This window comes from Pseudomonas segetis, from assembly GCF_900188155.1.
Classification (GTDB): domain Bacteria; phylum Pseudomonadota; class Gammaproteobacteria; order Pseudomonadales; family Pseudomonadaceae; genus Aquipseudomonas; species Aquipseudomonas segetis.
In genome coordinates this window covers 768828-826116 of the sequence record NZ_FZOG01000002.1, presented here as the reverse complement: position 1 = coordinate 826116, position 57289 = coordinate 768828, and the positions used below count along the sequence as shown (strand labels likewise).

The 57289-nt window shown below is 57.8% G+C and carries 50 protein-coding genes (2 of these 50 only partly in view); 30 read left to right on the top strand and 20 right to left on the bottom strand.

What is annotated here, in order from left to right; translation table 11 throughout:
• The 3 genes from CHB79_RS09700 to CHB79_RS09690 all read right to left on the bottom strand — a co-directional run.
• A protein-coding gene (locus tag CHB79_RS09700) for a methyltransferase domain-containing protein (protein ID WP_089359707.1) crosses the window boundary here: on the bottom strand, positions 1–398 show its 5' portion. The gene continues 352 nt to the left of window position 1, outside the view; only the first 398 of its 750 coding nucleotides appear in the window; the start codon lies at positions 396–398; the stop codon falls past the left edge of the window.
• Positions 395–700: a nucleotide pyrophosphohydrolase gene (locus CHB79_RS09695; RefSeq protein WP_010489576.1), complete on the bottom strand. Its 306-nt coding sequence runs from the start codon at positions 698–700 to the stop codon at positions 395–397. Before CHB79_RS09695 ends, CHB79_RS09700 begins: the two co-directional genes overlap by 4 nt.
• Before the next feature lie 116 nt (positions 701–816).
• Positions 817–1674 carry a MaoC family dehydratase gene (locus tag CHB79_RS09690; RefSeq protein ID WP_089359706.1) on the bottom strand — a complete coding sequence of 286 codons (858 nt, stop codon included), beginning with the start codon at positions 1672–1674 and terminating at the stop codon, positions 817–819.
• 220 nt (positions 1675–1894) lie between these two features.
• Between CHB79_RS09690 and CHB79_RS09685 the strand changes: the two genes are divergently transcribed.
• On the top strand, positions 1895–2887 hold the full coding sequence (locus CHB79_RS09685; protein ID WP_089359961.1) for an AraC family transcriptional regulator: 993 nt from the start codon (positions 1895–1897) through the stop codon (positions 2885–2887).
• A gap of 51 nt (positions 2888–2938) precedes the next feature.
• On the opposite strand, the gene CHB79_RS09680 is transcribed toward CHB79_RS09685, so the two are convergent.
• Positions 2939–4291, bottom strand: coding sequence for a 3-oxoacyl-ACP reductase (locus tag CHB79_RS09680; protein ID WP_089359705.1), 1353 nt, complete (start codon positions 4289–4291; stop codon positions 2939–2941).
• 231 nt (positions 4292–4522) lie between these two features.
• On the opposite strand from CHB79_RS09680, the gene CHB79_RS09675 reads away from it, so the two are divergent.
• The 3 genes from CHB79_RS09675 to CHB79_RS09665 all read left to right on the top strand — a co-directional run bounded on the left by CHB79_RS09675 (position 4523) and on the right by CHB79_RS09665 (position 10698).
• Positions 4523–5806, top strand: a complete 1284-nt coding sequence (locus CHB79_RS09675; RefSeq protein ID WP_089359704.1) for an acetyl-CoA C-acetyltransferase — start codon at positions 4523–4525, stop codon at positions 5804–5806.
• Between the two features lie 159 nt (positions 5807–5965).
• A complete protein-coding gene (locus CHB79_RS09670) occupies positions 5966–9484 on the top strand; it encodes a response regulator (protein WP_089359703.1) in 3519 nt (1172 codons plus the stop codon).
• Between the two features lie 26 nt (positions 9485–9510).
• A complete protein-coding gene (locus CHB79_RS09665; protein ID WP_089359702.1) occupies positions 9511–10698 on the top strand; it encodes an HD domain-containing phosphohydrolase in 1188 nt (395 codons plus the stop codon).
• A gap of 5 nt (positions 10699–10703) precedes the next feature.
• Here CHB79_RS09665 and CHB79_RS09660 read toward each other — a convergent pair whose 3' ends face one another.
• The gene (locus tag CHB79_RS09660; protein WP_010489583.1) at positions 10704–10988 is read right to left on the bottom strand and encodes a DUF2218 domain-containing protein; all 285 of its coding nucleotides are present in this window, start codon (positions 10986–10988) and stop codon (positions 10704–10706) included.
• Between the two features lie 31 nt (positions 10989–11019).
• Complete coding sequence (locus CHB79_RS09655) at positions 11020–11661, bottom strand: NAD(P)-dependent oxidoreductase (RefSeq protein WP_089359960.1); 642 nt, start codon at positions 11659–11661, stop codon at positions 11020–11022.
• Between the two features lie 100 nt (positions 11662–11761).
• Between CHB79_RS09655 and CHB79_RS09650 the strand changes: the two genes are divergently transcribed.
• Together CHB79_RS09650 and CHB79_RS09645 are read left to right on the top strand one after the other, a co-directional pair.
• Entirely contained in the window at positions 11762–12652 is an 891-nt protein-coding gene (locus CHB79_RS09650; protein WP_089359701.1) for a LysR family transcriptional regulator, read from the top strand.
• Positions 12653–12759: 107 nt separating this feature from the next.
• Entirely contained in the window at positions 12760–13647 is an 888-nt protein-coding gene (locus tag CHB79_RS09645) for a PA4780 family RIO1-like protein kinase (protein ID WP_010489586.1), read from the top strand.
• Between the two features lie 51 nt (positions 13648–13698).
• Here CHB79_RS09645 and ypfJ read toward each other — a convergent pair whose 3' ends face one another.
• Positions 13699–14580 carry a KPN_02809 family neutral zinc metallopeptidase gene (gene ypfJ / locus CHB79_RS09640; protein ID WP_089359700.1) on the bottom strand — a complete coding sequence of 294 codons (882 nt, stop codon included), beginning with the start codon at positions 14578–14580 and terminating at the stop codon, positions 13699–13701.
• Positions 14581–14737: 157 nt separating this feature from the next.
• Here ypfJ and CHB79_RS09635 point away from each other — a divergent pair, with 157 nt between their 5' ends.
• Positions 14738–15124 carry a DUF4345 domain-containing protein gene (locus CHB79_RS09635; RefSeq protein WP_029529657.1) on the top strand — a complete coding sequence of 129 codons (387 nt, stop codon included), beginning with the start codon at positions 14738–14740 and terminating at the stop codon, positions 15122–15124.
• Between the two features lie 68 nt (positions 15125–15192).
• Here CHB79_RS09635 and trmA read toward each other — a convergent pair whose 3' ends face one another.
• The 3 genes from trmA to CHB79_RS09620 all read right to left on the bottom strand — a co-directional run bounded on the left by trmA (position 15193) and on the right by CHB79_RS09620 (position 19100).
• The gene (trmA, locus tag CHB79_RS09630; protein WP_089359699.1) at positions 15193–16281 is read right to left on the bottom strand and encodes a tRNA (uridine(54)-C5)-methyltransferase TrmA; all 1089 of its coding nucleotides are present in this window, start codon (positions 16279–16281) and stop codon (positions 15193–15195) included.
• Between the two features lie 81 nt (positions 16282–16362).
• A complete protein-coding gene (locus CHB79_RS09625) occupies positions 16363–17658 on the bottom strand; it encodes an NCS2 family permease (RefSeq protein WP_089359698.1) in 1296 nt (431 codons plus the stop codon).
• Between the two features lie 179 nt (positions 17659–17837).
• A complete protein-coding gene (locus CHB79_RS09620) occupies positions 17838–19100 on the bottom strand; it encodes an MFS transporter (RefSeq protein WP_089359697.1) in 1263 nt (420 codons plus the stop codon).
• Between the two features lie 167 nt (positions 19101–19267).
• On the opposite strand from CHB79_RS09620, the gene CHB79_RS09615 reads away from it, so the two are divergent.
• From CHB79_RS09615 to CHB79_RS09595, 5 genes are all read left to right on the top strand, one after another.
• The gene (locus CHB79_RS09615; RefSeq protein WP_010489592.1) at positions 19268–20239 is read left to right on the top strand and encodes an XdhC family protein; all 972 of its coding nucleotides are present in this window, start codon (positions 19268–19270) and stop codon (positions 20237–20239) included.
• Entirely contained in the window at positions 20236–20820 is a 585-nt protein-coding gene (locus tag CHB79_RS09610; protein ID WP_245851407.1) for a nucleotidyltransferase family protein, read from the top strand. Before CHB79_RS09615 ends, CHB79_RS09610 begins: the two co-directional genes overlap by 4 nt.
• Positions 20821–21082: 262 nt before the next feature.
• Entirely contained in the window at positions 21083–22510 is a 1428-nt protein-coding gene (locus CHB79_RS09605) for a cytochrome ubiquinol oxidase subunit I (RefSeq protein WP_010489594.1), read from the top strand.
• A 2-nt stretch (positions 22511–22512) separates the two neighbouring features.
• Complete coding sequence (cydB, locus tag CHB79_RS09600) at positions 22513–23523, top strand: cytochrome d ubiquinol oxidase subunit II (RefSeq protein WP_010489595.1); 1011 nt, start codon at positions 22513–22515, stop codon at positions 23521–23523.
• Positions 23524–23533: 10 nt separating this feature from the next.
• A complete protein-coding gene (locus tag CHB79_RS09595; RefSeq protein WP_036988355.1) occupies positions 23534–23674 on the top strand; it encodes a DUF2474 domain-containing protein in 141 nt (46 codons plus the stop codon).
• 37 nt (positions 23675–23711) lie between these two features.
• On the opposite strand, the gene CHB79_RS09590 is transcribed toward CHB79_RS09595, so the two are convergent.
• From CHB79_RS09590 to CHB79_RS09575, 4 genes are all read right to left on the bottom strand, one after another.
• Entirely contained in the window at positions 23712–24437 is a 726-nt protein-coding gene (locus tag CHB79_RS09590; RefSeq protein WP_176443176.1) for an amino acid ABC transporter ATP-binding protein, read from the bottom strand.
• 19 nt (positions 24438–24456) lie between these two features.
• Positions 24457–25404 (bottom strand): amino acid ABC transporter permease, encoded by a 948-nt coding sequence (locus tag CHB79_RS09585; RefSeq protein WP_029529658.1) that lies wholly within the window; start codon positions 25402–25404, stop codon positions 24457–24459.
• 84 nt (positions 25405–25488) lie between these two features.
• Complete coding sequence (locus CHB79_RS09580; protein WP_010489602.1) at positions 25489–26286, bottom strand: transporter substrate-binding domain-containing protein; 798 nt, start codon at positions 26284–26286, stop codon at positions 25489–25491.
• A gap of 153 nt (positions 26287–26439) precedes the next feature.
• Complete coding sequence (locus tag CHB79_RS09575; RefSeq protein WP_089359695.1) at positions 26440–27576, bottom strand: methyltransferase; 1137 nt, start codon at positions 27574–27576, stop codon at positions 26440–26442.
• Between the two features lie 143 nt (positions 27577–27719).
• Between CHB79_RS09575 and CHB79_RS09570 the strand changes: the two genes are divergently transcribed.
• Entirely contained in the window at positions 27720–28496 is a 777-nt protein-coding gene (locus CHB79_RS09570) for a ferredoxin--NADP reductase (RefSeq protein WP_089359694.1), read from the top strand.
• Between the two features lie 392 nt (positions 28497–28888).
• Here the strand turns inward: CHB79_RS09570 and mscL are convergent, their stop codons facing one another.
• Positions 28889–29296: a large-conductance mechanosensitive channel protein MscL gene (gene mscL, locus CHB79_RS09565; RefSeq protein ID WP_010489605.1), complete on the bottom strand. Its 408-nt coding sequence runs from the start codon at positions 29294–29296 to the stop codon at positions 28889–28891.
• A 238-nt stretch (positions 29297–29534) separates the two neighbouring features.
• On the opposite strand from mscL, the gene CHB79_RS09555 reads away from it, so the two are divergent.
• Together CHB79_RS09555 and radA are read left to right on the top strand one after the other, a co-directional pair.
• Positions 29535–29780, top strand: coding sequence for an HP1242/YdcH family protein (locus CHB79_RS09555; RefSeq protein ID WP_010489607.1), 246 nt, complete (start codon positions 29535–29537; stop codon positions 29778–29780).
• Positions 29781–29870: 90 nt separating this feature from the next.
• Entirely contained in the window at positions 29871–31235 is a 1365-nt protein-coding gene (gene radA, locus CHB79_RS09550; protein ID WP_089359693.1) for a DNA repair protein RadA, read from the top strand.
• Positions 31236–31255: 20 nt separating this feature from the next.
• Here the strand turns inward: radA and CHB79_RS09545 are convergent, their stop codons facing one another.
• The gene (locus tag CHB79_RS09545) at positions 31256–31627 is read right to left on the bottom strand and encodes a PilZ domain-containing protein (RefSeq protein WP_010489609.1); all 372 of its coding nucleotides are present in this window, start codon (positions 31625–31627) and stop codon (positions 31256–31258) included.
• A 242-nt stretch (positions 31628–31869) separates the two neighbouring features.
• Between CHB79_RS09545 and CHB79_RS09540 the strand changes: the two genes are divergently transcribed.
• On the top strand, positions 31870–32376 hold the full coding sequence (locus tag CHB79_RS09540; RefSeq protein ID WP_010489611.1) for a DUF3015 domain-containing protein: 507 nt from the start codon (positions 31870–31872) through the stop codon (positions 32374–32376).
• Positions 32377–32496: 120 nt separating this feature from the next.
• Here CHB79_RS09540 and glyA read toward each other — a convergent pair whose 3' ends face one another.
• Entirely contained in the window at positions 32497–33750 is a 1254-nt protein-coding gene (glyA, locus tag CHB79_RS09535; protein WP_089359692.1) for a serine hydroxymethyltransferase, read from the bottom strand.
• 150 nt (positions 33751–33900) lie between these two features.
• Complete coding sequence (locus CHB79_RS09530) at positions 33901–38070, bottom strand: EAL domain-containing protein (RefSeq protein ID WP_089359691.1); 4170 nt, start codon at positions 38068–38070, stop codon at positions 33901–33903.
• Between the two features lie 501 nt (positions 38071–38571).
• On the opposite strand from CHB79_RS09530, the gene ettA reads away from it, so the two are divergent.
• From ettA to CHB79_RS09510, 4 genes are all read left to right on the top strand, one after another.
• On the top strand, positions 38572–40239 hold the full coding sequence (ettA, locus tag CHB79_RS09525) for an energy-dependent translational throttle protein EttA (protein ID WP_089359690.1): 1668 nt from the start codon (positions 38572–38574) through the stop codon (positions 40237–40239).
• 207 nt (positions 40240–40446) lie between these two features.
• Positions 40447–41853: an NAD(P)/FAD-dependent oxidoreductase gene (locus CHB79_RS09520; protein ID WP_176443163.1), complete on the top strand. Its 1407-nt coding sequence runs from the start codon at positions 40447–40449 to the stop codon at positions 41851–41853.
• 48 nt (positions 41854–41901) lie between these two features.
• The gene (locus CHB79_RS09515) at positions 41902–42243 is read left to right on the top strand and encodes a cupin domain-containing protein (protein WP_010489619.1); all 342 of its coding nucleotides are present in this window, start codon (positions 41902–41904) and stop codon (positions 42241–42243) included.
• A gap of 35 nt (positions 42244–42278) precedes the next feature.
• Positions 42279–43355 carry a polyamine ABC transporter substrate-binding protein gene (locus CHB79_RS09510; protein ID WP_089359689.1) on the top strand — a complete coding sequence of 359 codons (1077 nt, stop codon included), beginning with the start codon at positions 42279–42281 and terminating at the stop codon, positions 43353–43355.
• 80 nt (positions 43356–43435) lie between these two features.
• Here CHB79_RS09510 and CHB79_RS09505 read toward each other — a convergent pair whose 3' ends face one another.
• Positions 43436–44278 carry a MurR/RpiR family transcriptional regulator gene (locus CHB79_RS09505; RefSeq protein WP_089359688.1) on the bottom strand — a complete coding sequence of 281 codons (843 nt, stop codon included), beginning with the start codon at positions 44276–44278 and terminating at the stop codon, positions 43436–43438.
• 241 nt (positions 44279–44519) lie between these two features.
• Between CHB79_RS09505 and CHB79_RS09500 the strand changes: the two genes are divergently transcribed.
• The 5 genes from CHB79_RS09500 to CHB79_RS09480 all read left to right on the top strand — a co-directional run bounded on the left by CHB79_RS09500 (position 44520) and on the right by CHB79_RS09480 (position 49561).
• Entirely contained in the window at positions 44520–45557 is a 1038-nt protein-coding gene (locus tag CHB79_RS09500; RefSeq protein ID WP_010489624.1) for a polyamine ABC transporter substrate-binding protein, read from the top strand.
• A 66-nt stretch (positions 45558–45623) separates the two neighbouring features.
• A complete protein-coding gene (locus CHB79_RS09495; RefSeq protein WP_089359687.1) occupies positions 45624–46742 on the top strand; it encodes an ABC transporter ATP-binding protein in 1119 nt (372 codons plus the stop codon).
• Complete coding sequence (locus tag CHB79_RS09490) at positions 46739–47629, top strand: ABC transporter permease (protein WP_010489628.1); 891 nt, start codon at positions 46739–46741, stop codon at positions 47627–47629. Before CHB79_RS09495 ends, CHB79_RS09490 begins: the two co-directional genes overlap by 4 nt.
• On the top strand, positions 47626–48486 hold the full coding sequence (locus CHB79_RS09485; RefSeq protein WP_089359686.1) for an ABC transporter permease: 861 nt from the start codon (positions 47626–47628) through the stop codon (positions 48484–48486). The genes CHB79_RS09490 and CHB79_RS09485 overlap by 4 nt, the downstream gene beginning before the upstream one ends.
• Positions 48479–49561, top strand: a complete 1083-nt coding sequence (locus tag CHB79_RS09480) for a DmpA family aminopeptidase (protein ID WP_089359685.1) — start codon at positions 48479–48481, stop codon at positions 49559–49561. Before CHB79_RS09485 ends, CHB79_RS09480 begins: the two co-directional genes overlap by 8 nt.
• A gap of 74 nt (positions 49562–49635) precedes the next feature.
• On the opposite strand, the gene CHB79_RS09475 is transcribed toward CHB79_RS09480, so the two are convergent.
• Complete coding sequence (locus CHB79_RS09475; protein ID WP_089359684.1) at positions 49636–50241, bottom strand: HutD/Ves family protein; 606 nt, start codon at positions 50239–50241, stop codon at positions 49636–49638.
• 250 nt (positions 50242–50491) lie between these two features.
• Between CHB79_RS09475 and hutI the strand changes: the two genes are divergently transcribed.
• The 5 genes from hutI to CHB79_RS09450 all read left to right on the top strand — a co-directional run.
• Complete coding sequence (gene hutI, locus CHB79_RS09470) at positions 50492–51709, top strand: imidazolonepropionase (RefSeq protein WP_089359683.1); 1218 nt, start codon at positions 50492–50494, stop codon at positions 51707–51709.
• Positions 51699–52640 carry a formimidoylglutamase gene (gene hutG / locus CHB79_RS09465; protein ID WP_089359682.1) on the top strand — a complete coding sequence of 314 codons (942 nt, stop codon included), beginning with the start codon at positions 51699–51701 and terminating at the stop codon, positions 52638–52640. The genes hutI and hutG overlap by 11 nt, the downstream gene beginning before the upstream one ends.
• A 116-nt stretch (positions 52641–52756) precedes the next feature.
• Entirely contained in the window at positions 52757–54082 is a 1326-nt protein-coding gene (locus CHB79_RS09460; RefSeq protein ID WP_089359681.1) for a YjiH family protein, read from the top strand.
• A gap of 29 nt (positions 54083–54111) precedes the next feature.
• Positions 54112–55779 carry a urocanate hydratase gene (gene hutU / locus CHB79_RS09455; protein WP_089359680.1) on the top strand — a complete coding sequence of 556 codons (1668 nt, stop codon included), beginning with the start codon at positions 54112–54114 and terminating at the stop codon, positions 55777–55779.
• A gap of 68 nt (positions 55780–55847) precedes the next feature.
• Positions 55848–57289: the 5' portion of a BCCT family transporter gene (locus CHB79_RS09450; protein ID WP_089359679.1), read on the top strand. The gene runs 163 nt beyond the window's last position; only the first 1442 of its 1605 coding nucleotides appear in the window; it begins with the start codon at positions 55848–55850; its stop codon lies off the right edge, out of view.

Below are 57289 nucleotides of genomic sequence, written 5' to 3'. Positions count from 1 at the left end.
AGCTGATGCAGCACCGGTAGAATGGCTTGTGGTTCGGCCAGCCATTCCAGCACTGCGTGGCAAATAACCAGGTCATAAGGTTGATGACCCTGGCCAAGCAGGTCTTGCCAGGGCGCCTGGATGAAAGTGGCCTCGATACCGGCCTCGGCGAATCGCTCGCGGGCGCCGTTCAGCATCGGTTCGGCAGGCTCGGCCAAGGTCAGCTGATGGCCGCGCTGCGCCAGCCACAAGGACATATGGCCCAACCCCGCGCCAATATCCAGCACCCGCAATGGGCGTTCGGGCAGGGATTCGGCAAGGTCGGCCTGCAAGACAGCAAGGCGAATTGCACCTTTGGCGCCGCCGTAGATTTTCTCGGCAAAGCGGGTGGCGAGCTCATCAAAATGCCGGTCCTTCATGCCGAGAACCGCCTCTCGCTGTCGGCCAGCTTGGCGCGTACGACCTGGTCCATGTCCAACCCCAACTCGCTGCACAGCAGCACAAGATACAGAATGATATCGCCCACTTCCTGCCCGGCGTGTTCGAGTACATCACTGGGCAGCTCGCGGGATTGCTGTTCGCTCAGCCACTGGAAAATTTCAACCAGCTCGGCCATTTCGACACTGGCGGCCATCGCCAGGTTTTTAGGGCTGTGAAATTGGCGCCAGTCGTTGTGATCACGAATAGCGTGCAGGCGGCGGGTGAGTTCGGTGATGTTCATGCTGCGCTCCTTTCAAGGCGCGTAGCTTGTGATGGATCTTGAGACTGTGCAAGCGCGCTTTGGCGCGCCGCTCAGGAAACACCGGCATGGGCCGTGATTGCACAGCGCGGCATGGGTTAGCCGTCTAGGGGCTGCCATTGCCCTTGCAAGTGCGGCCCCCCATCGCTCCCGCTGAGTACGAACTGCCCGCTTGGAGCATTGGCGCTGGCTTTGAGGATAACGTCGCCAGGCAGCAGCAGCGGTTTTTTGAAGCGCACATAAAGCTGGTAACCGCTGTCTGGAAGCTGGTTGGCCAACTCGGCCAGCACGCGGCCCTTGTTCCACAGGCCATGGGCGATTGCCCGCGGGAAACCAAACAGCTTGGCGCTCAGTGCCGACATGTGGATAGGGTTGTAGTCGCCAGAAACCTTTGCATAGCGTCGGCCAATATCACTTGGCGCATGCCAGTGCGCGATCTCGTTCAGTTGCATGTCCTCCAACTCCGGTGCGGCTTCTGGGCTGGCATCGAGCTTGACGCCGCGACACAGGATCCGGCTGTCGCCTTGCCAAAGCAGGCCGAGTTGGTCTTCCAGGCGGGTGATGATGCTGAATACGGCGCCTTTGTCGTGGGGCTTGAGGTTTTCGGCATGCACGCTGATGGTGAACGGGCCAAGCCCCGCGAGCGGGCGTAATACCTGGATACTATTTTCCAGGTGAACCAGGCCGAGCAAGGGGAAGGGGAAACGCTTGTCGGTGAGCAGTCTCAATTGCAGGGGGAATGCGAGCACATGCGGGTAGGCTGGAGGCAACAGGCTGGACTCGACAACACCGCAGACTTTTCGATAGTCCGCCAGGTTGCGCGGATCGATGGTGATTTGTGCGCGCAGGCCGAGATCCGGCAGCGTCTTGCCCGTGACGCTGCGGTGCAATACCGCCTGCAGGTACAGCCCCGGATGTGCCGACACGGTATCAAGGTCACGCCATTGGATCGTCATTAGTATGCGCCTCATTTAAACGTTGTCAGCAGCTTAGTGGCTGCCAAGCCTCAAGCATTGGCCACTTCGCTCAAGCGCCTGTCATGCCAGTCAACAGGTGGTTGGACAATAGTTTGGCCTCAACCGTTCGGTAATGATGCAAGATGCCTGCTTGAACCGGCCTGGCAAAGCTGCATCGAGATGCAGCGCTGGTATCACACAGTCATAAGAAGTCATGAGCATGCGCGATCTTACGGATGATATTGCGTTGATGCGGCCGGTAATCGCCGCATTACAAGCCAGCGGGACTGATCCTGCCAACGTCCTGGCACGCATTGGTCTGCAAGCAGGGGAGCTGCCCCCCAAGCGTTTTCCTCACGCGCTTCAAGCCTTGTTTTGGCAGGCGGTGATTGATGAGACGGGCGAAGAACACGCGGGTTTGTTTCTTGTCCAGCACCTGCCTGTCTACCAGGGCCTGTTGCTGGAGTACTTGTTTTTCTCGAGTGAAACCTTCGGCGCAGGGCTGCGCCATGCCTTGCGTTACATACGCCTGCTTTCCGATACCTTGAATGCCCGCCTCGATGTCGAAGGCGACCGCGCGGTCCTGACCTTGGCGGCAGCCAGCGACCTGTCGCGTCACTTTGCGGAGGTGCTGGCCGGGGCTGTCATTCGATTGTTCAACGCCCTGACAGAAGATGAGTTTGTCCTTTACGAAGTGCATTTCACCCATCAACGGGGTGCATCGGCAGAGCAATATCGAGCGGTGTATGGTTGCCCCGCATACCTGGGAAGCGAGCGTTATGCCTTGGTGTTTGACAGCTCAATCCTGAACAGGTCATCGGCGCTGGCGCAGCCTGAACTGCTGCAGATGCATGATCTATTGGCGCAACGGAAGTTGATTGAAATTGAGCGCATTGACCTGGTCAATAACGTGCGCGAGCTGATTGCCGAACTGGTGATTGACAACCGTGCAACCCTGGAGCAAGTGTCGCTGCGCCTGGGCATGACAAGCCGGCGTTTGCGCGAGCGCTTGACCACCTCCGGTGTGCGCTTCAATGACTTGGTCAGTGATTACCGCTGCCGCCTGGCCAAGGACCTGTTGCTCAATACTGATGAGCGTATCGAAGTCATAGTCGAACTCACCGGCTTCTCCGAACCCAGCACCTTCTATCGAGCATTCAAGCGCTGGGTTGGCCTGACCCCGGTCGAGTTTCGGAACCGGGGGCGCAGCTAGGCCTCGCTTCACCTCTGGCAAGGTGAAGCGTTCGCGCCAGTCATTGGCGGCTCAGGCGCCCAGCAGGCTTTGTCCACAAACCCGCAAGACCTGGCCGGTCACTGCGCCTGAGGTGGGTTGGGCAAACCAGGCCACCGCTTCGGCTACATCCTGTGGCAAACCTCCCTGGCCCATCGAGTTCATGCGCCTGCCCGCTTCGCGCAAGGTGAGCGGGATGGCGGCGGTCATTTGCGTTTCAATAAAACCAGGCGCCACTGCATTTATGCTGATGTTCTGCTTGCCCAAGACCGGGGCCATTGACTGGGTCACGCCAATGACCCCAGCCTTGCTGGTTGCGTAGTTGGTTTGCCCCATGTTGCCGGCGATGCCGCTGATCGAGGAAATAAGCACCAGGCGCGCCTCTTCATGCAGCTTGTTCGCATCAAGTAGCGCCTGGGTGAGAGCCAGGGGGGCGTTGACGTTAACGTTGATGACCGAGTTCCAGAAGCCGTCGCTCATTTTCGCCAGCGTTTTATCGCGGGTAATTCCAGCGTTATGTACCAGGATGTCGAGACCTTCGGGCAATGCTTCAAGCAGCATCTGTGCAGCGTTTTCGGCGCAGATATCCAGTGCGATGCTGCGCCCGCCCAGGCGCGCCGCCAAGGCCTCAAGGTCATCCTGCATGGCGGGAACATCCAGTAGGACGACATCGGCCCCGTCTCGGGCCAGGGTCTCGACGATTGCCGCCCCAATGCCACGCGAGGCGCCAGTGACCAGCGCGGTCTTGCCCGTCAGTGGACGTGTCCAGTCCTTGACCTCGGCGCTGCAGGCGCCCAGGTGCAGCACCTGGCCTGATACGTAGGCGCTTTTGGGCGACAGGAAGAAGCGCAGCGCACCCTCCAGCTGGGTTTCTCCACCTTTGCCGACATAGAGCAGTTGCACTGTGCCGCCGCGACGTATCTCTTTGCCCAGTGAGCGGGTAAAGCCTTCAAGCGAGCGCTGCACGCTGGCCGCGACAGGGTCCTTGATACTTTGCGGTGGGCGGCCGATCACCACCACATGGGGGCAACTGCCCAGCCCCTTGAAGGCAGGTTGGAAGAACTCACGCAGTGCGCCGAGCTGCTCGAAACGGGTCAGCTCGCTGGCATCAAACACCAGCGCCTTGAGTTTTGGCGAGTGCTCTGCCGTCCAGCGTGGCAGGTCGAAGCTGCCTTCTTCGTTGGCAAATATTTGATCGCTGAGCTTGTTGGCAAAGCCACTGATAACCTTGCTCATCGGGCCGCTGCTAAGCAGTATGGCGCCATCGACCGGACGATTGCGCCCGGCTGTCCAGCGTTCCAGCCTTAGCGGTGCGGGCAGGCCCAAGGCGCTGACAACGCGGCGGCCAGTGGCTGAGTTGGCGAAAGAGAGATAACGGTCAGACATGAAAGGCTCCTGCACGCTGAACAAAGAAGTGAGCTAAGGGTCTTCTGAAAACGGCTGGCAAAGGCAATGCGATACAGTTCTTTAGCCATCAGAAGTTATTCACTCTACTGTGACAACAGTATGCAGCAATTGACTTGAATCTTTATTGGGCTGGCGCGCTGGTCAATGCGAAACTGCGGTTACCGGCTAGCCTATGCGACACTCAAACTTTATTTTCGCAAGGAGTCACTCATGACCCAACTGCGTCGCGTTGCCATTATCGGCGGCAATCGTATCCCGTTCGCACGCTCCAATACGGCATATGCCACGGCCAGCAATCAGGAGATGCTCACCAGCGCGCTGGGTGGTCTGGTCGAGCGCTTCAACCTGCATGGCGAGCGTCTTGGCGAAGTGGTGGCTGGCGCGGTACTCAAGCATTCACGGGATTTCAACCTGACGCGTGAGTGCGTGCTGGGCTCTTTGCTGTCCCCGCAAACCCCGGCCTATGATATTCAGCAAGCCTGTGGCACTGGGCTTGAAGCAGCGCTACTGGTCGCCAACAAAATTGCCTTGGGCCAGATCGAGTGCGGCATCGCCGGAGGTGTCGATACGACCTCGGATGCGCCCATCGGGGTCAACGAGGGCTTGCGCAAGATTCTGCTCGAGGCCAATCGCAGCAAATCCACCGCCGACAAGATCAAGACCCTGCTGAAAATCCGCCCCCGCCATTTGGCGCCCTCGCTGCCGCGCAATGGCGAGCCACGCACCGGCTTGTCGATGGGCGAGCACTGTGAGTTGATGGCGCAAACATGGATGATTCCGCGCGATGAGCAGGATCAGCTGGCCGTCGCAAGCCATCAGAAAATGGCGGCGGCATACGCTGAGGGTTGGCATGATGATTTGCTGACGCCATTTCGCAGCCTGACCCGCGATAACAACCTTCGTCCCGATATCGACATCGAAAAGCTCGCAACCCTTAAGCCCGTATTCGAGCGCAGCTCACGCGGTACCCTGACTGCGGCAAACTCAACCCCCCTGACCGACGGCGCTTCCCTGGTGCTGCTCGCCAGTGAAGAGTGGGCGAAGGCTCGTGGGCTACCGATCCTGGCCTATTGGCGTGATGGTGAAGCCGCTGCGGTGGATTTTGTCGATGGCGCCGAGGGCCTGCTTATGGCACCGGTCTACGCCGTGCCTCGGCTGTTGGCGCGTAACAACCTGAGCTTGCAAGACTTCGACTTCTACGAGATTCATGAAGCCTTTGCCGCGCAGGTCTTGTGCACCCTCAAGGCATGGGAAGATCCCGAGTACTGCAAGACGCGCCTGGGCCTGGATAAACCCCTGGGTTCGATCGATCGCAGCAAGATGAACGTCAAAGGCAGTTCGCTGGCCGCTGGCCATCCATTCGCGGCAACTGGCGGGCGTATTGTGGCCAATCTTGCCAAGTTGCTGGCGGCTGCCGAGCAAACCCAGGCCCGTGGCTTGATCTCCATTTGCGCCGCTGGCGGACAAGGTGTGACGGCCATTCTGGAAAAATAAGACGGGTGCGCTGCGCACCTATCTCCAGGCAAAAAGCGGCGCCTTTCATGGCGCCGTTTTTTATGGCTGCATTTATTGGCGAGCGGCAGGTGTTTTCGCTCGCAGAGTCTAAGCTGCAACTAGTCAACTCAAGGACGGCTTGGGCAAAGGATTCGAACAATGGTGCGTATTGGTGGGTTGCTGCTGTGCTGGTTGCTGTGCGTTTCGGTACAGGCCGCGCAAGTACCGCTCAGTGAGGAAGACCGGGCTTGGGTCAAGGCTCACCCGGTTATTCGTGTAGGTGTCGAGCGTGATGGCTGGGCCCCCTTCGATGTGATCGACAAGCAAGGTGGCTATACCGGGCTCAGTGGCGAGTACTTGCAACTGATCAGCCGCCGGTTGGGAATGCGTGTCGAGGTGGTGCCGTTTGATAACTGGGATGCCGCCCTGGTCGCCTTGCGCACCGATAAGGTCGATGTGTTGCCTTCTGTGGTGCGTTCGCCCGAGCGCGACACCTTCATGCTGTTCACCCAACCCTACATTGTCAGCAGCAGCCTGGTGTTTACCCGCTCGGAAGAGCATCTGCAAACCCTGGCCGATTTGCAAAGGCACGAAGTTGCAGTTGAGCGCGGCTATTTGATTGAGTCGCGGCTCAAGGAAACTGTCCCGGGTATCCGACTGATGCGGGTCGACAATACCGCTGAGGCATTGCAGGCATTGTCATCCGGACGTGTCGACGCCTATGTCGGCGATATGATCGTTGCAACCTACCTGATTCGTGAACTCAACCTGACCAATATCGAGGTCCGCGCCGAGTCAGGATTAAGCAGCAGTGAGTTGAGATTCGCCGTGCGCAAGAGCGCGCCACAGCTGCAGCGGGTTCTGGATAAGGCGCTGCAGACAGTCACCGATCAAGACACTGCAACTATCAAAGGCCACTGGTTGCCAGCACTGACCGAGTTCAACTGGCAGCGTTTGTTGGTGGTTGGCTGGCCCTATTTGCTCGGCCTCATGCTGTTGATGGGCTTTGTATTGGTGTGGAACCGACGGCTCAGCGTGCAAATTTCCGAGCGCGAGCGTGCAGAGGCAGAGGCTCAGTTACAGCGGCGCACGCTGATTGCCTTGATCAATGCAATTCCGGACCCTATCTGGTTCAAGGATGAAAAAGGCCATTACGGCGGGATTAACCAGGCCTGCGCCGAATTGTTTGGCATTACACCCGAAGAGGCCATCGGCAAGAGCGATCTCGAGTTGCTCGGTGCCGAGTGGGCAAGTGCCCGCGCCGGCCACGACAAGGTTGCCCTGACCCGCCAGGGTGCATTTGAAACCGAAGGCTGGGCGCGCTATCCGGATGGGCGTCGTGCGGTGTTCGATACCTTGCGCACGACCTTTCAGGACGATCAGGGCGCATTGCTCGGCTTGGTTGGCGTGAGCCGTGACATCACCTCGCGCAAACAGGCAGAGGAAGCGCTCTTGGCCGCCAAGGAGATGGCTGAGGATACTGCGCGGCTGAAGTCAGACTTCCTGGCCAACATGAGCCACGAAATTCGTACCCCGATGAATGCCATTATCGGCATGTCGCACCTTGCGTTGCGAGCCGACCCGTCTCCACGGCAGCGCGATTACCTGAACAAGATCCAGCAGTCCGGCCAGCACTTGTTGGGCATTATCAACGACATCCTGGATTTCTCGAAGATTGAAGCCGGCAAGCTGAATGTCGAGCATATCGATTTCGACCTGCGCCAGGTGCTGGAAAATGTCGCCAACCTGATCGCCGACAAAGCCAATGAAAAGAACCTTGAGCTGGTCTTTAACCTCGATCCGGCAGTGCCGCAGTTCCTGATTGGTGACCCGCTGCGCTTGGGCCAGGTATTGATCAATCTGTGCAACAACGCGGTCAAGTTCACCGAGTCTGGCGAAGTCGAGCTGCAAATAAGCCTCGACCAGCGCCGCGCCAAGGAGCTGCAAGTCTGCTTTGCGGTGCGCGACACCGGCATTGGCATGAGCAAGGAACAAATCGGCAGGTTGTTTCAGTCGTTCCAGCAGGCAGACACTTCGACCACTCGAAAATACGGCGGCACCGGGCTTGGCTTGGCCATCTGCAAAAAACTGGTCGAGGCCATGGGCGGGGAGGTCGGCGTCGAGAGCCAGCAGGGCAAGGGGAGTTTGTTCTGGTGCTCGATACCCTTTGGCATCGGGCTTGCGCAAGATGCGCCACTTGAGCCGCCTGCCCAACTACAAGGCCGCCGAGTCCTGGTGGTGGATGACAACAGCACCGCTCGCCAGGTACTTGATGGCATGCTCGGCAATATGGGCATGGTGGTTGATGTCGTCGAGTCAGGTGCCCAGGCGCTTAGCCGGATCCCCGAGGCGATTCGCCAGGGTGAGCCTTATGAGTTGGTGCTGATCGACTGGCAAATGCCGATGATGGATGGCATCGAAACCACACGCCGCCTGCGCGCGCTGGACCTGCCAAATCCTCCGCAGATCCTGATGGTTACCGCTTATGGCCGTGAAGAGCTGTTGGTCAGCGCCAATTCAGTGGGCATTGATGATGTGCTGTTCAAGCCTGTAAATCCCGTTCTGTTGCGTGATGCGGTGCTGCGCAGCTTCGATGTGGATCTGGCCGATCTTGATGTGCGCCCGCAGCGTGGCGAGGAACTGCCCGATTTCAGCGGCCATCGGGTGTTGCTGGTTGAAGACAACGAACTCAACCGCGAGGTAGTGATTGGCCTGGCCGAAGGCAGCGGCCTGCAGGTCGACGAGGCCGAACATGGCGAGATTGCCTTGACCAAGCTGCGGGCCAATCCGGATGGCTATTACTCACTGGTCTTGATGGACATGCAGATGCCCGTGCTTGACGGGATTTCTGCAACCTTTGCACTCCGTAAGGAGCCGCGTTTTGCCAGGCTTCCAGTGATAGCAATGACCGCCAATGCGCTGCCTGAGGATCGCGAACGCTGCATTCGTGCTGGCATGAATGACTATATTGGTAAGCCCATCGAACCTCGCGAGCTTTGGGCGACTCTAACGCGCTGGATACTGACCCAGCCCTCGGCTCCCAAGGCGCCCGTAACCGCCGATATGAACAAGGTGCCGAATGCGGCTCAGGCAGTGGTTGCAGGCTGGCGGCTACCCGGAATCGATGGCGATACCGGTTTGCGCCGGGTGCTTGGCAAGGTCGGTTTGTACCAACGCCTGTTGACCAAGTTCGCCAGCAGTCAAAGTGATGCTGCAGAGCAAATCCGGGCAGCCGTCCAGGCTGGTGAACTGCAGGTTGCCGAACGATTGGCGCACACGCTGAAAGGCCTGGCCGGTAATTTGGGCGCCAATGATTTGCAAGTGCAAACGATGGCGTTGGAGTCTGCAATCAAAGATGCCCAACACCAGGATTTGGAGGAGGTGCTGCAGCGGGTGCAAAACAGCCTGCACGAGCTGATGAGCGCGATCCGCAAGCAGTTTCCAGAGTTTGATGCGGCCAGTGAGTCAGCGCAAGACGAGGCGGCGATGCGGGATCTGTGCGCCAGGCTTGAACTCTTACTGATCGATGATGATCCGCGCGCCGGGAAGTTTTTTGATGCACATGCACTGCAACTGCGCATCTTCTTCAAGGCTGATTACGATGTGCTTGCCAGTGCCATGCGGGCTTATGACTTCTCTGGTGCGCTACACATAATCCGCGAGCGATGCAGCGACTAGATACGAAGTATTCGGGAGATAGGATGATGGACGACAGTTTCAATTATTCAGATCAGCCGCTGGTGCTTGTTGTTGATGATATTCCTGAAAACCTTGAGCTGATGAGTGAGTTGTTGCTCGACAGTTACCGGGTGAAGGTGGCCAGCAGCGGTATCAATGCCTTGCGAATAGCGGCGAGCGAAACACCACCGGATTTGATTTTGCTCGATGTGATGATGCCCGGCATGGATGGCTATGAAGTTTGCCGTGCGCTAAAGCAAAACCCCCAGACCCAGGCTATTCCAGTCATCTTCCTGACCGCCAAGAGCGAGATTGCCGATGAGCAGCTTGGCTTCGACCTTGGGGCGGTTGACTACATCACCAAGCCGATCAGCCCGCCAATTGTGATGGCACGGGTCAAGTCACACCTGCAACTCAAGGCCGGCGCGGATTTCCTGCGTGATAAAAGCGAGTACCTGGAACTGGAGGTTCGCCGGCGCACCCGTGACATTGAAAAGCACCAGGAAGTCGCAATCGAGGCCATGGCCGGGTTGGCTGCCATGCGTGACAATCCCTGTAGCCAGCATTTGGCACGAATTAAAGCCTATATCGTCACACTGGCCACGGCATTGGCACGCCAGCAGCCAGGCTTGAGTGCGGAACTCGACGAAGAGCGAATCGCCCAGCTTGGACGCTCCGCCTTGCTGCATGGGATTGGCAAGCTGGTGCTGCCTGATCGTATCCTGCTGAGCCCGACCGACCTCAAAGGCCGTGACCTGGAACTGATGCGAAGTCACGCCAAGGCTGGCTATGTGGCTCTGGAGGCCGCAGAGCAAAAGCTAGACGGCGCGAATAGTTTTTTGAGCGAGGCCAAGGACATTGTCTACAGCCAACATGAAAACTGGGACGGTACAGGCTACCCGCAAGGTTTGCGGGGCGAGCAAATTCCGCTCTCGGCGCGACTGATGGCCGTGGCTGGGTGTTATGAGCAACTGACCAGCCATCATGCCTATCGCCAGCCGCTCACCCACGCCGCTGCCATGGCGCGGATTAATGCTGCCAGCGGCACCTTGTTCGATCCTTCGGTGGTGCTGGCCTTCATTGAGGCCGCGGATGCTTTCGCTGCGATCGCCCTGTCCCTGGAAGAAGACGCCGATGCCCTCAACTTCGAGCTTGAGCGCCTTAATGACTCTATGGGCGAAACGATAGAGTTGAGCTTGCCGACCGAGGAATAAACCGGTTACTCACTCCAGTCGAGGGTCAATGCTTCTTTCCAGGCAAAGCGCTCAAAGTGGCTGGCGACCACGCCCTTGAGGCGCTCCAGTTGTTCTGCGGTTTCGGCCTGTACGCTCAGCTGCAGGCCGGTTTCGCTGGCCTGGAGCAATGCCAGGCCGAACTCAAACTCGATACGGCCTTGTTGTTCGTCAAAGCTCACCGGGATCTTGTGGGCGAAATGTTTGCACAGCCGACTGATATAACGCGCCGGGCTATCGGTGCTGACGAATGCTGATGAAGTTAAGGTCATGGGTAATACCTTTTGCAGGTTTGTGAAAGGCCTAATAGGCGACGGTAAAGCGCTGGTGGATGTGCGCGGGTGCTTCCAGCTCATCGATAATTGCCACGGCCAGGTCGGCGACACTGATGCGAGCGGGGGCCTGGCCATCCATCAATAGCTGGTCGGTGCCAAGGCGAAACCTGCCCTTGCGCTCGCCTGGTTCGAGAATGGCAGGCGGCGAGATAAAGCTCCAGTCGAGATCAATTTTGTCTTGCAGCAGTTGCAGCACCTGGCGCGCACCTTCAGCCCCTTCCTTGTAGGCCGCAGGAAACCCCGGGGTGTCGATCAATTGCACGCCAGGGGCGACATACAGGCTGCCTGCGCCGCCAACAACCAGCAAATGCGTGACCCCGGCTTGCTTGGTCCCGGCATAGATCGCCTGGCTGCCTTGAACAAACAGCTGGCGGATATTCGCTTCGCCCCAGCCGGGATTGAAGGCATGCACCACAGCATCATGCCCGGCAACGGCTTGGGCAATATTGTCCGCATCGTAGGCATCACCTTTGCACGCCTTGAGCAAGGGGGCACCCGGCAGCTTCTCGGGGGAGCGGACAATGCCGGTTACTTGATGCTCGCGCTTCAATGCTTCGGCCAGAACGGCTGCGCCGACAAATCCCGTAGCGCCAATCAGGGCGATTTTCATCTGCTGGATATCCAAGTGATTCAGTGAATACATGGTTTCATAGAGGTAAAGCCCGGATAAATAGGCTATAAACGCTTTTACTGATAAGCAGGGCTTAATAATGGAGCAGTTAAAACGCATGGCAATCTTTGCCACTGTGGTTGAGCGTGGCTCAATGGTTGCCGCCGCCGAGGTGCTTGGAATGACTGCACCGGCGGTCAGCCAGCAGATTCGCAAGCTGGAACAAAGCACCCAGGTCAGCCTGCTGCACCGCACCACGCGCAAGCTCACCCTGACCGAGGCCGGAGCCGCCTTTTACCAAAGCAGCGCGCAGGTCATGGCGCTGGCCCAAGAGGCTGAACAGCGCTTGGCCGAGATGCGGGATGCGGCTGTCGGCGAGTTGCGCATCGCCGTGCCTGTAGGCTTTTCAGGGCGTCATCTGAGTGATGCGCTGGCACCTTTACTGCAAGCGCACAAGGGCTTGACTGTGCAGTTGTTCTTTCAGGATGAGCGTATCGACCTGGTTGACAAGCGTATCGACCTGGCCATTCGCGTAGGCCCCCAGCAAGACTCCAGCCTGGTTGCGCGGCACATTGGCGATGCTGTCTTCGTATTTTGCGCAGCGCCGAGTTATTTATTGAACCGCCCACCGATAAACAGCCCGCAAGACCTGGTCAGTGCCGATTGGGTGATGCTCAGCACCATGCAGATGCATGAAACCCTGAGCCTACAAGGGCCAGACTCCCAGGTTGAGAAAATTCGCATAGAGGGGCGGGTGGGTTGCAACAACCTGCTTGCGGTGCGTAACTTTACACTGGCGGGGATGGGCATATCGCTGCAGCCCGAGCATGAGATCCGTGATGAGCTGGCGACAGGTCAGTTGCGAGCAGTGTTACCCGGTTGGCAAATGCCGCCAGTGGGGATTTATATAGTGACGCCCAGGCGCGATGTACAGCCGGCCAAGGTGCGTTATGCGATAGAGGCGCTGCGTCGCCACTTGCTGGCCAATTGACAGGTTCCAGTAAGGTAATGGTCGTATAGACTGGGCGCTGTCGAAAGATTGCCGTATAACGAGCACAACAGGTGAAGTGAGCCACAAAGGACCCGTGATTAAAGCTGATGAAGACTCCAAAACGTCTTGAACCCTTGGTCGAAGATGGTCTGATCGACGAGGTGATACGCCCGCTGATGAGTGGTAAAGAGGCTGCGGTTTATGTAGTTCGCTGTGGTCAGGAATTGCGGTGTGCAAAGGTCTATAAGGAGGCTAACAAGCGGGGGTTCCGCCAGGCTGCGGAATATCAGGAAGGCCGCAAGGTGCGTAACAGTCGCGACGCACGGGCCATGGCCAAGGGCTCCAAGTACGGTCGCAAAGGCCAGGAAGATGCCTGGCAGAACGCTGAGGTAGGCGCTTTGTTCCGGCTGGCCAATGCCGGCGTGCGAGTGCCCAAGCCCTATGACTTCCTTGAGGGCGTGCTGTTGATGGAACTGGTCGATGACGGCGAGGGTGATGTTGCTCCTCGCCTCAATGATGTTGACCTGCATCCGGATGATGCCCGCGAGTTCCACGCATTCATGATCGAGGAAATCGTCAAGATGCTGTGCGCCGGCCTGGTGCACGGCGATTTGTCCGAGTTCAACGTATTGCTTGGCCCTGAAGGGCCGGTGATTATCGACTTGCCGCAAGCGGTCGATGCGGCGGGTAATAATCATGCCTTCAAGATGCTTGAGCGCGACGTTGGCAACATGGCTGCCTATTTCGGGCAGTTTGCCCCTGAACTCAAGTACACCAAGTACGCCAAGGAAATGTGGGCCTTGTACGAGGAGGGCAAGTTAACCCCCGAGTCGACCTTGACCGGTGAGTTTGATGATCCTGAAGATGCCGCAGATGTTGATGCGGTGATGCGTGAAATCAAGGCCGCATTGGCGGAGGAAGCGCGGCGCCAGGCGCTACTCGACGCGGATGATGCCCCGGCAGGGGAAGAGCCCCCGCCGCCGTGGATGCAATAGGCAAAAAGCCCCGGTAAAGGGGCTTTTTTGTGTCTCGCGTGCAGGTTATGGCTACAGGTTCGCCGCGCCAAAGGTGTCGCAACTGCCCAGCTTGCCGCTGTCAAACCCGGCCTTGAACCAGCGAGCGCGTTGCGCCGAGGTGCCGTGGGTGAAGGAGTCAGGCATCACCTGGCCGCGGGTCTGCTTTTGCAGGCGATCATCACCAATGGCATTGGCCGCATTCAAGGCTTCTTCAAGGTCGCCAGGTTCCAGCCAGTTCAGGCGGCGTTGTGCGCTGTTGGCCCAAACCCCTGCCAGGCAGTCGGCTTGCAGTTCCTGGCGGACCAGCAGGCCGTTGCTGCCTTCCATGCGTTGGCCAGCCCTGCGTGCGGCATCCACTTTTGCCGATACACCGAGCAGGGTTTGTACATGGTGGCCGATCTCATGGGCAATGACGTAAGCCTGGGCAAAGTCGCCAGCTGCGCCGAAGCGCTGTTCAAGTTCCTGGAAAAACGACAAGTCGAGGTAGACCTGGCGATCGCCCGGGCAATAGAACGGGCCTACCGCAGCATCGGCAAAGCCGCAGGCTGAATTGACCCCGCCACTGAACAACACCAGCTTTGGATCCTGGTATTGGCGATTGGCATTGCTGAAAATTTCGCGCCAGGTGTCTTCGGTGTCGCCCAGGATCGAGCGTACGAATTCAGACTGCTGGTCATTGGCAGCCGGGTTGTTGGGCTGTTGCTGAGGAGCTGGCGCGCTGCTTTGCGTGGCCTGGCCTGCAATGTTGCCAAGGATCTGCAGCGGGTCCTGGCCCATTAGCAGCCCGACCACCACGATCACGGCGACCCCGCCGAGGCTCAGGCCACGGCCACCCCCGAACCGTCTGCCTGCGCCACTACTGCCGCGGGCATCCACCACGTTGTCACTGCGTCGTCCTTTGCTCCAGCGCATTACTCGATTCCCTGTGATATTGCTGTTAATCAGTGTTGCTCAGTATAAGCCAGACGCCAGTCCAGTCGTCAGTCAGGGTCAATTATGCATATTGCTGGGCTTGGCCCCGGATGGCGCCTAAGCTGGCAGCTATAAATGGCTTGAAAGGGAGTTGGCGATGTTAGTGGCAAGAGTTGTTTTGACGATCCAGGTCATTATTTTGTTTGGCTTGGGCCTGGCATATTTTGTGAACCCGCAGCCCATGGCCAATGTTTCCGGCATGCTGCTGATGGAGGCTGCGGCTGTGACCGACGTGCGTGCCTATTACGGCGGCCTGCAAATTGGCCTGGCAGCTTTTCTGGGGTTGGCGCTGACACGCCTCGACCTGACCCGCAGTGCCCTGACCTTGATGGTGCTGCTTTACAGTGCGCTGGCCGTGGCCAGGCTGGGCGGCTTGTGGCTCGATGGTGGCGCGGGGCAAACCTTCAACCTCTACGCCTTGCTGGCAGAAGTGGTGGCCGGTGGGCTGAGTTTCTACGCCTTGCGCTGCCTCAATCGAGGCTAGGCGCTACTCAGCCTCAAGTCGTGCCTGAGGGCTGAGTATTGGCTTGAGCCGCGAGTTAGGCAATGGGCTTACTTGCGTACCAGCAGGACACCCGACTCCATGTGGTGGGTGTAGGGGAACTGGTCGAAGACAGCGCAGCGTTCAATGCGGTGCGTATCGCTGAGCTGCTCGATGTTGTCGGCCAGCGTCTGCGGGTTGCATGAGATATACAGGATGCGCTCGAAGCGTCGGGTCAGCTCGCAGGTGTCAGGGTCCATGCCGGCGCGTGGCGGGTCGACAAACACTGTGCCAAAGTCATAGCTTTTGAGGTCGATGCCAGCCAAACGGCGGAACGGACGCACCTCATTGAGCGCTTCGGTCAACTCCTCTGCGGACAAACGCACCAGGGTGACGTTATCGACTTGGTTGTCGGCAAGATTGGCCAGGGCGGCATTGACTGACGATTTGCTGATCTCGGTGGCCAGCACCTTACGTACGCGGGTCGCCAGCGGCAGGGTGAAGTTGCCGTTGCCACAGTAGAGTTCAAGCAAGTCGTCTTGCCGTTCGCCCAGGGCGTCGAAGGCCCAGTTGAGCATCTTCTGGTTGACCCGGCCGTTGGGCTGGGTGAAGGCACCTTCAGGCTGGCGATAACTGAAGCTGCGCCCGTTTACCTCCAACTCTTCAATCACATGGTCGCGGCCTATCACCAGGCGTTGGCCACGGGAGCGTCCGATCAGGCTGACACCCAGCTCGTTGGCCAGCTGTTGTGCTGCATTTTGCCAGTGTTCATCAAGCGGGCGGTGATAGCACAAGGTGATCAGCGCATCGCCGGCCAGGGTCGTCAGGAACTCAGCCTGGAACAGCTTGAAATTCAGTGCCTCGTTGGCTTGCCAGGCGGCTTTGACACGCGGCATCAAGTCATTGATGCGTTGGCTGGCAATCGGAAAATCCTCGATCAGGATCGGGGTACGTTTGTCGCCTGCGGCAAACATTGCATAAAAGCGTTCATTGCCTTCACGCCACAAGCGAAACTCGGCGCGTAAACGGTAATGTTCGCGCGGCGAGTCGAACACATCAGGTGCAGGCGCGTTGAACGGCGCAAGTAGGCTGATCAGGCGTTGCTTTTTTTCTTCCAGCTGAGCGTCATAGCTGGCTGGATCGAATTGTGGCGCACTCATGAATAACTCTTCAGCGTGGTCGGAAAGCGGCAGGTTAACCTGCCGCGATCATCAGGTGTGGGTGTTACCGAGTACAGCGTATCAGGCGTTAAACCAGGCGAACTTGATCACAAACAAAATCGCCAGGATCACCAGCGCCGGGTTCAGCTCTTTCCAGCGTCCCGCCAGCAACTTGATCGCTGCCCAGGCGATAAAGCCGAAGGCAATCCCGTTGGCTATCGAGAAGGTCAGCGGCATCGCCAGTGCGGTGATTACCACGGGGGCGGCAAGGGTGATATCGCTCCAGTCAATCTCGGCCAGGCCAGCGGTCATCAGTACCGCGACAAACAACAGCGCAGGCGCCGTGGCGAATGCCGGAACACTGCCTGCCAGTGGCGAGAAGAACAAGGCCAGTAGGAACAGGATGGCGACTACTACGGCGGTCAGGCCGGTGCGGCCGCCAGCGGTGACACCTGCGGCTGACTCGATATAGCTGGTGGTGGTCGAAGTGCCCAGTAATGAGCCGACCATGGCCGCGCTGCTGTCGGCTATCAGTGCCCGGCCCATTTTCGGCATGTAACCGTCGGCGCGCATCAGGCCCGCTTTTTTAGCAACGGCAATCAAGGTGCCGGAGTTATCGAACAGGTCAACAAAGAGGAAGGCGAACACCACGCTGACCAAGCCAATATCCAGCGCGCCCATGATGTCGAGCTGCATGAAGGTCGGGGCCAATGATGGCGGCATGGATACAAAGCCGCCGAACTGCGAGACACCCAGGGCAATACCAATGCCGGTGGTCAGCAAAATACCGATCAGCACCGCACCTGTAACCCGGCGCGCTTCAAGCGCGACGATAACGAAAAAACCGAGGATTGCCAGCAGTGGCTCGGGCTTGGACAGATCACCCATGCCCACCAGGGTTGCCGGGTTGGAAACGACGATGCCTGATTCCTTGAGGGCAATAAGCGCCAGGAAAAGACCAATGCCCGCGGCAATGGCCGAGCGCAGCTCCAGCGGGATGCTGTTGATGATCCACTCACGAATCTTGAAAATCGATAACAGGAAGAACATGCACGCCGAGAGGAACACCGCGCCCAGGGCGACTTGCCAGGTGTGGCCCATATGCAGGACCACTGTGTAGGTAAAGAAGGCATTGAGGCCCATGCCCGGAGCCAGGGCGATTGGGTAGTTGGCAATAAACCCCATGATCGCCGAGCCGATTGCTGCGGCCAGGCAGGTCGCGACAAAGATCGCGCCCTTGTCCATGCCTGTTTCCCCGAGAATGCTCGGGTTGACGAACAGGATGTACGCCATCGTCAGGAAGGTGGTCAGGCCGGCCAGCATCTCTGTGCGAATGTTGGTGTTGTGTGCTTTGAGTTGGAACAGTCTTTCCAGCATCTGGAGTTCCCCGTGACGCTAAATGCGCCGAAAGTGGCCTGATCGATAGCTAACTACATCCATCCATGGCTGAACTGTATAGCTGGCGATTGTGAAAAAGGCGCGCATCATAGCAGTAAGCCCGCTGGCGGTGAATCAAGGCAGCGTAGTACAGGCGCCGCTATAGGCGCCATGTCGCTTTAAGCACCGACTCCCGACTTCTGGGTTGCGGCCAGTTCTTGCTCGGTCTGTTCCAGGGTGTCGCGATGAGCCAGTGTCGGGAACAGTTTGATCCAGGTGCCGGTGACCAGGAGCGTGCCGACGCCACCGAGCACCACTGCGGGCACAGTGCCGAACCAGTGTGCGGTAAGGCCGGATTCGAACTCGCCGAGTTGGTTGGATGCGCCAATAAACAAGCCGTTGACCGCGCTGACCCGGCCCCGCATGGCGTCAGGGGTTTGTAATTGCACAAAGGCACCACGGATAACCATGCTGATCATGTCTGCAGCGCCCAGCACCACCAGTACCAGCAGGCTGAACCAGAAAGACGTCGAGATTCCGAACGCGATGGTGGCTACGCCAAAAATCGCCACGGCGGTGAACATGGTCCGCCCGACATGGCGATTGATCGGAAAGCGCGCCAACCAGAAGGACATCAGCAAGGCGCCTACCGCGGGCGCTGAACGCAGCAGGCCAAGCCCCCATGGGCCGGTCATCAGGATGTCTTTGGCAAACACCGGTAGCAGGGCTGTGGCTCCGCCGAGCAGCACCGCGAACAGATCGAGCGAGATTGCCCCAAACACATCGGGGCGACTGCGAATAAAGCGAATGCCAGCCAGCAGGTTGTTCAGCGATGCTTTTTCCTTGCTTTGCTGCGCCGGATGCTTCGGCAGGCTGAGCATCAAGCCGCAGGCCAGCACGTACAGGATTGCGGTCGGTACATAGACCCAGATGCTGCCAAAGGCAAACAGGAAACCACCCAGGGCAGGGGCGACAATGGTTGCGGTTTGCATGGCCGATGCTGATGCAGCAACCGCCGCCGGAAACAACGACGGAGGCACCAGGCGCGGCAGCAGTGCTTGCGTAGCGGGCATTTCAAAGGCCCTTGCCGCACCCAGGCTAAAGGCCAGCAGGAAGATCATCTCGCGGCTGATATCACCGCTGTAGCTGCTGATCACCAGCGCCAGGGCAATCAGCGCCTGAACTGTCTGGCATACGGCAGCAATGCGTGCACGGTTGTAGCGATCGGCCACGTGGCCGGTATGTAGCATAAAGAGTACGCGCGGCAGGAATTCGGCCAGGCCGACCAGGCCCAGGTCGAGCACGCTGCCAGTGAGTTTGTAGATATGCCAGCCGATGGCCACGGTCAGCATCTGGAAACCACTGGCGGTTGCAACGCGCGCCAGCCAGAAGGCTATGAAGGGGCGGTGATGGCGCAGCAGGGTTGGCGTGGTGTTTGACATAACAGCGTCAGCTCGGGCGTGGTCGGGCGCAAAGTCTAACTGAAACAAATTGTTTCGGCTGCTTCTGCGCAAATCACCATTAACCACAATGGCTTTATGGGGCCCAGGCCTGCCTGTGTCCTAAAGTCCTGATAAAGTGGTGCGCTATCTAAGGGACGGAGCCGTTAATGCAGCATCTAGATTTACTGGTCGTTCGCCAGGCACTGCAGTGGTCGCAGGCTGGCCAGCGGGTTTGGCTGTGCACAGTGCTATTTACCTATGGCTCGGCACCCAGGGCGCCTGGTTCTCTATTGGTCGTCAACGAACAGGGCAATTGGTTGGGGTCATTGTCTGGCGGTTGTGTAGAGGATGATTTTCTTCAGCGTGTGGCTGAAGGCGCATTTGTCGAGCCCGCAACGCTGGTGCGCTATGGCGATGGCAGCGATAGCCACTCCAATGTCAGCTTGCCCTGCGGCGGCGTGCTGGAAGTGCTGGTCGAGAACCTGGCCTGCAGTTGCGAAGTGCTGGCGCATTTGCGTGAGCTGGAGGCTGCATTGCTCGGACAGCGGCGTTTGTTGCGTTCAGTCACTGTGCCGCAGGGTTCATGGCAACTGAGTGCGGACCCCGATCACGGGCCTCGGGTACGCCGCGAGCTGGACACCTTGCATATCCGTGTTGGCGCCGCACAACGTCTACTGCTGGCCGGCTACTCCAGCGTCGCCCATGTCTGCGCCGAGTTTGGCAAGACCCTTGGTTTTGAAGTGGTGCTCTGTGATCCACGCGATGAGGTGCTGGACGGCGTCGAACTGCCGGGCGTCGAGATCCGCCGTGAGCTGCCTTCAATGGTAATCGCGGCAGGTGGCTGTCATGCCGATACCGCCGTTGTGGCCCTGACCCATGACCCGCGAATTGATGACCTGGCGATGATCGAAGCCGTGCGTACCGAGGCGTTCTATATCGGCGTGATGGGGTCGCAGCAAACCACGAGCAAGCGTTTCGAGCGTTTGTTGCGCTCGGGTGGGCTGTGCGAGGCTGATCTGGCGCGAATACAGGCGCCGATTGGTCTTAACCTGGGCAGTAAAACCCCGGCCGAGATTGCCCTGGCTGTGCTTGCGGATATCGTCCGTCTGCGCAATGGCGTGGCCAAGGCGCAACTTTGAGCTGTCCGTCAAAGGCAGTTGTCGCCGTGGTGCTGGCTGCCGGGCGAGGGCGGCGTTTTGGCAGCGACAAGCGCATCGCGCGGCTCGGTGATGGCCAGGGTCTGCTGGCGACGACTGTTGCTCGCGCCCAGCCCCACTTTGCGCAGCTCTATGTGGCCCTGCGTGAGGATGACGAGCCACAGGCGCTGGGGCTGCCAGGGCACACCCGGGTTATATGCTGCGCCGATGCCGATCAAGGCATGGGCACCAGTTTAGCCGGAGCCATTACCCAGGTCGCAGCGCTGAACAGCCAGGCGTCTGCAATTGCCGTCTTGTTGGGAGATATGCCCTGGCTCGAGGACCAGACATTGCTGCGCCTGGTTCAGGCCGCAGGCAGCTCGCGTATTGTGTTTCCTGTGTACAAGGGCGAGCGCGGTCATCCAGTCATATTCGGCCGCAAGTACTGGCCGCAGCTGCAGGGGCTCAAGGGCGAGCAGGGCGCCAGGGCGATATTGCACGAGCATGCCCATGCCTGCGTCGGGCTGGATGTTGCAGACCCGGCAGTCTTGCTCGATGTTGATTGTCCGCAGGCACTGCGCTGAAAACCGCAACTGATCGCGACAATGAACCACAGCGGTTAATTCCAGGTATGCAGCTATCCTTAGTTGGGTATTGATATGGATCAACATCAGGCTTATTGCTGGCGGATGGTTTTCACTGCAACTAGAGGCAAGGGAATGTGTCTGGCATCACTGTATGTGCTAACGATAAGAACGCTGGCGTCATTTGATGATCAGAGTCCAGTACGTTATTAGCGAACCTCGAATGAAGCGAGGTTTTGTATCACCTGATTGAGGACGCGCCATGTTTGGCTTAGAGGCATTGGAGTTAGCCCGGATCCAGTTTGCTTTCACCATCTCGTTTCACATTATTTTTCCTGCAATCACCATCGGTTTGGCGAGCTACCTGGCCGTTCTTGAAGGCTTGTGGCTGAAAACCGGCAAAAGCGTATACATGGATTTGTATCACTTCTGGTCGAAGATATTTGCCGTCAACTTTGGCATGGGCGTGGTTTCCGGCCTGGTGATGGCTTATCAGTTCGGGACTAACTGGAGTGCCTTCTCTGACTTTGCCGGTGCCGTTACCGGCCCCTTGCTGACGTACGAAGTGCTCACTGCATTCTTTCTCGAAGCAGGTTTTCTCGGTGTCATGCTGTTTGGCTTGAACCGCGTCGGGCCTGGCTTGCACTTCTTCTCTACCTTGATGGTCGCCATAGGTACGCTGATCTCGACATTCTGGATCCTTGCCTCCAACAGCTGGATGCAGACGCCCCAGGGTTTTGAAATCGTCGATGGTCGGGTGATCCCCGTAGACTGGTTCGCGGTGGTGTTCAATCCGTCCTTCCCTTATCGCCTGATGCACATGGCAACGGCTGCATTCCTGGCCACAGCCTTCTTTGTCGGTGCATCCGCGGCCTGGCACCTGCTGCGTGGTCGTGACAACCCGGCAGTGCGCAAGATGCTTTCCATGGCCATGTGGATGGCGCTGATCGTTGCACCCATTCAGGCGGTGATTGGCGATGCCCACGGCCTCAATACGCTGGAGCATCAACCTGCCAAAATTGCTGCGATTGAGGGGCACTGGGAAAACCCTCCGGGCGAAGCAACGCCGTTGATTCTGTTTGGCTGGCCGGACATGGAGCGCGAGGAAACCCGCTTCAAGGTCGAGATCCCTAAATTGGGCAGCTTGATCCTGACCCACAGCCTTGACAAGCAAGTCCCCGCGCTCAAGGAATTTCCCAAGGAAGACCGGCCAAACTCGACCGTGGTGTTCTGGAGCTTCCGGATCATGGTCGGCCTTGGCTTGTTGATGATTATGATGGGCGCCTGGGCGTTGCTGCTGCGACCGCGCGGCAAGCTTTATGAGAATCGCGCTTTCTTGCACATGGCGCTATGGATGGGACCTTCGGGCCTGATCGCAATCCTGGCGGGCTGGTTCACCACGGAAATCGGTCGCCAACCTTGGGTTGTGTACGGATTGATGCGCACCTCGGACGCGGTTTCAAATCACACGGTCGTGCAGATGAGTGTGACCCTGGTGTTGTTTGTGGTGGTTTATTTCGCGCTTTTTGGCGCCGGTCTCGGCTACATGATGCGCCTGGTGCGCAAAGGGCCAGTACCTGCAGAAGGCACTAACCATCAAGAAGGTGGCCCAGGCCAACAACGTACGCCGTCTCGTCCGCTGTCTGCTGCACCGGACGATGAAGACGACACCCAGACTGAAAGGAGCTGAACATGGTCGGCATAGATCTCTCGCATATCTGGGCGGTGATCATCGCTTTCGGTGTGATGATGTACGTAGTCATGGATGGGTTCGATCTGGGTATCGGTATCCTTTTTCCCTTCGTCAAGGATGATCGCGAACGTGATCTGATGATGAACTCCGTGGCACCGGTTTGGGATGGCAATGAAACCTGGCTGGTACTGGGTGGCGCGGCGCTGTTCGGCGCCTTCCCGCTGGCCTACGCGGTGGTGCTGGACGCCCTCTATCTGCCGCTGATCTTCATGCTGCTCGGGTTGATTTTCCGCGGTGTGGCCTTTGAGTTTCGCTTCAAGGCCAAAGCCCATAAGCGGCATATCTGGGACAAGGCCTTTATTGGCGGCTCAATCACCGCGACCTTTTTCCAGGGCGTTACCCTTGGCGCCTATATCGATGGCATCGAGGTGGTTGGCCGTACCTACGCGGGTGGTCCGCTGGACTGGCTAAAACCTTTCGCGCTGTTTTGTGGTTTGGCCTTGGTCGCCGCCTATGCCTTGTTGGGTTGCACCTGGTTGATCATGAAAACCGAGGGACGCTTGCAGGAACAGATGCATGACCTGGGCAAGCCGCTGATTCTTGTGGTCCTGGCGGTTACTGGTATCGTCAGCCTGTGGACGCCTTTGGCTCATCCCGAGATTGCCGAGCGCTGGTTCAGCCTGCCTAATATTTTCTGGCTCTCGCCTGTGCCGATACTGGTTCTGCTTTGTACCTGGGCCTTGTGGCGGGCTGTGCAGAAACGTCAGCACTACGCCCCGTTTTTGCTGACCCTTGGCTTGATCTTCCTGGGCTACAGCGGCTTGGGCCTGAGCCTGTGGCCGAATATCATCCCGCCTAGCGTGACTATCTGGGAGGCCGCATCGCCGCCGCAAAGCCAGGCGTTTATCCTGGTCGGCGCGTTGTTCATCATCCCCTTTATCCTGATGTACACCGCGTGGAGCTACTACGTGTTCCGCGGCAAGATAACCCACGAACATGGCTACCATTAAGGATCGCAGCATGACGGGTTCGCAACAGAAGAAGCCCTTGTACCAGCGTATCGGCTGGCTGGTGGCAATCTGGGCGGGTAGCGTTCTGGCGCTGGGGGTTGTGTCATTGCTGCTGCGCTGGTTTATGAGCGCAGCAGGCATGACCAGCTAAAGGCTTAATGATCTGCGGTGTTCAAGCGCCGTTCACCCTAGAGCAGTTTCGATAGGAACTGCTCTAGCCGCGGGTGCTTGGTGCTGCTGAAGATATTGTCCGGGGTGTCGCTGACCAGCAATTCGCCGTCTTCCATAAACAGCACGCGGTCGGCCACTTCGCGGGCAAAGCCCATCTCGTGGGTCACCACCACCATGGTCATGCCATCGTTGGCCAGGCTCTTCATTACATCCAGCACCTCGCCGACCATTTCCGGGTCCAGCGCCGATGTGGGCTCATCAAACAGCATTACGTCCGGGTTCATCGCCAGCGCACGGGCAATTGCCACGCGTTGCTGTTGGCCCCCGGAAAGCTGCGCCGGGTACACATCCAGCTTGTCCCCCAGCCCCACGCGTCTGAGCAGTTGCTCGGCATCTTGCTCGGCCTTTTTCGGCTCGCGTTTGGCGACCTTGATCGGTGCGAGCATGACATTGCCCTTTACCGTCTTGTGCGGGAACAGGTTGAACGACTGAAACACCATGCCGACGCGTTCACGCAGCTTGTTGATATTGGTGCCGGGGGCATACATGTTGATGCCATCGATAATGATCTGGCCGTTATTGATCTGCTCAAGCTGGTTGAGTGCGCGCAGAAAAGTCGACTTGCCTGAGCCGGATGGGCCAATGATGACCACCACTTCACCACGGGAAATTGTGGCACTGACGTTTTTAAGGGCATGGCAGCCATTGGCGTAGATCTTGTTAACTTGGGTGGCAACGATCATGTCCTTGCCGGTATAGGCTTCAGTCACTGGCGGCTAACCTCTTTTCAATGCGGCGGACAACCCACGACAGCAAGGTCGTCAGAATCAGGTACAGGCCGGCTACGGTAATCCACACTTCGAATGTCGCGAAGTTGCCGCTGATAGCCTCGCGCCCGGCTTTGGTCAGGTCGGTGATTGCAATTACCGAAACCAGCGAGGAATCCTTGATCAGGTTGATCAACTGGCCCGCCATGGGCGGCAGCGTGCGCTTGAATGCTTGCGGCAAGATAACGTGCGTCATTGCCTTGGGGTAAGACATGCCCAGCGAGCGCGCGGCTTCCATTTGTCCGGGTGAGATCGACTGGATGCCGGAGCGCACGATTTCGGCAATGTAGGCACCGGTAAAGATCGACAGCGCCATGACCCCGGCAGAGAAACGGTCAAGGTTGAGCATGGTGCCGACAAAGAAGTACATGATAAATATCTGTACCAGCAGTGGCGTACCGCGAATCAAGCCGACGTAGGCAAATGCCAGGTTTTGGCAGGCCGGATTGCTGGAAATGCGCATCAAACCCGCCGCCAGGCCGAGCAGGGTGGCGAAGAACAGTGAAATCACCGATATCTTCAGGGTCACCCACAAGCCATGGAGTAGCGGGCCAGCGCGCCATTGCACGGTGCGTGCGACCACATCGCCTTCGAATATCAGGTCGCCCTGGGCCGCAACGGCCTGGTCATAGGATTTGAAAACCTGGGGCTTGTCGCCGGAATCAAGAGTGAGGGTTATTGCATCAGGGGTGACTTCAGTGATGGTGCCATTGCCGCTGGCCCGCAGGTCGAGTGGTGCGGTGTTGACGATATAAGGCAGCACACGTGCCCATTGCCAGCTGTAGTTGATCTGCTTGGAAGCTATGTACAGCGTGCCCATAAGGCCCGCTATGATAAGTACTGATAGGCCGTGCCAAAGCCATCGTCGGGGACTGGTCAACAAAGTGACCTCCTGGAAATTTAGGTTTTACGGTAACGCGCGGGGCAAGTGGAAATCAGGCCAGAGGTTGAGTCTGGCCTGATGGGCTTACTGAACCTGGTCGAGCCAGGCGTCGCTTTCGAACCACTTGGCATAGAGACGATCGTAGGTACCTTCACCCTTGATCTGACGCAGGAAGTTGTTCAGCACATTGAGCATTTCCGGGTCGCCCTGGGCAACAGCCCAGCCCAGCGGCTCGAAGGTGAATGGCTTGTCCAGGTGAACGATCTTGTCTTTGTTCTGCGCAAAGTAGATCGCGTTGAATGGCAGGTCGTAGATGAATGCATCCGCCTTGCCGTTGGTAACTTCAAGCACTGCGTCAGACTGGGTTTCAAAGACATTGATCTTGGCTTTGCTGAGCAGACGCTTGACCGCTTGCTCGCCGGTAGTCCCCAGTTTGGTGGTAATGGTGTACTGCGGATCATTGAGGTCTTTGTAGTCGTTGATCTTACCCTTGAGCTTAGGGTTCAGCAGAATGCTCTGGCCGATAACGATATAAGGGTCAGCGAAGTTCACGCGCATATTGCGCTGAGTGTTGATGGTCATGCCGCCGTTGATCATGTGGCACTTGCCGGTCAGCAGGGTTGGGATGATGCCATCCCAGGCCGTGTTGACCGGGACGTATTTAACGCCCATCTGCTTGGCCAGCAGTTTGCTCATGTCTATATCAAAACCGATGAACTGGCCTGCCTTGCTCTTCATTTCGAAAGGCATGTAGCCGGCGTCGAAACAAACTTTAAGTTCCCCTGATTTAACAATGTCATCAAGAACTGGACCCGCTTGAGCTGTGATTGAAGCACCTAGCAGGCTGGCGGTAATCGCCAAACCAGTAAAAAATTTTCTCATGTGAGAGTCCTTATTCTTTTTGAGCGCATTATTGCGTTCTTATTTGTTGGCATCGGCCTTTTGTAAAGGCTCTTTGTTATAACAGGTAAAGCCTTGAATGAAAAAGTCCGGAGCAGGCAGTTGGTCGCTTAGAGGGAAGTCGGTCGTTATCAGCTACTTGATGGCCTTGAGAATCACGAACTTGGGGTTCGACGCCACTTGTTCGACGCCACGAAACAGGCGCTTGAGCTTTTGGTGGTAGCCCAGGTGGCGATTGCCGACAATCCACAACTGTCCTCCCGTCACCAGGGCTGAATGCGCTTGCTGGAACATCCGCCAGGCGAGGAAGTCGCCCACCACTTGTTGCTGGTGAAAGGGTGGGTTGCACAGCACCCTGTCCAACGACTCCGGCAGTTGTTCAGCCAGGCCATCACCCGCGCGGATATCCACCGGCCGTTCGCCGAACGCGGCTAGCCAGTTCTCCCGCGCCGATTGCACCGCCATGTACGACTCATCAACCAGTGTCAGTTGCGCCTCGGGGTTGTTCAGAGCGTAGGCAAGAGCCAGAACACCGTTGCCGCAACCCAGGTCTGCAACTCGAAGAGACTGTTGATCCCTGGGCAGGTGCGGCAAGAAGGCCCGCGTGCCGATGTCGAGGCCTTCGCGGCAGAACACATTGGCATGGTTGACCAGGTTGAGCGGCGGTTTCTCCAGGCTGTAGCGGCTAGGGTAGGGGGAGACGGGCTGCGGCCTTGGTTCCGGCGATGCAATCAGCAAGCGCGCCTTTTTGACGGCCAGGGACGCCTGAACCGGGCCAATGTATTTTTCCAGCAGATCACCTGCTGCGCGCGGTAAATGCTTGACCATGGCCGCGGCCACAACCTGCGCTCCCGGTGCCAGTTGGCCGTGTAGGCGAATCAATTGCTCTTCGAGCAGGGCCAGGGTCTTGGGGATGCGGATCAGTACGCGATCAAAGGGACCTTGGGGCGATTGTTGTGCCGGTACGAAATTGACCGCATCTGCAGCCAACTGATTGCGCTGCAGGTTGATCTTCAGTGCCATGTGCCCCAGGTGCGAGTCAGAACAGCTGGTGATCAGATGGCGGGGCTGTTCAATAGCTGCCAGCGCGCAGGCCAGCGCGCCAAAGTTGTCGTTGAGAATCAACACGCGCAGATTCGTCCCGCCGCCTTGTTCGGCAAACTGGTTGAGCAGGTATTCATCCGCGGCGTCAAAGGCCTGCAGGGTCTCGTGCGACTGTTCTGGCTGGCGGATCAATTCCAGTGGTGCAAAAGGCGTAACGAATATAGGCATATAAGCTGCTGGTTTTTATCATTGAAAAAGTGCGCGACACTGCAGGTTCATGGGCCGAGCGGTTGCTTAGCTGTCGTACCTTGGTAACCGTGCCACACAAGGGAACTGCTCAAGCCTATCCGCCAACTCAATTGGGGAGCCCTATGAGCGCAAGTGATGACAAGTTTACCCGGCAAACGCTTAGCGATGTGCATGTCTGGTCGCCGACTTTATTCAGTTTGCGCTGTTCACGTGATCTGGGGTTTAGATTTGTTGCCGGGCAGTTCGCCCGTCTAGGCGTTTGCAAACCCGACGGCAGTATTGTTTGGCGCGCCTATTCGATGGTTTCGGCGCCGCATGACGAGTTTCTCGAATTCTTCTCAATCGTTGTGCCAGGCGGAGAGTTCACCAGCGAACTGAGCCGTTTGTCTGTCGGCGACACGCTGTTGGTGGACAAGCAGGCGTTTGGCTTTCTCACCCTTGATCGTTTCATTGATGGCCGTGACTTGTGGCTGGTGGCCAGCGGCACGGGCCTGGCGCCATTTCTGTCGATACTGCAAGGCCTGGAGGTGTGGGAGCGATTTGAAAGGATTATCTTGGTTTACAGCGCCCGGACCAAGCAGGAGCTGGCTTATCAGCAACTGATCCAGCAACTTGGCTCGATGGAGCACATTGCCGAGCATGCGCACAAGCTGGTTTATGTGCCGGTGGTCACCCGCGAGACACTGCCGGGCTGCCTCAACCAACGGATCACCACATTACTTGATAATGGTGAGCTGGAACTCGCTGCAGGTGTAGCGATGGACGCCGAACACTCACGGGTGATGCTTTGCGGCAACCCCCAGATGATTGATGACCTGCGCCAGCTATTGAAGCAGCGCGACATGCAGCTAAGCCTGACCCGCAGGCCAGGCCAGGTCGCCGTGGAGAATTATTGGTAGGGTACGACAGGTGCAGGGCGTGACAACGCGAAGCTTGTCCAGCGAAGTGGCGAATAGTCCGGGTGTTTGGAGTTGTAAACGGCGGACGAAAAAGCGCCGTCCGCCCTACGGGTTCAGGCCATCCAGGTAGGGTGCGACAACGCGAAGCTTGTCCACCGAAGTGGCGAATAGTCCGGAGATTTGGAGTTGTAAACGGCGGACGAAAAAGCGCCGTCCGCCCTATGGGGTCAGGCCATCCAGGTAGGGTGTGACAACGCGAAGCTTGTCCACCGAAGTGGCGAGTAGTCCGGGTGTTTGGAGTTGTAAACGGCGGACGAAAAAGCGCCCGCGCCGGGGGCAACCAGGCTTGGCGTGATCACGCCAAGCTGTTCAGCAGCGCTGACTGTGAAAGCTTATTCAGCTTTGTTTTTCAGCAGGTCGCGGATCTCGGTCAGCAATACTTGCTCCTGAGTCGGCGCAGGTGGCGCGGCCGGAGCGGCTTCTTCCTTGCGCTTGAGGCTGTTCATCACTTTGATTGCCATGAAGATGGCGAATGCCACTATCAGGAAGTCGACCAGCGTTTGGATGAATTTACCGTAGTTCATGGTCACGGCAGGGATATCGCCTTGCGCTGCTTTGAGCACGACGACTAAGTCGGTGAAATCAACGCCTCCTATCATGACGCCCAGCACGGGCATGATCAGGTCACCGACAAAGGATGCAACGATCTTACCGAACGCGGCACCAATGATAATACCGACTGCCATGTCGACTACATTGCCTTTGACGGCAAAAGCCTTGAACTCACTGATAATGCTCATGTTTCCTATCCCTGCGATATTGGGTGATGTATTCATTCTAAACACTCAAATACATTTAGCCACTCGTCAGACTGGGTTTGTCAAAAATATGGCTGTTGGTTTTCTGGTGCACGCCAGTGCTAAAAAGCTTGACGCTGCCACACTCTGGTCGAGTTTTTGGCGTGGGGTTTGTTCCGTGGCCAAGCAGAGCCCGCAGGCTCGACTAGTCTGAAAGTACATACATCAAGAGGGTGCAGACATGCCGTTGGAACATCACTCACTGAAGAACGAGTTTCCTCAATTCGCCTCGAAGTTCAGCACCTTGGCCCAGTCCAATAAACGTTTTGCCCGGCTAGCTGAAGAGTACGAGGCGCTGGACAAGCGCATTTATGAGATCGAAGACGGCCACGAGTCGATGGATGACTTGAACCTGCAGGGGCTCAAGATGCAACGGGTTACGCTCAAGGACGATATCTCCGCCATGCTCAATAGCCATCAGGACTGATTCGCCAGGCATAAAGGACAACACTTGCGGATTGTCGCTGCTTGCTCAGGAAAGGCTATGATGGGCGCTTTGCTCTGAGGAAGTCTGCCGATGGCTAAGGCCAAACGCCTGTATGGCTGCACTGAGTGCGGCGCCACCTTTCCCAAGTGGGCCGGCCAGTGTGGCGAGTGCAGCGCCTGGAATACGCTGGTTGAAACCATGGTCGAGGCCAATGCCACGGCGCCTGGCGGGCGCAGTGGCTGGGCTGGCCAGCAGGCGCCGTTAAAAACCCTGGCTGAAGTCAGTGTTGAAGAGATGCCGCGGTTTTCCACTGCTTCCGGCGAGCTGGACCGTGTGCTGGGCGGCGGTTTGGTAGATGGATCGGTAGTGCTGATTGGCGGCGATCCGGGTATCGGTAAGTCGACCATCCTCCTGCAAACCCTTTGCAACATCGCCACGCGCTTCCCAGCCTTGTATGTCACGGGCGAGGAGTCGCAGCAGCAGGTTGCCATGCGCGCTCGGCGCCTGGGTTTGCCGGAAGACAAGCTCAAGGTCATGACTGAAACCTGCATTGAGACCATCATTGCCACGGCGCGCCAGGAAAAGCCCAAGGTCATGGTGATCGACTCGATCCAGACCATCTTCACTGAACAGCTGCAATCCGCGCCTGGCGGTGTGGCGCAGGTGCGGGAAAGTGCCGCCTTGCTGGTGCGCTTTGCCAAGCAAAGCGGCACGGCGATCTTCCTCGTCGGCCATGTCACCAAGGAAGGCGCGCTCGCCGGGCCGCGGGTGCTGGAGCATATGGTCGATACGGTTCTGTACTTCGAGGGCGAGTCGGACGGGCGCCTGCGCCTGTTGCGGGCGGTGAAGAATCGCTTTGGCGCGATCAACGAACTCGGCGTATTCGGCATGACCGACAAGGGCCTCAAAGAGGTAACCAATCCCTCTGCCATCTTTCTTACCCGGGCCCAGGAAGAAGTGCCTGGAAGTGTGGTCATGGCAACTTGGGAGGGCACACGGCCAATGCTGGTGGAGGTCCAGGCGCTGGTTGACACCAGCCACTTGGGCAATCCGCGCCGTGTGACCCTTGGGCTTGATCAGAACCGCCTGGCCATGCTGCTGGCGGTATTGCATCGCCATGGCGGCATCCCTACTTACGACCAGGATGTCTTTCTCAATGTCGTCGGTGGGGTCAAGGTGCTGGAGACAGCATCGGACCTGGCCTTGATGGCTGCGGTCATTTCCAGCTTGCGCAACCGGCCGTTGGCCAATGATCTGCTGGTATTTGGCGAAGTCGGTTTATCGGGAGAAATTCGCCCGGTACCAAGCGGCCAGGAACGTTTGAAAGAGGCCGCCAAGCACGGTTTCAAACGTGCAATCGTGCCCAAGGGCAACGCCCCGAAAGAGGCGCCGCAAGGGTTGCAGGTCATTGCTGTCACGCGGCTTGAGCAAGCCTTGGATGCCTTGTTCGACTGAGCGCGCCGAGCCAGTGCGGCTCAGCTGTCCTTGCCGAGTGCGCTGAGGTCGCGTTCAAGCATGGATTCGTCGCCCAGGTTGAGCTCGACCAGGCGGCGCAGATGGCTTATGGATTCAAGGTCAATGTGTTCGCAAACAAACCCCAGCAAGCCGCTGTCGTCGCGGGTCAGGGTCACTTCCATGCGTACCTTGGCAGCCTCGCTCAGGTTGATCTGCACATCGAAAAGCTGTTGCGGATCGGCCTGCCAATGAGCAGGGCGTTCGACCATCAGCCCTTTGAGCGACACGTCATGCAACTTGACTTCCCAGCGCTGCGCGCCCTGGGATATTTCTGTCGGTGCGTCAAAGGCGATGCGATGAAAGCGTCTACGCTCCGTGTCCGGGTCGCTCATATTTAACTCCTTGTTTGCGTTCTCAACACTATAGTCAAGCTTGAAGAGCTAAATACCCCGGTTGGCAGGAAAAATATTTTAATTGTGGTTTTTGGCTAAAACCCCTTTAAAAACTTGGTCGACACGGCCAATGGCCTGCTCAATTGTGGTGCTGGCTCACGCAACTCATTTGACAGTTTTGCTACTTTAACCAAAGCTGCTAATGCAGTTTTATATTTATATTATGGTGGAGCACAAGAAAAATGGAAAAGCGATTGCTGAGCAAAGGCTTGATTTTCGGTTTGCTGACTGTTGCCAGCGTTGGGGCTTATGCCGAAGCGCCAGGCGGCCCGTCTTGCGGTTGGGGTAACATGCTGTTTGATGGTCAGCGTGGCATTGCACCGCATTTCCTTGCCAGTACAACCAACGGCACCTCCGGTAACGCCACCTTTGGCATGACGTCCGGTACCAACGGTTGCAGCACCAGCGGCAAGCTCACTTATGGTGGGCGTTCGATGCTTGCAATGAACGGCATGCTCGACTCTATCGCTGAAGACATGGCCCAAGGCCAAGGTGAGGCACTGGATGCCTACGCTGTACTGCTGGGGATTCCTGCAAGCGACCGCGCGCAGTTTGCCAAGGTCACGCACGAGAACTTCAACACGATTTTCTCTTCAGCCGACGTCACCAGCGAGCAAGTACTGGCTTCCACCATGGAAGTCATGAGCCGCGACAGCAAGCTGGCCGCCTACGCTAAAACACCTGCGTAAGAACCACTGGTTACGAAAAAGCCCGCCAAAATGGCGGGCTTTTTCGTTTAACCAACCTTGTGCGAAAACGCTGGGCGCCAAGGTTTAACGGATTAACAGCGCGTTACCCATCCGGGCGATTTACGCACCATAAACCGGGAAGCGTGCGCACAGGTCTTTGACTTGCTCGCGTACCTTGGTTTCCACTTCGTCATTGCCAATGTTGGCCAGGACTTCACAAATCCAGCCTGCCAACTGACGGCACTCATCTTCCTTGAAACCACGAGTGGTAACGGCAGGGGTGCCGATACGCAGGCCCGAAGTTACAAAGGGTGAGCGCGGGTCGTTTGGCACCGAGTTCTTGTTGACGGTGATAAAGGCACGGCCCAGTGCGGCATCTGCTTCCTTGCCGGTGATGTCCTGCTTGATCAGGCTGAGCAGGAACAGGTGGTTTTCAGTGCCGCCGGAAACCACGTCATAGCCGTTTTCCATAAACACCTTGGCCATGGTCTGGGCGTTCTTGATGACTTGCTGCTGGTAGGTCTTGAACTCGGGCAGCAGCGCTTCCTTGAAGCACACCGCCTTAGCTGCGATCACGTGCTCCAGCGGGCCGCCTTGGCCGCCTGGGAATACTGCCGAGTTGAACTTCTTTTCCAGCTCTTCGTTCTTGCGCGCCAGAATCAAGCCGCCACGTGGGCCGCGCAGGGTTTTGTGGGTGGTGGTGGTCACCACGTCAGCAAATGGCACCGGGTTCGGGTAGACACCTGCTGCAACCAGGCCGGCAACGTGGGCCATGTCCACGAACAGGTAGGCACCGACTTTGTCGGCGATGGCGCGAAAACGCGGGAAGTCGAGAACCTGTGAGTAGGCCGAGAAACCAGCGATGATCATTTTGGGCTTGTGCTCGACCGCCAGGCGCTCGACTTCATCGTAATCGATCAGGCCGTCGTCGTTGATGCCGTATTGCACTGCATTGTAGATCTTGCCGGAGAAGCTGACGCTGGCGCCGTGGGTCAGGTGGCCGCCGTGTGCCAGGCTCATGCCCAGGACGGTGTCGCCAGCATTGAGCAGGGCCATGTAGACCGCGCTGTTGGCTTGCGAGCCCGAGTGTGGCTGAACGTTGGCGTAGTCGGCACCGAACAGTTGCTTGGCGCGGTCGATTGCGACCTGCTCGACGATATCCACGTATTCACAGCCGCCGTAGTAACGCTTGCCTGGATAGCCTTCGGCGTACTTGTTGGTCAGTACCGAGCCCTGGGCTTCCATCACCGCTGGGCTGGTGTAGTTTTCCGAGGCGATCAGCTCGATGTGCTCTTCCTGGCGCTGGGCTTCTTGCTCCATCGCGGCAAACAATTCGGCGTCAAAACGGGCAAGATTCAAATCACGGCTGAACATAGCAATCCCCTGAGAAAACAGCTGGGCTGAAGAAATAGGGTGCGGATTCTACCCCATACTGCAGGCGTGCGGGTATGAATGGCGGTCATGTGCCTGACAAGTGGGGCTCATGCCGGCAGCTTGATGACCTTGCCGTGGGCTTGGGGCTCATCAATTAAGAATGAATAATGCCGTGCCGCTGAACTGGGCGCTTATCTGGTGCGCGCGCATCGGCTGGCCGAGCAGGAAACCCTGGATTTCATCGCAGTTGTGGCGGCGCAGGAAATCAAGTTGAGCCTGGGTTTCCACACCTTCGGCAATCACAGCCAGATTCAGGCTGTGGGCCATGGCAATAATCGCCCTGGCTATCTGAGCATCCTGCTCACCTTGCGGCAGGCCATCGACGAAGCTGCGGTCAATCTTGAGTACGTCGATCGGGAACTGCTTGAGGTAATTGAGCGATGAGTAGCCGGTTCCAAAGTCATCAATCGCAATGCTCAAGCCCAGGCGCTTGAGGCTTGTCAGGGTTTGCAGGGCATTGGCCACATCATTCATCAGGATACTTTCGGTCAGCTCCAGTTCCAGGCTTGCTGCATCGACGCCGGTTTCGCCCAGAATTCGGGTGATGCGTTTGTCCAGGTCGCCGTCGGCGAATTGGCGGGCCGATAGATTGACCGATATCTTAGGTACGCGCACATGCTGTTCCTGCCAGGACTTCAGTTGACGACAGGCCTCGGCAATCACCCAGTCGCCAATATCCGCGACCAGGCCAAGCTCTTCCAGCACCGGGATGAATTCGGACGGTGCAACCTGGCCACGTTTCGGGTGGTGCCAGCGTAACAGTGCTTCAACCCCGGTCAGGCGCTGGCCGTTCGCGGAAAACTGCGGCTGATAGAACAGCATCAGCTCGCCCTGTTCGAGTGCGTGGCGCAGGTCGCTTTCGAGCTCGATACGCTCCAGCGCGCGGGCGTTCATATCGCTTTGATAGAACTGGAAGTTGTTCTTGCCGCGTTCCTTGGCGTGATACATCGCGGTGTCGGCGTTCTTCATCAACTGGCTGAGTTCCGTGCCATCTTGCGGGCTCAGGGCAATCCCGATACTGGCGGTCACGAAGAACTCGCGGCCCTCAAGGACGAACGCTCGGGCCAGGCTGGCTAGAATCTGCTCGGCCACGTGGATTGCACGATTGAGTGCGTTGTCGCGGCTGGGGCTGGAACTCAACAGCAAGGTGAACTCATCGCCGCCCATGCGCGCAACCGTGTCCTTGTCATTGACGCAGGCTGCCAGGCGCGTGGCGACGTCCTTGAGCATACGGTCGCCGGCCGCGTGCCCCAACGAGTCATTGATGGGTTTGAAGCGGTCAAGGTCGAGAAACATCAGCACCACCCACTCGGCATCGCGCTCGGCTTGATGCAATGAGGTGTGCAGCCGGTCCTGGAACAGGGTGCGGTTTGGCAGCAGGGTCAGGGCGTCGTAGTAGGCCAGGCGATGGATGCGTTGCTCGCTGGCTTTACGCTCGCTGATATCACTGAAGAAGCACACGTAGCTGACGAGATCGCCTTCGTCGTCCTGGACTGCGGTGATGCCGACCCAGGCCGGGAAGTTTTCGCCGTCGCGTCGCTTGAGCCACACTTCACCTTCCCAGCTACCGCGTTGGTTGAGCTGGGACAGGATGAAGTTCAGCTGGTTTGCCTGCTGTCGGTCGGCCGTCAACCGGCTCGGCAACTGGTCAATCACCTGGGTTGAGTGGTAGCCCGTCACGCGGCTGAATGCTTCGTTGACCTGCACTATATAGCCAGCGGGATCGGTAACCAGAATGGCGGCGGTCGAGTGCTCGAAAACCGTGGCCGCCATGCGTAGTTCATTCTCAACGCGACGGTGCTGAGTCACGTCGCGGGCCACGCCGTGCAGGCCCTTGAATCGATTGTTTTCGTCCCACATGGGGACTAAACGCACTTCCATCGGGACCTTGCGTTCGTCACTGCGCAGGCAGTCAAACATAAACAGCCGTGGTTGCAGCTTGCTGGCCAGTTCAGCCATGCGCATCGGATCGCCCAGCGCCGTGCGCAACTCATCGACGATTTCCTTCAGCTCCTTGAGCTGCGCGGGCGTGGCGGCCAGGCTGAACATGCCTTGGGCTTTTACCTGCTCGGGCTCGTGACCGAGCAGGGTCTTGATCGAGGGGCTGATGTAGTCAACCTGCAACAGGCTGTCGGTCGAGAAAATCACATCCGAGGTGCTTTCAGCCAGCAGTCGATAGCGCTGCTCGCTATCGCGCAGGGATTCACTGTGCTCGATCTGCTCCGAAATATCCTTGGCTACGCCTATCAGTCGATCAACCTGGCCTGTTGCGTTACGCGACAGCGCTTGCTCACGAATGCTGAACCAATGCCAGTCGCCATTGCGATGGCGCCAGCGCAGCTGTGACTCAAGCAGGATACCGTTGCCGACCACGTGTTGCAGGTTGCGGATGCGGTGATAGTAGTCGCTGTCGTCGGGGTGCAGCAGATGTTCCCAGAAACGTTCGCCAAAGGCGTCCAGCTCCTGCAGGTCGTAGCCAAGCTGCAGGCCCAGATGGTGATTGCTGAAGAGCACTGACTTATTGCTCAAGTCATGCACGTAGAGTGTGTCGGGCACGGCCTGGACCACGCCTGACCAGAAGCGCTCGCGTTCGATCAGCGACAGTTCGGTGTGCTTGCGACTGGTAATGTCGGTGATGCTCAGTGTTACCGAGTTGAGGTCTTCTTCGTCCTCGGGCAGGTTGATCAGCAACCACAGGTGGCGCTCTTGATCATCGGGCGTGAGCAGGCTGATTTCTTGATCAAACTGGCTTTTCCCTGTCAGCAGGGCGTTAAGCAATTCGCCGCGATAGTCGGCCAGATCCAGCTCGCCACGGTTGAACAACAGCTCCCAGATTTCGCCTGGCGTGTTGACCTTGAGCAGGCGCAGGGCGACATGGTTGGTTTCGCTCACGCGCATCAGGCGCGGCAGTTGCTGGCGCTGTTCAGGGTTGTCTTGCAGCCACTGCTCCAGCCCGTCGGCTGAGGTGACCTGCTGATCACCCAGGTATTGCATGAGCGTTGCAAGGTCGAGCACGCACAGCGCGGTGCTGGTGCCGTCGAAAATGTCCTGATAGCGGCGGCGCGCATTGAGCAGCACGCGCGTGGCGTGTTGCTCGTCTGTGACGTCACGCAGGACCCAGGCGTAGCCATTGCGATTCTCGCCATCGCTCAGGTTGCTGCGGTTGATATCGAATAAACGCTTCTGGCCCTTGAGCTCAATTTCCAGCGGTTCGGAACTGATGTCACTGCCGAACGCGTTGCCTTGCAGCAATAGCGGGTCAAGCTGCGGCAACATTTCAAAGATATGTTGCCCGCGTGCTTTGTCGGTCAAGCCAAACAGGCTTTGCGCCTGGGGGTTCAAGTATTCGATATAGCCTTGGCTGTCTGTAACCAGAACCCGTTCCTCGATGGCGCCAAGCGCGCTTGCTGCCTGGTGTAGCGAGCGTTTCGAGTCGGCATTGGCCTGGTGCAGGCGGCTTTGATCGAGCAGCAGCCTGTATAGCGCGAGCAGGGTCAGGCCCGAACACAGGATGAACAGCAGGAATTTACCGGCTAGCGTGGGGAGTTGCTGGGCCCAGACCAGGTCTTCGTCGAATAAGGCGCGCAGTTGCCAGTCGCTGTGTTCAATCGGCGAGATATGGATAGTCTGCGCCAGGTCGCTGGCGGTTACCGGTGGAAATACTCGGTTACCGGTCCTGGCATTGCTGTGCGGGCCGACAATGGCGCGTTGGGTCAGGCGGTCTTCCAAGAGCCACTGGTAAGCATCCAGTTGCTGGTTGCGTAGCCAGCTGGCGATGGCGCCACTGCCAAAGCGTAACAGCCAATAACCGTCTTCCTTGTTCAGCAGCAGGTAATAACGGCCGTCAGGCTCGGCAGTGAATGCATAGTGGTAGGCCGCGTCATGATGGCGACTGACAAGGCTGGCAATGAAGTCTGCGTCAGCCTTGCCGGCAGCGCTGTCGACGATAATCCCGCCGCTGGGGGAGAGGCTGGCGATGCTGTCGATGGCCGGGTAAATGGCGGTAAGGGTTTCGAGTAGCTTGTGTGCTTCATCCGCGCTTTCCGGATTCAGCCCTTTGGTGCGCAACAAGGTCTGCGCGGACTGGGCCTTGATCGACATGTTCATGCTCAGGCTGTTGGCCAGTTGGCTGCTGTACACCAGCCCCAGCTGGCGTTGAGTCTGCAACAGGTTGCGCGATTCAAGCATCAGTTGCCAAAGCAGCAGTGCCAGCATTACCAGCACCAGAACCACCAGGCTACGCTTAAGCGAGCTACGCATTGGCGTAGCTTGAGGCTCTGGCGGCGGGAGCGGAGTCTTGGTTGAAGCGGTAGATGGCACTTATATGACCTGGCAACTACAAATGGCGCTGAAGGTTTGGCTCAACAGGGAAGTTTGCACACTGCGAACAGTCGATCGCGCACGGCCCGCAAGAATGCCACAATTGTGGCAAAGTGCCAGCCCGTCCGACGAGTGTAATTTGCCCTACAGCCTGCATTCCGGTAGCTTTGCAACTCACGCGCGAGCAATCCATGCTCGTAAGAACCTGTAAACAGATTCTCTGTGTAAGGGTTTAAGCCAGTCAGAATAGCTTGAAGCCTTTATTTGCTTAGGTAAATTGGCCTCCATAACTATTTGCTAGGTATTTAAAACCGGTCGTCGGAATCGTTATGCGTTCTCAATATTCACGGAGCCAGTAGCCGTAGCGAGTGTATCGCCCCGCTCTGTCCGTAAGGCGGCATGCCCGTGTCCCAGTTTCCTGTCTAAGTATCAAGGTTATCCATGGCCCAATACGTCTATACCATGCATCGGCTGAGCAAAGTTGTGCCACCGAAGCGGGAAATCCTCAAGAATATCTCCCTGTCATTTTTCCCGGGCGCCAAAATTGGCGTGCTTGGCCTTAACGGCTCGGGTAAATCCACGCTGCTGAAAATCATGGCGGGTGTCGATACCGAGTTTGACGGCGAAGCGCGTCCAATGCCCGAGTTGAACGTGGGTTACCTGCCGCAGGAACCGGTTCTCGACCCAAGCAAGACCGTGCGCGAAGTGGTTGAAGAGGCCGTCAGCGCAATCAAGGATGCACAGGAGCGCCTTGATCAGGTATATGCCGCCTACGCCGAGCCTGATGCCGATTTCGACAAGCTGGCCGCTGAGCAGGCCAAGCTCGAAGCCATCCTGCAAACCTCGGACGGCCATAACCTGGAGCGCCAGCTGGAAGTCGCGGCCGATGCATTGCGCCTGCCAGCCTGGGACGCCAAGGTCGAACACCTGTCCGGCGGTGAGAAGCGCCGTGTTGCGCTGTGCCGCCTGCTGCTGTCGGCCCCGGATATGTTGCTGCTCGACGAGCCTACCAACCACCTGGATGCCGATTCGGTCGCCTGGCTCGAGCACTTCCTGCATGATTTCCCGGGCACTGTGGTTGCGATCACCCACGATCGCTACTTCCTCGACAACGTGGCTGGCTGGATTCTCGAACTCGACCGCGGCGCGGGTATCCCGTACGAAGGCAACTACTCGGGCTGGCTTGAAGCCAAGTCTGAGCGTCTGGCCCAGGAATCCAAGCAGCAGTCGGCCCATGAGAAAGCCATGAAGGACGAACTGGAGTGGGTGCGCAAGGGCGCCAAGGCACGTCAGTCCAAGTCCAAGGCACGTCTGCAACGTTTCGAGGAAATGCAGTCGCAGGAATTCCAGAAGCGTAGCGAAACCAATGAAATCTATATCCCGGCAGGTCCGCGCCTGGGTGACAAGGTCATCGACTTCGTCAACGTCAGCAAGGGTTACGGCGACCGCGCCCTGATCGACAACCTGTCGTTCAGCATGCCAAAGGGTGCCATCGTCGGTGTGATCGGTGGTAACGGTGCAGGTAAGTCGACCCTGTTCCGCATGCTCATGGGTAAAGAACAGCCAGACTCGGGCAGCATCGAGATCGGTGAAACCGTGCAGATGGCCTGTGTAGACCAGAGCCGCGAAGACCTCGACGGCAGCAAGACCGTGTGGGAAGCGGTGTCCGATGGCTCCGACATGATCAAGATTGGTAATTATGAAGTGCCGTCGCGTACCTATGTCGGCCGCTTCAACTTCAAGGGTGGCGATCAGCAGAAGTTCGTCAAGGATCTCTCCGGTGGTGAGCGTGGTCGCTTGCATCTGGCGCTGACCTTGAAAGAGGGCGCCAACGTCTTGCTGCTCGACGAACCGTCCAACGACCTCGACGTGGAAACCCTGCGTTCGCTGGAAGAAGCATTGCTCGATTTCCCTGGCGCTGCCATTGTGATCTCGCACGATCGCTGGTTCCTTGACCGCGTCGCCACGCATATCCTAGCGTACGAAGACGACTCGCACATCGAGTTCTTCGAGGGTAACTACACCGAGTACGAAGCCGATCGCAAGAAACGCCTCGGCGATGCAGCCGCCCAGCCGCATCGTGTGCGCCACAAGAAGCTCGCGCAGTAGCGCCTTCCTGGCTTGAGTCAGAAGCCGGCCTCCTTGAGGCCGGTTTTTTTTTGGCCTGAATTTGTATGGTGAGCCTGGCCCGAGGGCTTTGTGCTGGCCGACCTAAGCGAGGTGTGCACAAATTTTTCCTTGCGTACCCGCACGCAAGACAGGCCATGGGCCAAGTTAATAGTCTGCGCTCAACCTGAAATTGAGCGGAGCATTAGCGTGAACAACTGGCGCAACATCAGTCTGTGGATGGATCAGCTCGACCAGCCGCTGCATGCCCGCCCTGCATTGGGCGAGGACTTGCAGGCGGATGTAGCCATCATTGGTGCTGGCTACACCGGGCTGTGGACCGCTTATTACCTCAAGCGCCAAGCGCCGCAATTGAAGATTGTGATAGTCGAGGCGCAAACTTCAGGCTACGGCGCATCAGGCCGTAATGGCGGCTGGTTGATCGGTGACCTGCTCGGCAGTGACCGGCTGCTTGCCGGTCTGGGTGCTCAGGCGCGACAGGCTTCACACCAACTGTTGCATGGCATCCCCGACGAAGTTGCCGCCGTGTTGGATCGTGAGTCCATCGGTTGTGATTACCGCAAGGGTGGCGTGCTTTATTGCGCCGCCCGCTATCCGGAGCAGGAAGCCACGCTGCGGGCGCAGTTGCAGGCCGCTCGCGCGCAAGGGCTGGGCGAGGAGGATTATCGCTGGTTGACGCCTTCCGAGTTGGCGGGGCAGTTGCGAATCGCCAATCCATATGGCGCGTTATACAGCCCGCATTGCGCGACCATCCAGCCAGCACGCCTGGCTCGCGGCCTGGCTGAGTGCGTCGAGCGCATGGGCGTGAAAATCTATGAGCACAGCCGCGTCACTCACTGGGATTCGGGGCTTCTGCGCACCGCTCAAGGCTCGGTAAAAGCCGATTGGCTGGTGCCGGCGGTTGAAGGCTATGCCGCATCTCTGCCACCGCTCGGGCGCTATCAATTACCGGTGCAAAGCCTGATCGTCGCCACCGAGCCTTTGCCAGCCGAGACCTGGGCTCAAATCGGTCTGGAACATGGCCAGGCGTTTAGCGAGAGCAGTCGCCAGGTTACCTACGGCCAGCGCAGTGCAGATGATCGCCTGGTTTTTGGTGCCCGTGGCGGTTATCAGTTCGGCGGTCGTTTGCGCAGCGACTTCACCCTCAAAGAGCATGAGCTTGAGTTGCGCCGCTACCTGTTTGGCGAGTTGTTCCCGCTGTTGCGCAACGTGCGCCTGACGCATTCGTGGGGCGGCAACCTGGGCGTTGCCCGGCGGTTCCGCCCGCACATGCTGATTGACCGCAAGGCCGGTATCGCCTTGTCTGGCGGTTATGGCGGCGAAGGCGTCGGTGCCAGCAACCTGGGCGGCCGAACCCTGGCTTCATTGATTCTGGGCCAGGACAACCTGCTCACCCAGCAACCATGGGTGCTGGGTGATACACCGCTAAGCGCCTTGTCTGGCTGGGAGCCGGAACCCTGCCGCTGGCTTGGCTACAACGCCATTATCAAAAGCTTTGTCCACGAAGATCGCGTGCTGGCCAACCCGGCAACGGCGCCTTGGCGGCGTCAACTTGCCCAGCGCCTGGCCGGATTTATGGAAGGCCTGATGCGCTGAGCGCATGGGCAGCAATAGAACAACCTCAATACCCAACGGGGCACAACCATGAGCATCACTCAATTCAAACAGACCGCAACTCTCTTGCTGGATGAATCCAATCCGGTTGCCGTACCGCTCGGTGAGCCCGTTGCGATTGCTTCGACCCACAGTGTCGAGCGTTCCGACGGCGTTGAAACCGGCGTTTGGGAGTGCACGCCAGGGCGCTGGCGGCGGCAGATTGTGCAACAGGAGTTTTGTCACTTTATTGCCGGTCGCGCCACCTTCACCCCGGATGGAGGCGAGCCCGTGGTGATTGAAGCCGGTGATGCAATTCTACTTCCGGCCAATTCAATGGGGGTTTGGGATATCCAGGAAACCCTGCGCAAAAGCTATGTGCTGATTTTTTAAGCAATACAAAACAACAAAAAACAGAGGTTAGCGTCATGTTCAAGAAACTCATTCCAATGCTGTTGCTGGCATCCACATGCCATGCGGCGGAGACGGTTCGCATCTATAACTGGTCTGAATATATCGCTCCAGACACCCTGGAAAATTTCAAGGATGCCACGGGAATTGGTAATCACTACGACGTCTACGACAGCAACGAGACGCTAGACGCCAAGTTGATGGCCGGGCATTCGGGGTATGACGTGGTATTTCCTTCGGACCATTTCATGGCGCGACAAATCAAGGGTGGAGCCCTGAAGATCCTGGACAAGAGCCAGCTACCCAACTGGAAAAACCTCAATCCTGCCTTGCTCAAGGCCTTGCAGACCAATGATCCGGGTAACCAGTATGGATTTCCCTATCTATGGGGCACCACCGGCATTGGCTACAACGTCGACAAGGTCAGGGCGGTGCTTGGCGATGATGTTCCACTTGATTCCTGGGACATCATTTTCAAGCCAGAGAACATGAAGAAACTCAGCAAATGCGGGGTTGCGATACTGGACAATGGTCCCGAACTCTTGCCTATCGCCTTGCATTACCTGGGGCTGCCCCATCACAGCAAGGACCCGGCCGACTATAAGAAAGCCGAAGCCCTGCTCCTGCAAATGCGTGAAAACGTTTTGTATTTTCACTCATCGAAATATGTCAGCGACCTGGCCAATGGCGACATCTGCGTAGCCGTAGGTTTTTCGGGCGACATCCTGCAGTCTGCGACCCGTGCCGCAGACGCCAACAACGGCGTGCATATTGACTATGTCGTACCCAAAGAGGGCGCGCCGCTCTGGTTCGACATGGTTGCCATGCCCGCCGACAGCAAGAACGAAGCCGCCGGCTATGCATTTATGAATTATCTGCTGCAACCCGAAGTGATGGCCAATATCACTAACTTCGTGCATTACGCCAACGGCAACAGCGCTGCCGACAGCCTGGTTGAGCCGACACTGAAGGCCGACCACAAGATTTATCCACCGCAACAAACCATGGACAAGCTCTACACGCTCGAAGCCATGCCGCTCAAGATTGACCGCATCCGCACGCGGATCTGGAGCAAGGTAAAAAGCGGGATCTAACCAGGTTCAGCCACACAAAAAATCCCGCTGTGTGCGGGATTTTTTGTGTGGCTATGATCAGTGCCCGGCCTGGGGGACTTTCACTTGCTGGTCGCGCGATATAGACGCAGGCTTTCGACCCGGTCTCGATAAGCGTTAAGGCGTTCCTTGAGTTGGTCTTTATGCTGCGCGGCCACGCAGTGCAATAGCACGTTGAGCGCACTGGTCAGGCCACCGGTCGACTCCAGGATCAAGCCGGTCTTGGTCTTCATGGTGATGATGCTGGGCGTGTCGATGTGTTTGGCAATCCCATATTCATCGGTGAAAACCACCAGGTCCGTGCCTTGCCTCAGGCAGTTCTGTGCGAAGGAGATCCCAGCGTCTGCATAGGGTGCAATGTCGATCAGGATCACGCAGCAGCGCTGGTCATGACTGTCGATCCATTGGCCGAGCACGCCGCTGTACAGATCTAGAAATTCGACACCGGAGCGTACCAGGGCCAATCGGTTGGCAAAGTCTTCAGCCAAACCGCGAATCGTTTGGAAACCGCAGACAAATACGCGCTCGGCCTGACTCACCTTGGCGACTATGTCGCGCCAATACTGACTACCAAGCTGGTCGGCGAACTCGTTGAGCGCGGCCACTTCCTGATGCAAGTGAGCAACCAGGTCTTCGGGTTGCTGCATACGTTCAATCAGTGTGGTGTTGAGTAGCGACTGCATTCGCACATCATCACGCAGCTCTTCCTTGAGGCTTTTCAAGCCTTTGTAACCCAGGCGGCGCAGAAAGCGGCTGACAGTATTCGGGCTGACACCGCTTTTGGCCGCAAGCGTTGCCCCAGTCTCGAACGCGAGCGTTTCCTGGTTGGCCTGGATATAGGCCAGCAACGTGCGTTCAGCCGGTGTCAGCTTGCCTTCGAGGCGTTCCATCCTGCTGTCGAGCATGTGCGTGTCCCTGATAATGATAAAAAGATCTGGAATTAATATATCAAAGTGTTGATCTTTGGAATAAATATATTCTACTCTCAAGCTGTATCGCAAAGAGATGCCGGTCGCAGGCAACAGGGGTCAGGCCTTGTTCAGCATAAAAAAGCCAACCTGCCGCGTCGCTGTCTCGGATTCCTGCCGCAACAACAATTACAGCGGTCGTGCTCGATCGGCGCGACCTCAAACGGAGAACAGGAACATGCTAACACTGCGTAAAACCACGCTCTGTGCCGCCCTTGGCGCTTTTCTCTTCGCCAATGGCGCCGCCGCGGCCGAAGAGCTGCACCTGTACAATTGGGGCGACTATATCAACCCCGAAGTACTAAAGCGTTTCACCGCTGAAACCGGTATCAAGGTGTCGCTTGATACCTATGGCAGTAACGAGGAAATGCTTGCCAAGTTACAGGCGGGGGCGAGCGGCTATGACATCGTCTTCCCGTCAGTGCATATGCACGACAGCATGGCCGCGCTGGATTTGCTGGAGAAGACCGATATCAACCAGAGCCCGGCCTTCGCCAATATCGACCCGCAGTTCCTGCGCGCAAAGTCTGACCCCAACGGCGAATATTGCATGCCGTATGCCTGGGGGACCGTGGGTATTTTTTACAACAAGACCAAGGTATCCAAGCCTATTGAAACCTGGGATGACTTCTTTGCTGAAGCCAAGGCAGGCAAGAAAGTCATCATGCTTGATGACATGCGCGAAACACTCGGTGTAGGGCTGATCGAGAACGGAAAATCAGTCAACAGCACCAACCGCGATGACCTCAAGCTGGCGGCCGACTGGCTACTGCAACGCAAGCCGTTAATCTCAGCATTCACCTATGACAGCGTGCCTATGGTTCAGTCTGGCGATGCAGTAGCTGCCCAGTATTTCGTGGGCGCCGAGATGTACGTCAAGCAAGAGCCGGAGAAACTTGCCTACGTGATTCCAAAAGGCGGCGCGACCATGTACCAGGAAGATATGTGCGTACTCAAGAGCGCCCCGAACAAGGCCAATGCCAAACGGTTTATGGAGTTCTTCCTTGATCCTGAAATCGCCGCGCTCAATACCGCGCAACAAACCAATGGCACGCCGAACAAGGCTGCGTTGAAGCTGCTGCCGAGCGATTTGCGTGACGATCCCCAGATCAATCCTCCGGCGGATGTAATGGCCAAGCTGCAGATCTTCGAAGATATCGGCAAGGCGCTGAAGCTGTACGACCGCACCTGGACAAAAGTTCGCACAGCCAACTGAGTCGCGAACCCGCGGCCAATTCTCCTGCAGTGAATCCCGGTCAATGAGGCCGGGGCGGAGTTACTCATGAGCGTCTACACCCGTATTGCGCCGGTCGTCGAGATTCGCGGCGCCGTAAAGCACTACCGTGCACCCGAAGGCCACCTGGTGCCTGCGCTCGACGGCATCGACCTGAGTGTCGGTGCCAACGAGTTTGTGACCTTGCTTGGGCCTTCAGGCTGCGGCAAGACTACCCTGTTGCGTGTTATCAGCGGTTTCGAGCAACTGGACGACGGCGAACTGCTGATTCAGCAAACCCAGATGAACAGCGTGCCGGCCCATCAACGGCCAGTGCACACGGTATTCCAGAGCTATGCGCTGTTTCCACACATGAGCGTCGGCGACAATGTTGGTTACGCGCTTGAGGTGCGGGGTGTCGGTAAGGCTGAGCGCCGTACGCGCATTGCCGAGGCGCTCGAACTGGTTGGGCTTGGCGGCCTTGAGCGGCGTAAGCCGGGACAGCTTTCAGGGGGCCAGCAACAACGCGTTGCGCTGGCCCGAGCCTTGGTTGATCGTCCGGCCTTGTTGCTGCTGGATGAGCCACTGTCGGCACTCGACCGCCAATTGCGCCAAAGCATGCAGCGTGAGTTGAAGAAGCTGCAGCATGAACTGGGCATTGCGTTTGTCTTTGTCACCCATGACCAGGAAGAAGCGCTGACCATGTCCGATCGGATTGTGGTGCTCAATGGCGGCCACATTCAGCAGATCGGCACGCCAACCGAGATCTACGACCGCCCGGCTAATGCATTTGTCGCCGGGTTTATCGGTGAGAGCAATCTGTTCGAGGTCAGTGTCAGCGCAGGTAATGCAGATACCGCCGACCTGCTCAGCGAACGAGGCGACTTGCTGCAGGTCCCGCGTCGCGACCTGCAGGTCGGGCAGAAGCTGCAGGCCATGTTGCGACCTGAGCAGTTTCAACTCGACAGGCCGCAAGCCCAGGGGGCGGCGCTGGAAGGCAAGGTCGAGCAGACCCTGTTTATTGGCAAGGACTTCGAGGTTAGCCTGCGCACGGTTCATGGCAGCCAGGTAAAGGCGGTCATCCGTGACACCGGTCGTCATGATCTGCATCGCCTGCAGCCGGGCAGCAGCCTGCAATTATGGTACGCGCTTGACGCTGTTCACCTGATTCCCGAGGTCAAGCCATGAGCACGCTAGAGGGACGCAAGCGCCTGCAGCTGTTAGGTTTGTTGAGTCCAGCGACATTTGTCATCGGCCTGTTCTTCATCGCCCCGCTGGTGATCATGGCGACTTACAGCATGCTTGAGCCTGGCCTGTATGGTGGTGTCGAGTGGAACTTCTATCCGGACAACTTCGGTCGCGTACTGGGCTGGGCTGATGGCACGCTTGAAGAGTTTGACCCTGTCTATTTAGAAATCATCCTGCGCTCATTCAAGCTGGCGGCGATCACCGTTTTCCTGACGCTGCTGGTGTGCTATCCCGCAGCCTTCTGGGTCGCTCGGCAACCGGAGAAGATGCGCAATTTCTGCATGTTTCTCATCACCTTGCCGTTTTTCACCAGCCTGATCATACGTCTGTACGCCTGGGTGCTGATCCTGCGTCCGAGTGGTTTTATCAACACCACGCTGCTGGCGCTCGGCATCAATACCCCGATCAACCTGATTTACACCGAAACGGCGGTGCTGATCGGCATGACCTACATTTTTATTCCCTTTATGTTCATGCCGGTTTACGCCAGTGTCGAAAAGCTCGACCGGCGCCTGCTCGAGGCCTCGGCTGACCTGGGTGCAAGCCGCTGGCAGAGTTTCTGGAAGATTATTTTCCCCATGACCCTGCCGGGTGTTGCCGCCGGGTCGATCATCGTATTCATTCCCAGCCTGGGCAATTTCATCGTGCCTTCGTTGCTGGGCGGTGCTCAGGTCCTGATGATTGGCAGCCTGGTTGAGCAGCAGTTCCTGGCAGCGCGCAACTGGCCCTTCGGTGCCGCGCTGGCGATGTTGCTGATGGTCGCGGTCCTGATCTGCCTGATTCTCAATGTGCTGGCTCAGAACCGCAACAAGGCAGGTGTTTCATGAACTCACTTCTTGCGCGTCTGGGGCGCGGTTTGTTGGGCGGCTACAGCCTGGCATTCTTTATCTTCCTGTACCTGCCTATTGCATTGATCGTGGTGTATTCATTCAACTCCAATCCGATCAACATGATGATCTGGAATGGCGCATCGCTCGACTGGTATCGCTCGCTGTTTGGCCTGTCCAACAGTCTCGGCTCAAGCAAGATGTACGTTGAATCCAGTGATCAGTTGTTGGCGGCATTGCGTACCAGCTTGACCATCGCCCTCAGCACCACGGCTATCTCGACTGTTGCCGGAACCTTCATGGCCTTGGCCTTGGCGCGCTACCGCTTCCGCCTGCAAGGTTTCTACCGGGTGTTGATGTTTATGCCAATGCTGATGCCCGACATTGTATTGGGCATCGCCTTGCTGATTTTCTTCGTCGGTATCGGCATGCCGCTGGGCAAGGCATCGATCATCATCGGCCACTGCACCTTTCTTATCAGCTATGTATTTCTGGTCGTCAGTGCTCGTCTGGCGGGCATGGATACACGACTTGAAGAGGCCTCGGCCGATCTTGGCGCATCACCCATGCACACTTTCCGGCGTATCACCTTGCCGCTGATTCTGCCGGGTGTGATTGGTGGCGCGCTCCTGGCCTTCATCATCTCGATGGACGACCTGGTGATTACTTACTTTATCTCCGGTGTCGACTCGACCACCTTGCCGGTCTACATCTACGGCATGATCCGCAGGGGCATCAAGCCCGAGATCAACGCCATCGCCACACTGCTGCTGATTGCCTCATTCATTATTGCTGCCGTCGGTTTGTACCTGCGCAGCCGTCAGCCCGCGACAACCAAGGAAGACACACATGGCTAAGCTCCGCGCCCGCGAACTCGGTCTGCCTATGCCCGGCAAGACCGGCCCGAACAATGCCATTACCGATGTGCCTGGTGTGCTGGTTGGTTATCAAACGCTCGACGCAGTTGCGGCCAACGGCAAACGGGTGAAAACCGGGGTCACGGCAATTTTGCCGCGTGGTTACCAGCCAGAGCCACAACCTGTATGGGCGGGCTTTCATGCGCTTAATGGCAACGGCGAAATGACCGGCACGCATTGGATAGAGCAGGGCGGATATTTTGTCGGCCCCATGTGCATCACCAACTCGCACAGCGTCGGTATCGTGCATCATGCAGCCACCCGCTGGACCATCAACCACTTCGCAGATGCCTGGCAGGCCGAACATTTGTGGGCCATGCCGGTGGTTGCCGAAACCTATGACGGGGTGATCAACGATATCAATGGCCAGCATGTGACCGAGGCTGATGCGCTTTGCGCTATAGATTCAGCCGCAAGTGGGCCCATCGCCGAAGGCAATGTAGGTGGTGGCAACGGCATGATCTGCTACGGCTTCAAGGGGGGGACTGGCACCGCCTCGCGTAGTCTGGAGATCGATGGCAAGCATCATATGCTCGGTGTATTGGTCCAGGCCAATCATGGTCAGCGCAGTTGGCTCAAGGTGCTTGGTTCGCCGGTTGGTGAGCGTTGGCCTCAGGCTGTGCCGGCAGGGCTGGATCGTGAGCGTGGTTCCATTATTGTGGTTATCGCGACCGATGCGCCGCTGTTGCCTCATCAACTCAAGCGCCTGGCACAGCGTGCTGGCCTTGGTATTGCGCTGGGCGGCACACCAGGTGGCAATAACTCCGGGGATATCTTTCTCGCCTTCAGCGTCGCCAACCCGCGACCACTGCCACAGCTGGCGCAGACCAGACAGAACCTCGACTACCTCAATGATGAGTGTTTTGATGCCATCTACATGGCGGCGGTGCAAGCCACTGAAGAGGCTGTGTTAAATGCCATGTTGGCCGCAGAGGATGCGCCCATGCAAAAGCCTGAAGGTACCTGCCCGGCAATTGATGGTGAACGATTGCTGGCGATGATGCAGCTGGACTGATGCCTGGGGCGGCCCCGCGAGGTATGAGTCCAGCGGGGCTGTTGTCGCGCGAGTCAGCCTGTGGCGCGACTTCCTTATTCAGCGAGATTTTTCAGGTAAGCGATATACAGTTTGCCGGGGCTTTGTGAGCTGATGTCGAGGGCTTGTCCGGCGTCTGCCTCGTCGAGTAGCAGTCCTTCTCCAGGGGCCAACAGATGCTGAGCGCTGCTGGTTTGGCAGCGCAGCGGACCACCCGAATGGCAATAGATCATCAGCACTGTTGCCTGCTTTGTTGCGGGCAGGCTGTGGCCATCGATGATCTCCAGCATCTGCAACTTGTGAGTCCAGTCGGCGCGGCGGCTGATCAGGTTGAAATCGGTCACTTCACCATCAATCAGTTCGGCGTAGATCGGGGTTTCGCCGCGAAACGACCAGGGCTCAGAGGCGAGTGTCAGCAACTTTGGTGCACTGCCTTGGCAGCTCAAGCGCAGGCCCGCACCACTCAATATCGCCAGGCTGCGATCCAGTCCGATAAAACTGGAGAAGGCCCCGTCTGCGTCAACCCTGGCGCTGCTGATACGCCAGGCAAAATCATTGAGTTGCGCATCCACCGGGAAAATAGCCAGTTCTGCAGTGCTGCCTGCACCGTTTTTCCACGGCATGTGCTTGGCGGTTGCCAGGCCGATTCTACGGATGCTCATTATTAATGCTCAATTCAATGTATATACATATTGCGGGCTTATAGGATTGTGAGCTGAAAGGGTCTTGGATTTTGTAGCTTGAAGCATAACCCTCTGCTCTTATCAGCAATTTAGCGCTGATCATGGGGGCTGGGCAATAGCTTTCCTGCAATTAACAGGCTGAGAAGCGGTACGAAAAACTGACGGAAGGGGGCTTGACCCTTATTTGAATCACTTTTAATGTATATACATAAGAATTAAGGAGCTCCCTATGCCTTTATCCAGTCAAGATGCAAAGCTCTGGCGCGATGTCAGTGTTTTTGATGGCTTGCAGACGCTGCCTGAACCCATGGCTGTATTAATCAGGGGCGGGGTGATTGCAGGGCTGTGGCCTGAGTCAGTTTTTGCGCTGCAGGACGCCCAGGGGGCTCAAGAAGTTGGGCGGGGCGGGGTGATGACCCCTGGCCTGGTCGATTGCCATACCCACCTAGTTTTCGCCGGTAACCGCGCCGCAGAGTTTGAGCTGCGTCTAGAGGGCGCCAGCTACGCCGAGATCGCCCGTGCTGGCGGCGGTATTATCAGTTCGGTGCGCGCCGTGCGTGACGCCAGCGAAGAGGCGCTGCTGGAGCAGACACTGCCGCGATTGCAGGCGCTGATTGATGATGGTGTTACCAGCGTCGAAATCAAGTCGGGGTACGGTCTGACTACCGCCGATGAGCTGAAAATGCTGCACGTCGCTCGGCGCCTGGCCGAACAACTTCCGGTTCATGTCACCACAACATTGCTCGGCGCCCATGCCTTGCCACCCGAGTTTGCTGACGACAGCGATGGCTATATAAGCCTGGTCTGTGAGCAGATGATCCCGGCTGCCGCCCGTGAAGGCCTGGCCGATGCGGTGGATGTGTTTTGTGAAAACATCGCCTTCAGCCCTGCGCAAACCGAGCGCGTCTTCATGGCTGCCCAAGCCCATGGCCTGGCGATAAAAGTACATGCCGAACAACTCTCCAACCAGGGCGCCAGCGCCTTGGCCGCTCGCTACGGGGCGCTCTCTGCAGATCATATCGAGTTTCTCGATGAGGCCGGTGTTAAAGCCATGGCGCAAGCCGGCACTGTTGCCACATTGCTGCCGGGGGCGTTCCACACCTTGCGTGAAACCCAATTACCGCCGATTCAGTTACTGCGCGATCACGGTGTGCCAATGGCCCTGGCCAGCGATGCGAATCCGGGTACCTCGCCTATTTGTTTCCCCACCTTGATGCTCAACCTGGCGTGCACGCTATTTCGCATGACGCCGCGTGAAGCCCTGGCCGGGGCGACTGCCCATGCGGCCACCGCGATTGGGCGCAAGGACCTTGGCCGTATCGCGGTCGGAGCGCCCGCCAACCTGTGTGTCTGGGATGTGCAGCAGCCTGCCGAACTGGCTTATGCGGTCCAGCCCGGGCGTATGCGCCAGCGTGTTTTTGCAGGAGTGCTGACCCATGACCGTTGATCGTCATTCTATGCAGCTCTGGGTTGGACGTACCGATCCTGAAACAGACAGCCCACGCTGGCATCAGCGCATTCAACCACTGGCGCCCGATGTGCAGCCTGGTGTTGCCTTGATCGGTTTTGCCAGTGATGAAGGTGTGCGCCGCAATCATGGTCGCGTCGGCGCTGCCGCTGGCCCTGAAGCTATTCGCAAGGCGTTGGCGAATCTGGCCTGGCATCGCAATGGCCCGGCATTCGATGCCGGGGATGTGGTTTGCGCCGATGACAATCTTGAAGCGGCGCAAGCGCGCCTCGGGGCCAATGTCGCGGCGTTGCTCGACGCCGGACACTTGCCGATCGTCATGGGCGGTGGTCATGAAGTTGCTTTTGGTAGCTGGCAAGGTATTGCCGGGCACCTGGCCGGTGTGGCGGCACCACGTATTGGCATCATTAATTTCGATGCCCATTTCGACCTGCGTGATCCTGCCTTTGTGCGTTCATCGGGCACGCCATTCGCGCAAATCGCCGAGCAATGTGCGCAGCGCAATTGGCCATTTCGCTATGCCTGCCTGGGCGTGAGTCGGGCCAGCAATACCCGCGCCTTGTTCCAGCGGGCCGAGGCCCTGGATGTGCTGGTGCGCGAGGACCGCCAAATCCGCGCCGACAGCCTCGATGAGATTGCAGCAGATGTGCAGGGCTTTATTGATGACTGCGATGCCATCTACCTGACCATTGATATCGATGTGCTGCCGGCTTGCGAAGCCCCTGGTGTGAGCGCTCCGGCAGCGCGTGGCGTGTCGTTGGCGTTGCTCGAGCCCTTGCTGGAATTGATCCGCGACAGCGGCAAGTTGCGCCTGGCGGACCTGGCCGAGCTGAACCCAAGTCATGACATCGACAGCCGCACCGCTCGGGTGGCGGCGCGCTTAATCCACCTGCTGTCACTGACGGGCTGAGGCGCAGGCCCCAACACCGTTTTTTCTCCAACAAAAACAACAGTGAGGAAATACCCGATGAATGTTTTCGCTAACCCGGACGAAGCTGCTTTGCAGCCTGCTTCAGGTGCGTTGTCATGAGTGAGCAACTGTCGTTGACAACTGGCGTCTCCAGGTCACGAGCCTTGGCGCGCCTGCTGGGGTACAGCCTGATCGGCCTGCTGATCTTTTTTGTTCCATTCACCATCGGTGGACGTTCGACCATTCTTCTCGACCATGCTGCCAGCGCCTTGCAAGCCCATGCCCGGCCACTGGTCATCGTCATCGCATTGCTGTTTATGCTCTACGGCGCGCTACAGCCCTGGCTCAGTGGTAGCTGGCGCAAAGACCTGACGACTACGGTATTCAGTGTGCTCAAGGTGTTTGGTCTGTTGGTCGGTGTTGCCTATCTGCTGGAGCTTGGCCCGCAAGCCTTGTATGCGCCGGGCATGCTGCCATTTCTGTTCGAAAAACTGGTGTTGAGCCTCGCCCTGATCGTTCCGCTGGGCGCGCTGGCGCTGGTGTTCCTCATCGGTTTTGGCCTGCTCGAACTGATCGGCGTTTTGATGCAGCCGGTCATGCGTCCAATCTGGCGTACGCCGGGCAAGTCAGCCATTGATGCGGTGGCCTCGTTTGTGGGCAGCTATTCGGTGGGTTTGCTGATTACCGACCGCATGTATCAACAGGGTCATTACAGCCTGCGCGAAGCGGCGATCATCGCCACGGGGTTTTCCACAGTGTCGGCGCCATTTATGGTCATTATCGCCAAGACGCTCGGCCTGATGGACAGCTGGAACCTGTATTTCTGGAGCGCGATGCTGGTCACCTTCAGCGTGACGGCGGTTAGCGCGCGTATTTACCCTCTGTCGAAATTGCCCGACGAAAGTGCTCCTGAGCCAGAACTCAAGGCCGGTCAAAGCCGTATTGCCAGCGCCTGGAACGCAGGCCTGACCCAAGCCAGCCAGGCGCCTGCCCTGTGGCTGTCGCTGCGTGAAACCTTTGTCGATGGCCTGCGCATGACGGCAGCCATCTTGCCGAGCATCCTGGCTGTGGGCCTGCTCGGTTTGCTGGCCGCCAAGTACACCCCCGTTTTCGATGCCCTGGGCGTGCTTTTCTATCCGCTGACCTGGCTGCTTGGCGTGAGTGATCCAATGCAGGTGGCCGGAGCCATCGCGTCGGGGCTGGCCGAGATGTTTCTCCCCGCAATATTGCTTAAGGATGCCGAGGTGATGGTCAAGTTTGTCGTTGCCATCGTCTCGGTCAGCAGCGTGCTGTTTCTTTCCGCATCCATTCCCTGCGTGCTTGCCACGCGGATTCCCCTGCGTTTGCGCGACCTGTTGCTGGTCTGGCTGCAGCGCACTGTTTTAAGCCTGGTATTCAGCATAGCGCTGGCCTACCTGGTGCACTCACTCAACCTTATTTAAGCCTTGACGCTACTTCAAAGGAGCCTGTTATGAGCCTCTTCCGTGACACTGAAATCCGCGCTGCACGCGGTAGCAAACTGACCGCCAAAAGCTGGCTGACCGAAGCGCCATTGCGTATGCTGATGAATAACCTCGATCCTGAAGTAGCCGAGAATCCCAATGAGCTGGTGGTCTATGGTGGCATTGGCCGTGCAGCCCGTAACTGGGAATGCTACGACAAGATCGTCGAGGTGCTGACCCGCCTTGAGGACAACCAGACGTTGCTGATCCAGTCGGGCAAGCCGGTCGGTGTATTTGAAACCCATGCCGATGCACCGCGTGTACTGCTCGCCAACTCCAACCTGGTACCACATTGGGCGACCTGGAAGCACTTCAATGAACTCGATGCCAAGGGCCTGGCCATGTATGGCCAGATGACTGCTGGCAGCTGGATCTACATCGGCTCGCAAGGCATCGTTCAGGGCACATACGAAACCTTCGTCGAAGCTGGTCGCCAGCACTACGACGGCAACCTCAGCGGGCGCTGGGTACTCACCGCCGGCTTGGGCGGCATGGGTGGCGCCCAGCCGTTGGCGGCAACGCTGGCGGGGGCTTGCTCGCTGAACATCGAATGCCAGCAGAGCCGCATCGATTTCCGCTTGAAGACCCGCTATGTCGATGAGCAGGCATCGGATCTCGATGATGCACTGGCGCGCATCCACAAATACACCGCTGAAGGCAAGGCCATCTCCATTGCGCTGTGTGGCAATGCGGCTGAAATTCTGCCGGAACTGGTGCGCCGTGGTGTGCGTCCGGACATGGTCACCGACCAGACCAGTGCCCACGATCCACTCAACGGCTACCTGCCAAAGGGCTGGACCTGGGAAGAATACCGCGACCGTGCCCAGACCGATGCCGATGCGGTGGTCAAGGCCGCCAAGCAGTCGATGGCCGAGCATGTAAGTGCCATGCTGGCATTCCAGAAAATGGGGATTCCAACCTTCGACTACGGCAACAACATTCGCCAGATGGCGCTGGAAGAGGGCGTCGAAAACGCGTTCGACTTCCCGGGTTTCGTGCCGGCCTATATTCGTCCGTTGTTCTGCCAGGGCATCGGCCCGTTCCGTTGGGTCGCGCTCTCCGGTGATCCGGAAGACATCTACAAGACCGATGCCAAGGTCAAAGAGCTGATCCCGGACGACAAGCACCTGCACAACTGGCTGGACATGGCCCGCGAACGCATCAGCTTCCAGGGCTTGCCTGCCCGGATTTGCTGGGTCGGCTTGAAGGACCGAGCACGCCTGGCCCAGGCCTTCAATGATATGGTGGCAAGCGGTGAACTCAAGGCGCCTGTGGTAATTGGTCGGGACCACCTCGATTCAGGTTCGGTTGCCAGCCCTAACCGTGAAACCGAAAGCATGCTTGATGGCTCCGATGCTGTCTCTGACTGGCCGCTGCTCAACGCCCTGTTGAACACGGCCGGTGGCGCGACCTGGGTCTCGTTGCACCACGGCGGTGGTGTCGGCATGGGGTATTCGCAGCACTCAGGCGTGGTGATCGTGGCCGATGGCACGCCAGAAGCCCGTGCGCGACTGGGCCGGGTCTTGCGCAACGATCCAGGCACAGGGGTGATGCGTCATGCCGATGCCGGCTACGAGATCGCCGCTGATTGTGCGCGTGAGCAAGGGCTGGATTTGCCTATGCTCGGCGACCGCTAGGCGTTAGGGCCCAGCCGCTTGTGACAGCGGCTGGGCAATGGATGCAACATCCCATAAGGCAGACAACAATGAACTCCAAGAGTCAAAAAAGCCTGAACCGTAGTGTATTTATCCCAACATTCCTGGTGGTCCTGGTCGCCGTAACCATCGGTTTGTTGAACAATGAAATGTTGGTCCGAGTGGCCAAGGACGTCTTCTACTTTTCACTTTCCGACTTCGCCTGGCTGTACCAGTTGTTAGCGATTTCGGTGCTGGGCCTCGTGGCCTATATCTTCTTCTCCAAGGCCGGGGATATCCGTCTTGGCGGTGCCAATGCAAAGCCGACATTTTCAATGGCATCGAACTTTGCGATGGCCTTGACGGGCGGGATCGCAACCGGCGTGGTGACCTATTCGGTCAATGAGCCAATCATTTATCTGGGCAATATCTACGGCGAAACTGCCAATCAGTCCTTTGCTCCAGGCAGTGCAGAGGCTGCGATTTTTGCCCTGGCGCGCTGTTTCCATAACTGGAGTTTCATTCCCTATGCAATGTATTCGATTGTCGGCTTGATGATCGCCTACATGCATTACAACCGGAAAAAGGAATTTTCGATCTCCGCCACGCTGTCGCCTGTGATTGGCGCGCATAACCAGCGGCCAGTGGTTAAATCACTGATCGATATTGTTTCGGTGCTGGCTATCGCACTGGGCTTGGCATCGTCGCTGGGTGCGGGGCTGGCTCTGATCAGTTCCGGTATCGAGGCGCAGTACGGCATTCAATCAAGCCCCGTCACCTGGCTGATCCTGTCGCTGTTGATCACGGCTGTATTTGTCACCTCGGCGCTGTCCGGACTCAAGCGTGGCATCCAGTTCCTGTCGTCAATCAATGCCTATATCTTCTATGCCTTCGTTGTCATCCTGCTGATCGTCGGGCCACTGAGCTACATCTTCAATTTGTCGGTGACCTCCATTGGCTACTGGCTGGATAACTTCTTCCTCTGGTCGTTTGACACCAAGGAATCTGGAGGTGAGGCGCTGGTGACCTGGTGGACCATGTACGACTGGTCGATCTGGATTGCCTATGCGCCGCTGATGGGCTTGTTCCTGGCGCGTATTTCCTATGGTCGCACGCTGCGCCAGTTCCTGATTATCAACTGGATTCTGCCTTCGGTGTTCGGCATGGTCTGGTTTGCGATCTGGGGCGCCTCAGCCATCAAGTGGCAGCTTGATGGCAGCCTCGATTTGATCAAGGTAATTACCGATCATGGCGCCGTGGCGGGCCTTTGGGGCTTCTTGCAGCACTTGCCCATGTCGGCCCTATTGGTGCCGCTGGCAATCTTCACCTTGATTATCTCCTTCGCCACGGCGGCGGATTCCATGACCTCGACCATTGCCTCGATCTGCACCAAGAACATTCGTGCGGACGAGGAGTCGCCAAAGTCACAGAAGATTATCTGGGGGCTTTCGATCAGTGCGATTGCCTTCATCATGGTTGCATTCGGTGGTGGCGCGCAGGGGGTCGATGGCAT

Excerpts from the sequence above, each read along its gene's own strand:
- CHB79_RS09695 (WP_010489576.1), bottom strand. The coding sequence starts at position 700 with ATGAACATCACCGAACTCACCCGCCGCCTGCACGCTATTCGTGATCAC.
- CHB79_RS09690 (WP_089359706.1), bottom strand. The coding sequence starts at position 1,674 with ATGACGATCCAATGGCGTGACCTTGATACCGTGTCGGCACATCCGGGG.
- CHB79_RS09685 (WP_089359961.1), top strand. The coding sequence starts at position 1,895 with ATGCGCGATCTTACGGATGATATTGCGTTGATGCGGCCGGTAATCGCC.
- CHB79_RS09680 (WP_089359705.1), bottom strand. The coding sequence starts at position 4,291 with ATGTCTGACCGTTATCTCTCTTTCGCCAACTCAGCCACTGGCCGCCGC.
- CHB79_RS09675 (WP_089359704.1), top strand. The coding sequence starts at position 4,523 with ATGACCCAACTGCGTCGCGTTGCCATTATCGGCGGCAATCGTATCCCG.
- CHB79_RS09670 (WP_089359703.1), top strand. The coding sequence starts at position 5,966 with ATGGTGCGTATTGGTGGGTTGCTGCTGTGCTGGTTGCTGTGCGTTTCG.
- CHB79_RS09665 (WP_089359702.1), top strand. The coding sequence starts at position 9,511 with ATGGACGACAGTTTCAATTATTCAGATCAGCCGCTGGTGCTTGTTGTT.
- CHB79_RS09660 (WP_010489583.1), bottom strand. The coding sequence starts at position 10,988 with ATGACCTTAACTTCATCAGCATTCGTCAGCACCGATAGCCCGGCGCGT.
- CHB79_RS09655 (WP_089359960.1), bottom strand. The coding sequence starts at position 11,661 with ATGAAAATCGCCCTGATTGGCGCTACGGGATTTGTCGGCGCAGCCGTT.
- CHB79_RS09650 (WP_089359701.1), top strand. The coding sequence starts at position 11,762 with ATGGAGCAGTTAAAACGCATGGCAATCTTTGCCACTGTGGTTGAGCGT.
- CHB79_RS09645 (WP_010489586.1), top strand. The coding sequence starts at position 12,760 with ATGAAGACTCCAAAACGTCTTGAACCCTTGGTCGAAGATGGTCTGATC.
- ypfJ (WP_089359700.1), bottom strand. The coding sequence starts at position 14,580 with ATGCGCTGGAGCAAAGGACGACGCAGTGACAACGTGGTGGATGCCCGC.
- CHB79_RS09635 (WP_029529657.1), top strand. The coding sequence starts at position 14,738 with ATGTTAGTGGCAAGAGTTGTTTTGACGATCCAGGTCATTATTTTGTTT.
- trmA (WP_089359699.1), bottom strand. The coding sequence starts at position 16,281 with ATGAGTGCGCCACAATTCGATCCAGCCAGCTATGACGCTCAGCTGGAA.
- CHB79_RS09625 (WP_089359698.1), bottom strand. The coding sequence starts at position 17,658 with ATGCTGGAAAGACTGTTCCAACTCAAAGCACACAACACCAACATTCGC.
- CHB79_RS09620 (WP_089359697.1), bottom strand. The coding sequence starts at position 19,100 with ATGTCAAACACCACGCCAACCCTGCTGCGCCATCACCGCCCCTTCATA.
- CHB79_RS09615 (WP_010489592.1), top strand. The coding sequence starts at position 19,268 with ATGCAGCATCTAGATTTACTGGTCGTTCGCCAGGCACTGCAGTGGTCG.
- CHB79_RS09605 (WP_010489594.1), top strand. The coding sequence starts at position 21,083 with ATGTTTGGCTTAGAGGCATTGGAGTTAGCCCGGATCCAGTTTGCTTTC.
- cydB (WP_010489595.1), top strand. The coding sequence starts at position 22,513 with ATGGTCGGCATAGATCTCTCGCATATCTGGGCGGTGATCATCGCTTTC.
- CHB79_RS09595 (WP_036988355.1), top strand. The coding sequence starts at position 23,534 with ATGACGGGTTCGCAACAGAAGAAGCCCTTGTACCAGCGTATCGGCTGG.
- CHB79_RS09590 (WP_176443176.1), bottom strand. The coding sequence starts at position 24,437 with ATGATCGTTGCCACCCAAGTTAACAAGATCTACGCCAATGGCTGCCAT.
- CHB79_RS09580 (WP_010489602.1), bottom strand. The coding sequence starts at position 26,286 with ATGAGAAAATTTTTTACTGGTTTGGCGATTACCGCCAGCCTGCTAGGT.
- CHB79_RS09575 (WP_089359695.1), bottom strand. The coding sequence starts at position 27,576 with ATGCCTATATTCGTTACGCCTTTTGCACCACTGGAATTGATCCGCCAG.
- CHB79_RS09570 (WP_089359694.1), top strand. The coding sequence starts at position 27,720 with ATGAGCGCAAGTGATGACAAGTTTACCCGGCAAACGCTTAGCGATGTG.
- mscL (WP_010489605.1), bottom strand. The coding sequence starts at position 29,296 with ATGAGCATTATCAGTGAGTTCAAGGCTTTTGCCGTCAAAGGCAATGTA.
- CHB79_RS09555 (WP_010489607.1), top strand. The coding sequence starts at position 29,535 with ATGCCGTTGGAACATCACTCACTGAAGAACGAGTTTCCTCAATTCGCC.
- radA (WP_089359693.1), top strand. The coding sequence starts at position 29,871 with ATGGCTAAGGCCAAACGCCTGTATGGCTGCACTGAGTGCGGCGCCACC.
- CHB79_RS09545 (WP_010489609.1), bottom strand. The coding sequence starts at position 31,627 with ATGAGCGACCCGGACACGGAGCGTAGACGCTTTCATCGCATCGCCTTT.
- CHB79_RS09540 (WP_010489611.1), top strand. The coding sequence starts at position 31,870 with ATGGAAAAGCGATTGCTGAGCAAAGGCTTGATTTTCGGTTTGCTGACT.
- glyA (WP_089359692.1), bottom strand. The coding sequence starts at position 33,750 with ATGTTCAGCCGTGATTTGAATCTTGCCCGTTTTGACGCCGAATTGTTT.
- CHB79_RS09530 (WP_089359691.1), bottom strand. The coding sequence starts at position 38,070 with ATGCGTAGCTCGCTTAAGCGTAGCCTGGTGGTTCTGGTGCTGGTAATG.
- ettA (WP_089359690.1), top strand. The coding sequence starts at position 38,572 with ATGGCCCAATACGTCTATACCATGCATCGGCTGAGCAAAGTTGTGCCA.
- CHB79_RS09515 (WP_010489619.1), top strand. The coding sequence starts at position 41,902 with ATGAGCATCACTCAATTCAAACAGACCGCAACTCTCTTGCTGGATGAA.
- CHB79_RS09510 (WP_089359689.1), top strand. The coding sequence starts at position 42,279 with ATGTTCAAGAAACTCATTCCAATGCTGTTGCTGGCATCCACATGCCAT.
- CHB79_RS09505 (WP_089359688.1), bottom strand. The coding sequence starts at position 44,278 with ATGCTCGACAGCAGGATGGAACGCCTCGAAGGCAAGCTGACACCGGCT.
- CHB79_RS09500 (WP_010489624.1), top strand. The coding sequence starts at position 44,520 with ATGCTAACACTGCGTAAAACCACGCTCTGTGCCGCCCTTGGCGCTTTT.
- CHB79_RS09495 (WP_089359687.1), top strand. The coding sequence starts at position 45,624 with ATGAGCGTCTACACCCGTATTGCGCCGGTCGTCGAGATTCGCGGCGCC.
- CHB79_RS09490 (WP_010489628.1), top strand. The coding sequence starts at position 46,739 with ATGAGCACGCTAGAGGGACGCAAGCGCCTGCAGCTGTTAGGTTTGTTG.
- CHB79_RS09485 (WP_089359686.1), top strand. The coding sequence starts at position 47,626 with ATGAACTCACTTCTTGCGCGTCTGGGGCGCGGTTTGTTGGGCGGCTAC.
- CHB79_RS09480 (WP_089359685.1), top strand. The coding sequence starts at position 48,479 with ATGGCTAAGCTCCGCGCCCGCGAACTCGGTCTGCCTATGCCCGGCAAG.
- CHB79_RS09475 (WP_089359684.1), bottom strand. The coding sequence starts at position 50,241 with ATGAGCATCCGTAGAATCGGCCTGGCAACCGCCAAGCACATGCCGTGG.
- hutI (WP_089359683.1), top strand. The coding sequence starts at position 50,492 with ATGCCTTTATCCAGTCAAGATGCAAAGCTCTGGCGCGATGTCAGTGTT.
- hutG (WP_089359682.1), top strand. The coding sequence starts at position 51,699 with ATGACCGTTGATCGTCATTCTATGCAGCTCTGGGTTGGACGTACCGAT.
- CHB79_RS09460 (WP_089359681.1), top strand. The coding sequence starts at position 52,757 with ATGAGTGAGCAACTGTCGTTGACAACTGGCGTCTCCAGGTCACGAGCC.
- hutU (WP_089359680.1), top strand. The coding sequence starts at position 54,112 with ATGAGCCTCTTCCGTGACACTGAAATCCGCGCTGCACGCGGTAGCAAA.